This is a genomic window from Pseudomonas sp. Pso3 (assembly GCF_055393275.1).
In genome coordinates, this window is record NZ_AP043687.1 from 1,116,208 (window position 1) to 1,160,000 (window position 43,793).

At 67.2% G+C, this 43,793-nt stretch carries 39 protein-coding genes (1 of these 39 running past the window's edge); 18 read left to right on the forward strand and 21 right to left on the reverse strand.

Annotated elements, in window-relative coordinates:
- A protein-coding gene (locus tag ACZ5R1_RS05245) for a DEAD/DEAH box helicase (protein ID WP_042137215.1) crosses the window boundary here: on the reverse strand, positions 1 to 1,541 show its 5' portion. The gene continues 1,075 nt to the left of window position 1, outside the view; 1,541 of the gene's 2,616 nt are visible here — the first part of the coding sequence; it begins with the start codon at positions 1,539 to 1,541; its stop codon lies off the left edge, out of view.
- Between the two features lie 124 nt (positions 1,542 to 1,665).
- Between ACZ5R1_RS05245 and ACZ5R1_RS05250 the strand changes: the two genes are divergently transcribed.
- Positions 1,666 to 1,836: a hypothetical protein gene (locus tag ACZ5R1_RS05250; RefSeq protein ID WP_007162038.1), complete on the forward strand. Its 171-nt coding sequence runs from the start codon at positions 1,666 to 1,668 to the stop codon at positions 1,834 to 1,836.
- A gap of 94 nt (positions 1,837 to 1,930) precedes the next feature.
- Here ACZ5R1_RS05250 and pyk read toward each other — a convergent pair whose 3' ends face one another.
- Positions 1,931 to 3,382 carry a pyruvate kinase gene (gene pyk, locus ACZ5R1_RS05255; RefSeq protein ID WP_007162037.1) on the reverse strand — a complete coding sequence of 484 codons (1,452 nt, stop codon included), beginning with the start codon at positions 3,380 to 3,382 and terminating at the stop codon, positions 1,931 to 1,933.
- A gap of 196 nt (positions 3,383 to 3,578) precedes the next feature.
- Between pyk and ACZ5R1_RS05260 the strand changes: the two genes are divergently transcribed.
- Complete coding sequence (locus ACZ5R1_RS05260) at positions 3,579 to 3,965, forward strand: tetratricopeptide repeat protein (RefSeq protein WP_007162036.1); 387 nt, start codon at positions 3,579 to 3,581, stop codon at positions 3,963 to 3,965.
- A 56-nt stretch (positions 3,966 to 4,021) separates the two neighbouring features.
- Entirely contained in the window at positions 4,022 to 4,384 is a 363-nt protein-coding gene (locus ACZ5R1_RS05265; protein ID WP_007162035.1) for a PilZ domain-containing protein, read from the forward strand.
- Here the strand turns inward: ACZ5R1_RS05265 and ACZ5R1_RS05270 are convergent.
- The 3 genes from ACZ5R1_RS05270 to ACZ5R1_RS05280 are packed head-to-tail and all read right to left on the reverse strand — an operon-like array spanning position 4,369 to position 7,377.
- Positions 4,369 to 5,187, reverse strand: a complete 819-nt coding sequence (locus ACZ5R1_RS05270; RefSeq protein WP_027600777.1) for a hypothetical protein — start codon at positions 5,185 to 5,187, stop codon at positions 4,369 to 4,371. The genes ACZ5R1_RS05265 and ACZ5R1_RS05270 overlap by 16 nt on opposite strands.
- Positions 5,184 to 6,179, reverse strand: a complete 996-nt coding sequence (locus tag ACZ5R1_RS05275) for an AAA family ATPase (RefSeq protein WP_027600776.1) — start codon at positions 6,177 to 6,179, stop codon at positions 5,184 to 5,186. The genes ACZ5R1_RS05270 and ACZ5R1_RS05275 overlap by 4 nt, the downstream gene beginning before the upstream one ends.
- A complete protein-coding gene (locus tag ACZ5R1_RS05280; protein ID WP_144961849.1) occupies positions 6,157 to 7,377 on the reverse strand; it encodes a DUF4350 domain-containing protein in 1,221 nt (406 codons plus the stop codon). Before ACZ5R1_RS05280 ends, ACZ5R1_RS05275 begins: the two co-directional genes overlap by 23 nt.
- A gap of 108 nt (positions 7,378 to 7,485) precedes the next feature.
- Between ACZ5R1_RS05280 and sbcB the strand changes: the two genes are divergently transcribed.
- Positions 7,486 to 8,931 carry an exodeoxyribonuclease I gene (sbcB, locus tag ACZ5R1_RS05285; RefSeq protein WP_442441549.1) on the forward strand — a complete coding sequence of 482 codons (1,446 nt, stop codon included), beginning with the start codon at positions 7,486 to 7,488 and terminating at the stop codon, positions 8,929 to 8,931.
- A 274-nt stretch (positions 8,932 to 9,205) separates the two neighbouring features.
- Here the strand turns inward: sbcB and mvaT are convergent, their stop codons facing one another.
- A complete protein-coding gene (gene mvaT, locus ACZ5R1_RS05290) occupies positions 9,206 to 9,589 on the reverse strand; it encodes a histone-like nucleoid-structuring protein MvaT (protein ID WP_007162030.1) in 384 nt (127 codons plus the stop codon).
- A gap of 299 nt (positions 9,590 to 9,888) precedes the next feature.
- On the opposite strand from mvaT, the gene purU reads away from it, so the two are divergent.
- A complete protein-coding gene (purU, locus tag ACZ5R1_RS05295; RefSeq protein ID WP_007162029.1) occupies positions 9,889 to 10,740 on the forward strand; it encodes a formyltetrahydrofolate deformylase in 852 nt (283 codons plus the stop codon).
- The gene (locus ACZ5R1_RS05300) at positions 10,712 to 10,951 is read left to right on the forward strand and encodes a hypothetical protein (RefSeq protein ID WP_464712836.1); all 240 of its coding nucleotides are present in this window, start codon (positions 10,712 to 10,714) and stop codon (positions 10,949 to 10,951) included. The genes purU and ACZ5R1_RS05300 overlap by 29 nt, the downstream gene beginning before the upstream one ends.
- Here the strand turns inward: ACZ5R1_RS05300 and ACZ5R1_RS05305 are convergent.
- Together ACZ5R1_RS05305 and nadC are read right to left on the reverse strand one after the other, a co-directional pair.
- The gene (locus ACZ5R1_RS05305) at positions 10,939 to 11,160 is read right to left on the reverse strand and encodes a hypothetical protein (RefSeq protein ID WP_027600287.1); all 222 of its coding nucleotides are present in this window, start codon (positions 11,158 to 11,160) and stop codon (positions 10,939 to 10,941) included. The genes ACZ5R1_RS05300 and ACZ5R1_RS05305 overlap by 13 nt on opposite strands.
- A gap of 109 nt (positions 11,161 to 11,269) precedes the next feature.
- Positions 11,270 to 12,127, reverse strand: coding sequence for a carboxylating nicotinate-nucleotide diphosphorylase (gene nadC, locus ACZ5R1_RS05310; protein ID WP_027600288.1), 858 nt, complete (start codon positions 12,125 to 12,127; stop codon positions 11,270 to 11,272).
- Positions 12,128 to 12,412: 285 nt separating this feature from the next.
- Here nadC and ACZ5R1_RS05315 point away from each other — a divergent pair, with 285 nt between their 5' ends.
- Positions 12,413 to 14,599 carry a DUF1631 domain-containing protein gene (locus ACZ5R1_RS05315; protein ID WP_077171659.1) on the forward strand — a complete coding sequence of 729 codons (2,187 nt, stop codon included), beginning with the start codon at positions 12,413 to 12,415 and terminating at the stop codon, positions 14,597 to 14,599.
- Between the two features lie 62 nt (positions 14,600 to 14,661).
- Here the strand turns inward: ACZ5R1_RS05315 and ACZ5R1_RS05320 are convergent, their stop codons facing one another.
- Both ACZ5R1_RS05320 and ACZ5R1_RS05325 read right to left on the reverse strand, forming a co-directional pair.
- Positions 14,662 to 15,954: an NAD(P)/FAD-dependent oxidoreductase gene (locus ACZ5R1_RS05320; protein ID WP_464712837.1), complete on the reverse strand. Its 1,293-nt coding sequence runs from the start codon at positions 15,952 to 15,954 to the stop codon at positions 14,662 to 14,664.
- A 253-nt stretch (positions 15,955 to 16,207) separates the two neighbouring features.
- Positions 16,208 to 16,687 (reverse strand): MOSC domain-containing protein, encoded by a 480-nt coding sequence (locus tag ACZ5R1_RS05325; protein WP_027600291.1) that lies wholly within the window; start codon positions 16,685 to 16,687, stop codon positions 16,208 to 16,210.
- An 83-nt stretch (positions 16,688 to 16,770) separates the two neighbouring features.
- On the opposite strand from ACZ5R1_RS05325, the gene ACZ5R1_RS05330 reads away from it, so the two are divergent.
- Both ACZ5R1_RS05330 and ampD read left to right on the forward strand, forming a co-directional pair.
- Entirely contained in the window at positions 16,771 to 17,247 is a 477-nt protein-coding gene (locus tag ACZ5R1_RS05330; RefSeq protein WP_027600770.1) for a hypothetical protein, read from the forward strand.
- The gene (gene ampD / locus ACZ5R1_RS05335) at positions 17,247 to 17,807 is read left to right on the forward strand and encodes a 1,6-anhydro-N-acetylmuramyl-L-alanine amidase AmpD (protein ID WP_464712838.1); all 561 of its coding nucleotides are present in this window, start codon (positions 17,247 to 17,249) and stop codon (positions 17,805 to 17,807) included. Before ACZ5R1_RS05330 ends, ampD begins: the two co-directional genes overlap by 1 nt.
- Here ampD and ACZ5R1_RS05340 read toward each other — a convergent pair.
- A complete protein-coding gene (locus ACZ5R1_RS05340; protein ID WP_464712839.1) occupies positions 17,804 to 18,601 on the reverse strand; it encodes a TatD family hydrolase in 798 nt (265 codons plus the stop codon). The two genes, ampD and ACZ5R1_RS05340, sit on opposite strands and share 4 nt — an antisense overlap.
- Entirely contained in the window at positions 18,598 to 19,590 is a 993-nt protein-coding gene (gene cra / locus ACZ5R1_RS05345; protein ID WP_007162019.1) for a catabolite repressor/activator, read from the reverse strand. Before cra ends, ACZ5R1_RS05340 begins: the two co-directional genes overlap by 4 nt.
- 281 nt (positions 19,591 to 19,871) lie before the next feature.
- Here cra and ptsP point away from each other — a divergent pair, with 281 nt between their 5' ends.
- The 4 genes from ptsP (at position 19,872) to ACZ5R1_RS05365 (ending at position 26,902) form a co-directional block, all read left to right on the forward strand.
- On the forward strand, positions 19,872 to 22,754 hold the full coding sequence (gene ptsP, locus ACZ5R1_RS05350) for a phosphoenolpyruvate--protein phosphotransferase (protein ID WP_464712840.1): 2,883 nt from the start codon (positions 19,872 to 19,874) through the stop codon (positions 22,752 to 22,754).
- Entirely contained in the window at positions 22,751 to 23,719 is a 969-nt protein-coding gene (gene pfkB, locus ACZ5R1_RS05355) for a 1-phosphofructokinase (RefSeq protein WP_464712841.1), read from the forward strand. The genes ptsP and pfkB overlap by 4 nt, the downstream gene beginning before the upstream one ends.
- Positions 23,716 to 25,473 carry a PTS fructose-like transporter subunit IIB gene (locus ACZ5R1_RS05360; protein ID WP_464712842.1) on the forward strand — a complete coding sequence of 586 codons (1,758 nt, stop codon included), beginning with the start codon at positions 23,716 to 23,718 and terminating at the stop codon, positions 25,471 to 25,473. The genes pfkB and ACZ5R1_RS05360 overlap by 4 nt, the downstream gene beginning before the upstream one ends.
- 73 nt (positions 25,474 to 25,546) lie before the next feature.
- Positions 25,547 to 26,902, forward strand: coding sequence for a chloride channel protein (locus tag ACZ5R1_RS05365; protein WP_464712843.1), 1,356 nt, complete (start codon positions 25,547 to 25,549; stop codon positions 26,900 to 26,902).
- Between the two features lie 146 nt (positions 26,903 to 27,048).
- Here the strand turns inward: ACZ5R1_RS05365 and ACZ5R1_RS05370 are convergent, their stop codons facing one another.
- Entirely contained in the window at positions 27,049 to 27,795 is a 747-nt protein-coding gene (locus tag ACZ5R1_RS05370) for an SDR family oxidoreductase (protein WP_007162014.1), read from the reverse strand.
- A 171-nt stretch (positions 27,796 to 27,966) separates the two neighbouring features.
- On the opposite strand from ACZ5R1_RS05370, the gene ACZ5R1_RS05375 reads away from it, so the two are divergent.
- The 4 genes from ACZ5R1_RS05375 to ACZ5R1_RS05390 all read left to right on the forward strand — a co-directional run bounded on the left by ACZ5R1_RS05375 (position 27,967) and on the right by ACZ5R1_RS05390 (position 34,720).
- Positions 27,967 to 30,408, forward strand: coding sequence for a glycogen/starch/alpha-glucan phosphorylase (locus ACZ5R1_RS05375; protein ID WP_464712844.1), 2,442 nt, complete (start codon positions 27,967 to 27,969; stop codon positions 30,406 to 30,408).
- Positions 30,409 to 30,674: 266 nt separating this feature from the next.
- On the forward strand, positions 30,675 to 32,771 hold the full coding sequence (glgX, locus tag ACZ5R1_RS05380) for a glycogen debranching protein GlgX (protein ID WP_464712845.1): 2,097 nt from the start codon (positions 30,675 to 30,677) through the stop codon (positions 32,769 to 32,771).
- Between the two features lie 164 nt (positions 32,772 to 32,935).
- Entirely contained in the window at positions 32,936 to 33,946 is a 1,011-nt protein-coding gene (locus tag ACZ5R1_RS05385; protein WP_007162011.1) for a class 1 fructose-bisphosphatase, read from the forward strand.
- Positions 33,947 to 34,114: 168 nt separating this feature from the next.
- Complete coding sequence (locus ACZ5R1_RS05390; RefSeq protein ID WP_464712846.1) at positions 34,115 to 34,720, forward strand: outer membrane protein; 606 nt, start codon at positions 34,115 to 34,117, stop codon at positions 34,718 to 34,720.
- A 34-nt stretch (positions 34,721 to 34,754) separates the two neighbouring features.
- Here the strand turns inward: ACZ5R1_RS05390 and copD are convergent, their stop codons facing one another.
- From copD to ACZ5R1_RS05430, 8 genes are all read right to left on the reverse strand, one after another.
- The gene (gene copD / locus ACZ5R1_RS05395; protein WP_464712847.1) at positions 34,755 to 35,651 is read right to left on the reverse strand and encodes a copper homeostasis membrane protein CopD; all 897 of its coding nucleotides are present in this window, start codon (positions 35,649 to 35,651) and stop codon (positions 34,755 to 34,757) included.
- 2 nt (positions 35,652 to 35,653) lie between these two features.
- Positions 35,654 to 36,025, reverse strand: a complete 372-nt coding sequence (gene copC / locus ACZ5R1_RS05400; protein ID WP_150339387.1) for a copper homeostasis periplasmic binding protein CopC — start codon at positions 36,023 to 36,025, stop codon at positions 35,654 to 35,656.
- Between the two features lie 33 nt (positions 36,026 to 36,058).
- Positions 36,059 to 37,849, reverse strand: coding sequence for a SulP family inorganic anion transporter (locus ACZ5R1_RS05405; protein ID WP_267400983.1), 1,791 nt, complete (start codon positions 37,847 to 37,849; stop codon positions 36,059 to 36,061).
- Positions 37,850 to 38,060: 211 nt separating this feature from the next.
- A complete protein-coding gene (locus ACZ5R1_RS05410) occupies positions 38,061 to 39,272 on the reverse strand; it encodes an ammonium transporter (RefSeq protein ID WP_058792203.1) in 1,212 nt (403 codons plus the stop codon).
- Between the two features lie 195 nt (positions 39,273 to 39,467).
- Positions 39,468 to 40,052 carry an IMPACT family protein gene (locus ACZ5R1_RS05415; protein WP_042137249.1) on the reverse strand — a complete coding sequence of 195 codons (585 nt, stop codon included), beginning with the start codon at positions 40,050 to 40,052 and terminating at the stop codon, positions 39,468 to 39,470.
- Positions 40,049 to 40,705 (reverse strand): TetR/AcrR family transcriptional regulator, encoded by a 657-nt coding sequence (locus tag ACZ5R1_RS05420; protein ID WP_027600306.1) that lies wholly within the window; start codon positions 40,703 to 40,705, stop codon positions 40,049 to 40,051. The genes ACZ5R1_RS05415 and ACZ5R1_RS05420 overlap by 4 nt, the downstream gene beginning before the upstream one ends.
- 70 nt (positions 40,706 to 40,775) lie before the next feature.
- Positions 40,776 to 42,152: a uracil-xanthine permease family protein gene (locus tag ACZ5R1_RS05425; RefSeq protein WP_028700282.1), complete on the reverse strand. Its 1,377-nt coding sequence runs from the start codon at positions 42,150 to 42,152 to the stop codon at positions 40,776 to 40,778.
- 69 nt (positions 42,153 to 42,221) lie between these two features.
- A complete protein-coding gene (locus ACZ5R1_RS05430; RefSeq protein WP_027600758.1) occupies positions 42,222 to 43,019 on the reverse strand; it encodes a DUF5020 family protein in 798 nt (265 codons plus the stop codon).
- 270 nt (positions 43,020 to 43,289) lie between these two features.
- Between ACZ5R1_RS05430 and ACZ5R1_RS05435 the strand changes: the two genes are divergently transcribed.
- Positions 43,290 to 43,667 carry a hypothetical protein gene (locus ACZ5R1_RS05435; RefSeq protein ID WP_007162001.1) on the forward strand — a complete coding sequence of 126 codons (378 nt, stop codon included), beginning with the start codon at positions 43,290 to 43,292 and terminating at the stop codon, positions 43,665 to 43,667.
- Positions 43,668 to 43,793: the final 126 nt, after the last annotated feature.

A 43,793-nucleotide genomic window follows, 5' to 3' on the forward strand; every position in this document is an offset into this window, starting at 1 on the left:
CGGGGCAGCAGGGCATAGGTGGTGAGCACCACGTCGTGTTCCGGAATCCGCTCGAAGCGACTGCTGCGGGCGCTGCCCTGCAGGGTCAGCACGCGCAGGCCGGGGGCGAAGCGGGCGATCTCGTCCTGCCAGTTGGGGATCAGGCTGGTGGGCATGACGATAAGCGCCGGCGCGGTCAGGCGACCGGCCGCCTGCTCGACGAGGATGTGCGCCAGGGTCTGCAGCGTCTTGCCCAGGCCCATGTCGTCGGCCAGGATGCCGCCCACGTCCAGTTCCCGCAGCGCCTGCAGCCAGGCCACGCCGTCGCGCTGATAGGGCCGCAATTCGGCGTGCAGGGTGTCCGGCAGGACCACCGGCTCGGCGGCATAGCTGCGCAGGCGTTCGGCAAAGTTGCGCAGGCGCTCGCCGCCTTCCCACTCCAGCGGCAGGCGTTCGTCCAGCTCGGCCAGGCGCGCGGCGTCCAGGCGCGGCAGGCGCAGCGCACGATCCTGGGTGAGGCGATCGGTGGCATAGAGTTCACCGAGGATCTGCAGGATCGGCTTGAGCCGCCCCAGGGGCACGGCGACCCGTTGCACCCGGCCCTGCTGGCCGGCCAGGCGCGGCGGCTCGATACGCAAGAGCACGGGTTCGTCGTCGGCGCGCTTGGCCAGCATCGCCGGTTCGTACTGGGAGGGCTCGCGCCGTATGGCGTCGATCAGCAGCGGGATCAGGCTGACGCGGCGCTGGCCCAGGCGGATGCCCAGTTCGACGTCGAACTGGCCGCTCGCGGCGGTCGCGTCCTGCACCTCTTCGAGGTGACCGTACCAGCCTTCCACCGGTGTCAGGTCGAAGGTGAATTCGGGATGGGCCTCGATCTGCCAGCCGGCTTCGCGCAGACCGGGGATGACCTGCTGCACGAATCTGAGCCAGGCGGGGTCGTCCGGCAGTTCGAACATCTCGCCACTGTCGTCGGGCAGCGCGGCGCTGCGCCGGGTGGCCAGGCGCAGGCCGTGGTCGAGCAGCGTCTGCCGCCAGCGTTGTTCGGCCGGCAGCTGGCGCGCGGGATAGTCGGCCTCCGGGGTGCGCGGCGGCGCGCCGAACAGGCGCCGCGAGCCATAGGCGAAGGCCAGGGCGGCGCGATGGCGTACCGTGGGTCTCATCTTGCCGATGTGGCGGTCGTAATCGATCTGGGTATGGCTGCCAAGGGTCAGGACCGGGCGAGGCAGCTCCGGATGGGCGACCGGCGTGGCCGGCAGGGCGGCCTCGCTGCGTTGCAGCCGCTCGAGTTCGATGAGGGCGGCGGCGGCATGCTTGCAGTTGCGGCCGACCGGGCAGGTGCAGCGGGCGTCGACCCGCCAGGCGGTCTCGCCCGCGCGCAGGCTGATCGCCTGCCGATAGGCCGGTCCGGCCGGGCTGTGGCACTCGGCATAGAGCTGGCCCTTGGCGGCCGAGCGCAGTTGCACCAGGCCGTCGAGCGCCAGCCGCCGGCCGCGCTCGTAGTTGCGCTCCGTGAAGGCGCCTTTCCAGTCCTGCCACTTGAGCCGTTCGAAACGTAACGCCATCGTTCACCCAGGCTGTTCGTACCAAACCGGCTATTCTGCCACAGTCCGCCAGGCGCCCGCCGGACTCCCTTGACCTATGTGAGAATGAGAATATAGTGCATTTAAATGGGTAGGGAGCGAGACGATGCGTGAACAGCCGTTGACCAGCGTAGCCCTGATCGATGCCAGTCGCCTGGAAGCACGGCGAGAAGGGCGCTTGCGCGCGCTGCAGCGCGGCATCCTCATCAGTTGCAGCCTGGGTGTCCTGGGCGCTGCGGCCCTGCACCTGGCCTACTTGGCCGCCGGCGGTCGCTAGGGCTGCCTGGCCCCGATCCGTCCAGAAAAAAGCCCCGCACAGGGACCTGTGCGGGGCTTTGTCTTCAGCACCGGTCGGAGACCGGCGGCGGGGGTCAGACCAGCAGGTCGCCCACGCGGTACATCTTCATGGTGTTGGTGCCGTCACGCTTGGTGTAGCTGTCGCCCTTGGTCAGGATGACCCAGTCGCCGTGCTCGACGATACCGCGCTTGAGCAGTTCGTCCACCGCGGCCTGGCTCACCTTGTTCGCCGGCATGGTGGTCGGGTCGAAGGGGATGGTGTGCACGTTGCGGAACAGCGCGGTGCGGGCCTGGGTGGCGCGGCTGGACGCGAAGGAGAAGATCGGCACCGAGGAACGCAGGCGCGACATGATCAGCGGGGTGTAGCCGGTGTCGGTCAGGCTGATGATGGCCTTCACGCCGGGGAAGTGGTTGGCCACGTAGATGGAGGCCAGGGCGATGCTCTCGTCCCAACGGGTGAAGGTATGACCCAGGCGGTGGCTGGACAGCTTGCTGGTGGGCTGCTTCTCGGCACCGACGCAGACGCGCGCCATGGCCTTGACCGCTTCCACCGGATACTGGCCGGCGGCGCTCTCGGCGGAGAGCATCACGGCGTCGGTGTTGTCCAGCACGGCGTTGGCCACGTCGGAGACTTCCGCACGGGTCGGCATGGGGCTGCTGATCATCGACTCCATCATCTGGGTCGCGGTGATCACCGCCTTGTTGAGGCGCCGGGCGTGGGAAATGATGCGCTTCTGGATGCCCACCAGCTCGGCGTCGCCGATTTCCACGCCCAGGTCGCCCCGGGCCACCATCACGGCGTCACTGGCATGGATCAGGCCGTCCAGGGCTTCGTCGTCCGCCACGGCTTCGGCGCGCTCGATCTTGGCCACCAGCCAGGACTTGCCACCGGCGGCTTCCATCAGGCGACGGGCTTCGTGCATGTCTTCGGCATCACGCGGGAAGGACACGGCCAGATAGTCGACCTCCATGGAGGCGGCCAGCTTGATGTCTTCGCGGTCCTTGTCGGTCAGCGCCGGAGCGGTGAGGCCACCACCGCGACGGTTGATGCCCTTGTGGTCCGACAGCGGGCCGCCGATCAGGGTGGTGCAATGCAGTTCGGTGGCGGTCATGCCTTCCACGCGCAGGACCACGCGGCCATCGTCCAGCAGCAGTTCGTCACCCACGCGGCAGTCGGTGACCAGGCCCGGGTAGTCGATGCCGACCACTTCTTCGGTGCCTTCGGTGCGCGGATGAGCGATGGACAGGCGGAAGGGATCGCCGACCTTGAGTTCGATGCGCTTGTTGACGAACTTGGCGATGCGGATCTTCGGACCCTGGAGATCGCCGAGCAGGGCGACATGGCGACCGTGCTTGGCGGCGAGATCCCGTACCAGCTGACCACGAGCCCGGTGCTCGTCGGGCGTTCCATGCGAGAAGTTCAGGCGGGCGACGTCGATGCCGGCGATGATGAGCTGCTCGAGGACTTCCGGAGAATTGCTGGCCGGGCCCAGGGTGGCGACGATCTTGGTACGGCGATAAATCATGCAGTCTTTCCTTTAGCGGATTGCAACCATGAGTCGGCGCCTTAGCGCCGAGTCGACGTAGAACACGGAGCGCAGCTCATTGTAGCGCTGTCGCGTGGCCAGCACATGACGGCTTTTCGCAGCTTGGTCACACCAATGGTCGTTTGCCCTCAAGAAGCGGGCTCCGGCGCCGATCTAGCGAGCAGGAGGACTTTCCATGCGCCCTTATCTCTGCCTGTTCCTGCTGCTCGGCCTCACCGGCTGTACCAGCGTCTCGATGAATTCCTATCTGGATGCCGCCTATAAATCCTATAGCGAAGGCGACTGCAACAATGCCTTGCTGCAGATCTCCCAGGCTGAACGCAAGGGTCGGGCACGGCCCTGGCTGCAACCGGAATTTTCCATGCTGCGCGGCCAGTGTCTGGAGCAGCAGCAACTGTACGCCGACGCGGTCCAGACCTATCGTTTCATCCAGGTCCGGTTTCCGGCCAGCGAATACGCCTATCGGGCCCAGGCCCGACTGGACACCCTGCGCCAATTGGGGCTAGATGGCGGAACGGCCGTTGCGACGCCCCAACCGGTGCGAAAACTACCGCAGCGCTGAGCTTTCCAGGACGTTGTCGGTAAAGTGGCTTTACCGTGTGCAGGATGAATCGCACCATGACTCAGAATCGTCGTATCGAGCGCCACCAGCTGCCCTACTATCTGAAGGTGTTCAACCGCTTTACCGACAAGCCCATGGGCTACATCGGCAACATTTCCCGCGAGGGGCTGCTGATGATCAGCCAGCTGCCCATGCTGGTGAACGCGCGCTTCGAACTTCGGCTGAAGATTCCGGGGCAGGACGGTCAGCTGCATTTCGTCGACTTCGACGCCCGCTGCCAGTGGAGTCATGAAGACGTGACCCCGGGCAACTACGATTCGGGCTTCAGCGTCGCCGAGCCGCCGGCCGAATTCGCCGAATTGATCGACGTGCTGCAGCACTACTTCACCTTCGGCCGCCTCTCTCAGTCGGCGGCCTGATCCGGGTCACCGGCATTCCATAGCTGCAGCAGGCAGGTCTGCAGATCCGCCGTGGCGCCGGCCGCCAGCCAGCGGACGTGCCTTCGCTCCAGCCGCGCGGCCAGCCGCTCGCCCTGGATCCGGGCCTGCCAGGCGTCGGCATAGCGGCGGGCATCGCGCCAGCTGCGGATGTCGTCGAGTTCCGCCACCTGCTGGCGTGCGGTGTCGACCAGCCAGAGCTGCAGGCCGCGTCGGACCAGGTCCAGACGGCCGAGCCAGACCGCCAGCTCTTCATCCAGCGGTGCCGCCACCACCAGCACACTGCCCGGGCGCGCCTGACGGCAGAGCCGTGCCAGCGCTGCCCTGAGATCGCTCGTCGCACCTGGCAGCCGCACCGGCAGTTCGGCTGGGGTCAGGCGGCAAGCAGCCGTGCCTGCCGCCAGCAGGCGCAGCTCGGGATCGAGACCATAGAGCCGCAGCTCATTGCCGCTGGCTGCCAGGGCCTGCCCGAAACCCAGCATCTGCTGGTGGTCGCCTGACCGCTCGGCCGGTCCTCGTCCCTGCTCGGCCGGGCTGGCGATCAGCAGGTGCAGGGGGGTATCCGCGCGCAGGCGTGCCCTGGAGGCCGGCGCGGCGAGCGGCGGATGCTCACCACTCGCTCGCCGGCGCCGGCGGGCGTTCAGCCGCCCCATAACGCTCAGCACCAGCAGCAGCAGGGCACCCGCCGCCGGCAGGCCCTGCCAGCGCAGGGGCGCCAGTTCGCCCAGGATCAGGCTGAGCAGCGCCAGGGCGACCAGCGCTAGGGGCAGGCAGCGCTGGATCATGGGCGCGGTGCCGGACACTGTCCCAGCAGCTTGAGGATCTGGCCGTCCAGGCTGTCACCCTCGAATTCGCGTTCTGGCGTCAGCCGCAGCCGCGGCCGCAGCACGGCGGGCAGCAGGGTGCGCACATCCTCGGGCGTCACGCTGTCGCCACCCCGCAGAAAGGCCTGTGCCTGGGCCAGGCGCAGCAGGGCCTGACCGGCGCGCGGTCCGGCGCCCTGTTCGAAGGCCGGCCATTCCCGGGTGAGACGGATCAGGCGCACGGCATGCTCCAGGACCGGCTCCGCAACCGGCAGGCCGGCCACCAGTCGCTGCAGCGCCGGCAGATCCCGCGCCTGCAGCAGGGGGCGCAGCGCCGCCGCTTCCAGGGGGTCGCCCAGGCCCTGCTGCACGGCCAGGCGCAGGGCGGCCAGTTCCTGGCCTTCTGCCGGCCACTCCAGACGCAGTTGCACCAGGAAGCGATCCCGCAGCGCCAGTGGCAGCTCGCTGCCCGGGGGGCGGGTGGCGATCACCATGAAGGGCGCCGGCAGGGGCACCTGGCGACCGCCCAGGCTCAGCTGGCGGCCCTGCAGGGCGTCGTCCAGCAACTGGAGGACCACCGGCGGCGCCCGATGCAGGTCTTCGAGCAGGACCAGGGAATTGAACAGCGGACCCCGGCGCAGACGGGCACTGTCGCTGCCGAGGTCCGTGACGATTTCGCCGGCCACCTCGGCAGGGGTCAGGGCCGGATGGCAGTGCAGCCGGGCGAAACCGGCATCCAGGCTGGCCGCCAGGGCGCGGGTCAGCAGCGTCTTGCCGGAGCCGGTGGGACCTTCCAGCAACAGGTGACCGCCGGCCAGCAGGCTGGCGAGCAGTCCGTCCACGGCGGCGTCCTGCTGTGGCAGCACCTTGAGCAGGGCCTGCCGCAGGGCCTGCAGGCGGGTCAGGGCGCGGGCCTTGACGCCGGTATCGCCAGCGTCCACCGGAGTGGCGTCAGGAGGGGAACTGTCGGTCATCGGAAGTCCTCGGGAGCGGGGGACGCACGGCCAGGTGCAACAGGCGCAGCTGGACGATGCGGCGGGTGAAGTCGCGAGCGGAGAGGCGCGCCGGGCTTGGGCGCATCGCCTCGCCCACCGCGCGGGTGCTCAAGCCGCTCAGACGCGCAAGATATTGCCAGCGCTCGGCCACGCCCTGGTCGGCGAGTTCGGGGCGGCGGCGGTGCGCCTCGCGCTGGATATCGCGCTGCAGCGTGGCGATCAATTCGGGCCAGCGTTGGGCATCACGCCGTGGCGCCGGATTCTGCCGACGACGTCTCAGCCAGATTCCTGCCGCCAGCGTCAGCAGCCCAAGGGCCAGGCCATAGCGTTGCAAGGCGTCCAGCCACAGGGGGAGCGGTGGCGCCGGGGCGATCAGGGTCACCGGCGCGCCCTGGGTGAGGTACCACAGCAGCCAGGCATTGTCGTACTGGGCGAGATGGGCGTTGCTCCAGAGGTCGCTGTCCGACAGCAGGGTCACGCTGCCATCGCCCCAGGGCAGCATCAGCATATGGGTGGCGCTGGCGCTGCTGGCCCAGGCCACCGCCTGATCGCCGACATCGAACAGATGGCGACTGTCGTCGAAGCCGAGGTAGGCGGGAGCATCGTCTTCGGCGAGATAGAGTTGGGTCAGGTTGGGCCACAGGGGCAGCGCCATGATCGGCGGGGCGGCGCCGCCCAGTTCGCGGGTCGCCATGGGACGCACGCCCAGGGTCGCGCTGAGCGCCAGGGTGCTGTCATCGGCGACGGCCACCAGCCTGCCGCCCGCCTCGACCCAGTCCAGCAGCGCCTGGGCCTGAGCCTCCGCCAGGGGCGGGTTGCCGGCCAGCCAGAACCTGACGTCCTGGGGCGGTAATTCGGCGAGCTGCTCGGGCTGGCCCCGTTGCACCCGGCTGCCAAAGTGCTGCAGGTAAGCCGCCGCCAGCGCCTGGGGATCGGTGCTGCGGGTGGTCGCGGCGAGTTGGGTGGCGAGTTGGCGCGCGGTCCGGCTGTCGAGTCCCTGATGGGTCAGGCGCAGGCTGGCCGGGCCGCTGTCGGTCTGCGGCGGCAGAGGGCAGGACAGCGGCTCCTGCTGCGCGAGGCACGCCAGCGACAGGGTCAGCGCCCAGACGGCGGCGCCCAGGCGTACGCCGATACCTCGGCACCTGGAACGAACGGAGAGCCGATCGACTGAACGCATGGTAAGGGAGGATACGCGGTAGACGGACGCCAGAGCCTAGCGGGTGCGGGCGCCCGGGAGCAAGGCGCGCGACGATGCTAGACTGCGCCGATTCTAGGGGAGGGCGGTGTGACGCAAAGTATCTTCTGGTACGACTTCGAGACCACGGGCATCGATCCACGGCGGGATCGTCCGCTACAGGTGGCCGGGGTGCGTACCGATCTGGACCTCAACGAAATCGAAGCACCGCTCAATCTGCATTGCCAGCTGAGCGAGGACGTCCTGCCCCATCCGGCAGCCTGCCTGGTCACCGGTATCCTGCCCGCCACCCTGCAGCGCCTGGGGCTGCGCGAGCGGGACTTCGTCCAGCGTCTGCATGAGGAGTTGCGGCGTCCCAATACCTGCAGCGTCGGCTACAACAACCTCAGATTCGACGACGAAATGGTACGGCACAGCCTGTACCGCAACTTTCACGACCCCTATGCCCGCGAGTGGCAGCAGGGCAACAGTCGCTGGGATGTGCTTGGCCTGATCCGGGCGCTCTATGCCTTTCGCCCGGAAAGCCTGGACTGGCCGCAGGACGAGCAGCGCGTTTCCCTGCGCCTGGATCGCCTGACCGTCGCCAATGGCATCGAACACGCCCAGGCCCATGACGCCCTGGCGGATGTCCGCGCGACCCTGGCCCTGGCGCGCCTGGTCAGGCAGCGGCAGCCAAGGCTCTATGACTATCTCTGGACGCAGCGCCAGAAGAAGGCGGCGCTGGCGCGCATTCGTCTGCTCGAACCCCTGCTGCACGTCTCGGGACGCTTCAGCGCCGAGCGGCACTTTCTCGCCCCTGTCCTGCCGCTGGCCTGGCATCCGGTCAATCGCAATGCGTTGATCGTCTGCGACCTCGGCCTGGCGCCGGAGCCGCTGCTGGACCTGGACGTCGAGACCCTGCGCGAACGCCTCTATACCCGGCGGGATGCGCTGGCCGAGGGTGACCTGCCGGTGCCGCTCAAGCTGGTACAGGTCAACAAATGTCCGATTCTGGCGCCCTTCAGCGTCTTGCGTCCGGCGGACATGGAACGGCTGCAATTCGATCTGGCGGCCGTCTGGCGCCGCGTCCGCCAACTGCTCGACCAGCGTGCGACCTGGCAACCCAAGGTGCAGGCCCTCTATGCCGAGGCATCCGGATTGGCCGCCCAGGAACAGGAGGCCGAAGCAAGACTGTACGACGGCTTCATTGCCGCCGAAGAACGGCAACTCTGCGACCAAGTTCATCAATGTCCGGCGGAGCAACTTGGCAGCCGCGCCTGGCCCTTTCGGGATGAGCGACATCCAGAGCTGTTCTTTCGCTATCGAGCGCGCAACTTTCCCGAGTTGCTGACGGCGGAAGAAGAGGCTCGTTGGCGACAATTCTGTCGGCAGCGTCTGCTGGGTGAAGAGCAACAAGGTCATATGACCTGCACGCAGTTCCTCACCCTGACCGAACAATTGCGGCGGGAAGTCCCGGTTGATCAGGTGCCGATTCTCGAGGCCTGGTCCGCTCATGTTCGAGCGGTGATGCAGCGATTGGATCGGGCGGTTGCCTGAAGTCGCAAAAGCCGGATACCGATCCGAGACGTTTGTTAACCAAAAAAGAGTGGCAAGCAGCACATTCGGACGGACGCTATCCGACCGCGGTTGAAGCAGGGGACAAGTGATAGGGAAGTATCGCGCCGGAGATGAAAGCGCTTCGGGCGCTGTGGTGCGGGGTATCGATAACGGCGAGCAGTCACCAGGCCTAACCTGGGTCCGCGCCTGGCAGGCTGCGGTAAACGCCTGCCCGGCGGGCAAAAAAAACGCCGGCTGGCCGGCGTTCTTCTGATCAATCCAGCAGCGTTGCCCAGGATTCGACGTCGTCCGAACCCCATTTGGCTTTCCACTCTTTCAGCGTCTTGTGATTGCCACCCTTGGTTTCGATCACTTCGCCATTGTGCGGATTCTTGTATTGCTTAACTTTGCGCGCGCGCTTGGGCGTACTGCCGCTGCTGGCCTTGGGAGTGCGGGTCTGGCGGGCGGGCTTGGCTTCGGTATCGAGAATGCCGATGATGTCACGCAGGGATTTCTGATACTCACCCATCAGCGAACGGAGTTTCTTTTCGAATTCCAGTTCGCGCTGCAGTTTGTCGTCCTCTTGCAGCGACTTCAGGCGCTCCTGCAGTTCCTTGATGGCTTCTTCGGTCTGGCGGTATTCATTGATGAGCGACATAAACGGCCTTTGTTCTGAGTGATGCAGAGATGAAAGTCTGCACCGATCATAGATTGGCTATCGGGATAAGTAAACTGTCCGCCTGACAGGTCGATAATTGCAGCCCGTTTCGTCTAAACAGCGAAGTTGTCGAATACGCGTAACTTTCGACAGGGCATTGGCGGAACTTATCGGTTCTTACTTGTCCTTTGCAAAGTCTTTACCCTGGCCCTACAGTCGCGCGCTATGGTGCCCTGCGCCGCTCGACGCTGCCGGCGACTGCGCCTAGAATGCAGCCCCTTTTCGTTCGAGGTTGTGCTATGCAAACGTTTCGTCTGGTGATCGCCTGTCCGGACGGGGTAGGTATCGTGGCCAAGGTCAGCAACTTCCTGGCGACCTATAACGGCTGGATTACCGAAGCGAGTCACCATTCGGATACGGAGAGTGGCTGGTTCTTCATGCGCCATGAGATCCGCGCCGATTCACTGCCCTTCGATCTGGCCGGCTTCAGTCAGGCCTTCGCACCCATTGCACGGGAATTCTCCATGCAATGGCGGATCACCGATTCGGCCCAGCGCAAGCGCGTGGTGCTCATGGCCAGTCGCGAATCCCACTGCCTGGCCGACCTGTTGCACCGCTGGCACAGCGGCGAGCTGGATTGCGAGATCCCCTGCGTCATCTCCAACCACGACACCCTGCGCAGCATGGTCGAATGGCACGGCATTCCCTTCTTCCATGTGCCGGTCGATCCCGCCAACAAGCAGCCGGCCTTCGACGAGGTCTCGCGGCTGATCGATCTGCACCAGGCCGATACCGTGGTCCTGGCGCGCTACATGCAGATCCTGCCGCCGGATCTCTGCGCGCGCTATGCCCACCAGGTGATCAACATCCACCACAGCTTCCTGCCGTCCTTTGTCGGGGCCAAGCCCTATCACCAGGCGGCGCAGCGCGGCGTCAAGCTGATCGGCGCCACCTGCCACTACGTGACCGAAGAGCTGGATGCCGGGCCGATCATCGAGCAGGACGTGGAACGCGTCAGCCACCGGGACAACGTCGAAGACATGGTGCGCCTGGGCAAGGACGTCGAGAAGATGGTGCTGTCGCGCGGCCTGAGATACCACCTGCAAGAGCGGGTCATGGTTCATGGCAACAAGACCGTCATCTTCGACTGACCACGAACGGCCAGCGGCGGCGCCCGGTGCCGCGGCGCCGACACCGCGCCTGGGCGAGGGCTGCCTGTCGCGCTATGACCTGCAGGCCATGACTGAAGAGGGCGGCGCCGACTTCAGTGCCGCCGCCGCGCTCTGGCAGCAACTGCAGGCACGGCAAGAGCACGAGGACGCCCCGGACAGTAGGGATACGGACTCGACTCAGGCGTCCTGAGCGGTGGCCTCGGCGCTGGTCTTGGCCTTGAGATCGGCGATCTTGCGTACTTCGGAGGCGAACACCTCGTCCTGCACGGTCGGCCTTTTTTTCCAGGGCTTGCGGTCGGGCTTGGGTTGAGCGGCGTAGGTGACGATTTCGCCACCGTAGACATCCTGATAGCGCTGGGCCTGGCGTTCCAGTTCAGCGCGAAGTTGATCTTTGGTCACGGGTTCGATCTTGTTCGAGTGTCGCGAGAGGCGAGCGGTCGTCAGGACCGCTCGAAGCCGTTGCGCAAAGGGCGCGGCTGCGGAGTCTAGCCGCCGCGAGGTCCTTTGCCTATCCCACTCGATCCAGGACGCGCATGGACAGGTCGATGGCCTTGACGTCCTTGGTCAGGGTGCCGATGGAGATGTAGTCGACACCGGTCTGGGCGATGCCGAGCAGGGTGTCCTGGTTGACGCCACCCGAGGCTTCCAGCTTGGCCCGGCCGGCGGTCAGGGCCACCGCCGTACGCATGTCGGCCAGGCTCAGCTCGTCCAGCATGACGATGTCCGCGCCGGCGCTCAGGGCCTGTTCCAGCTCCTGCAGATTTTCCACCTCGACCTCCACCGGACGCCCCGGCGCCAGTTGCCGGGCGGTGGCCACGGCCTGGGCGATACCGCCACAGGCGGCAATGTGGTTTTCCTTGATCAGGAAGGCGTCGAACAGGCCGATGCGGTGGTTGTAGCAGCCGCCGCAGGTGACCGCGTATTTCTGGGCGCGGCGCAGGCCGGGCAGGGTCTTGCGGGTGTCCAGCAAGCGGACGGCGGTGTCCTGCACCAGATCGGCATAGTGGCGGCAGCGGGTGGCGGTGCCGGACAGCAACTGCAGGAAATTCAGGGCGCTGCGCTCGCCGGTGAGCAGGGCGCGCGCGGGACCCTGGAGTTCGAACAGCACCTGGTCGGGCGCGACCCGCTCGCCGTCGGCGACCTGCCAGCGGACCTCGACTGCGGGATCCAGCACCCGGAACACCTCGTCGACCCAGGCCGTGCCCGCCACTACCGCGGCCTCGCGGGTGATGATCCGCGCCCGGGCCTGCTGGTGAGCGGGGATCAGACCCGCCGTGAGATCACCACTGCCGACGTCTTCGCGCAGTGCGGCGGCGACGTTTTCGGTGATGACCTGGGCGAGATCGGCAGAGGTGGCGCTGGACATGAACGGACTCCGGTAGGGATAGCGGCGGACGCGCGGGCAACTTTAGGGGAGGTTGACGATCTGAGATAGACAACGTTGAGTTATTCTAAGGGCAGGCGCTGACAGACAGGTGCCTTGTGAACCCTGTCATGTACTGTGCAGATGCCGATTGGTCGATGCCTTAGCAGAGCAAATAATGGCACATCGACAACGTTTCACCTCGCGGCCAGGGCGGCCAACGTTGTTCAATGCTCCTGTAGTGGAACGCGATTCAGCCGAACGCAAGAACGGTTGTGGGAGGCGGTGGTGCAGAACGACGTAAACGTAGTTCATTTCAAGGCGCTCGGGGAGTCCTCTTCCCGATTGCCTGCAGTGCTTTTACCGGTCAGGGATCGCGCCGCTCAGCGACTCAACGCCTCCTTGCAGCAGCTGTTCGACAACGCCGACGATGCGCTGTTTGAAATGGCCGATCGCGCCGGCAGCAACCAGGAACAGAGCCTCTATTTCGAAGCGATGCGCGACCTGCGTCTGCGCCGCAAGAGTATCGAGCGCAGCTTTCTCCAGCAGTATTTCGAGCGTTTCGCCGCGCTGAACAACCTGGTCGGCAGCAAGCCGGAGATGCGCCTGGACAGCGTCTCCTACGAAGACCTCAGCCTGGTGCAGAACGATGCGCTGGAAGAGAGCGTCGCCGTGGACACCATGGTGGCCAAGGCGCTCAGCAACAACGCCATGGCCATCAGCCACCTGACCATCAGATTCAATACCCAGCTGTCGAGCAAGCTGGACGACTCGACCCATCCGCTGGGCCCGCGCCGTCTGTGCGAGGCCTTCGTCGAAGCCTGTCGCGATCTCGACACCGACATCAAGGTCAAGCTGATCATCTACAAGCTGTTCGAGCGTTTCGTGCTCAATGGTCTGGGTCAGCTGTACGCGGAATCCAATCGGCAGCTGGTCGACGCCGGCGTACTGCCCCAACTCAAGGCCATCCCCCAGCAGGTGCCGAGCCGCTCGGCCAAGGGCTACAGCGGGCGCACCCCGGCCCACGTCAACAGCGAAGACGACGGTCAGGAGCTCTTTGGTACCCTGCAGGGCCTCCTGGCCCAGCTGCGCACGCCGGGCAGCGCCACGCTGGGTGGCGGCATGGCGGTCGATGAGGGTGCCGCGACCGGTGATGGCCAGGCCATCACCAGCTACGACCTCATGCGGCTGCTGTCGCACCTGCAGCAGCAGATTTCCGGCCAGTCCCTGGAGGGCTATGACCTCAAGGCGCAACTGGGGGTGGCCCTGGGCCGCATCAGCGAGCGCTCGGGTCGAAAGCGCGTGGTGGGGCAGGTCGACGAAGACGTCATCAACCTGGTGGCGATGCTGTTCGAATTCATTCTCGACGACCTCACCCTGCCGGATTCGCTCAAGGCGCTGATCGCTCGCCTGCAGATTCCCATGCTCAAGGTCGCGGTCCTCGACAAGACCTTTTTCAGCCGTGGCAGCCATCCGGCCCGGCGGCTGCTCAACGAGATCGCCGCCGCCTCCCTGGGCTGGGGCGAGCAGAGCGATCTGCAGCGCGACGGCCTGTATCAGAAGATCGAGCAGATCGTGCAGCGCCTGCTGTCCGACTTCGTCGACGATCCAGAGATCTTCGCCGAGCTGCTGGCCGACTTCATGGCCTATGTCAGCGACGAACAGCGGCGCAGCGAATTGCTCGAGCAGCGCACCCGCGATGCCGAGGAAGGCCGGGCGCGCGCCGAGATCGCCCGCTTGCAGGTCGAGCACGTCCTGAGTCAGCGTCTGCAGGAACACTCTCTGCCGGCCGCAGTACAGCGTGTCCTGCGCGAGGCCTGGAGCCAGGTGCTGCTGCTGACCTGCCTGAAGCAGGGCTACGACTCCAGCGAATGGCGCGCAGCCCTCAAGACCATGGACGATCTGATCTGGAGCATCCAGCCGCACCACGACGTGGCGTCCCGCCAGCGTCTGCTGGAGATGGTGCCCGGCTTGCTCAAGGCGTTGCGGGAAGGCCTGGCCAGCGCGGCCTTCGATCCCTTCTCCACCTCCGAATTCTTCACCGAACTGGAATCCCTGCACGTCCAGACCTTTCAGCAGACCCGTCCCGAGCTGGCGGATGCGGCAGCGGACAACGCGAGCGTGGCACCTGCCTCGCCTCCCGCCGAGGAACCCTTCGAGCTGCCACGCGCAGGCGAACGGATCACCGGGCTGACCAGCGACTCCCTGGAGTGGGTGGATGCCCTTTCGGTAGGCGCCTGGCTGGAGATCCAGGACGTCGAGCAAAAGCTGCGCTGCAAGCTGGCCGCGGTCATCCGGCCCATGGGCCGCCTGGTGTTCGTCAATCGGACCGGCATGAAGGTGCTGGATCGCACCCGTGAGGAGCTGGCGCTGGATTACCAGGAAGACCGGGTACGGCTGCTGGACGATGCCTTGCTGTTCGACCGGGCCATGACCTCGGTGATCGGCAACCTGCGGGGCCAGTCGCCTTCCTGAGATCGCTGCGACACAAAAAAGCCGTCCCTCGGGACGGCTTTTTTCATGCCTGGGCCAGGGGCCTAGTGCAGTTTGAGGCGCGGCTCGGTCTTGCGTCTCAGGTGATCGCCGGCAAACAGCGCCAGGGCGCGCAGCGGGCCATAGAGGGCCACCTGGTGCATCCGGTAGAGCGAGACATAGAAGGTCCGCGCCAGCCAGCCTTCCAGGGTCAGACTGCCCAGGGCGCCGCCCATGAGATTGCCGACCGCGCTGAAGCGCGACAGCGAGATCAGCGAGCCGTAGTCCTTGTAGACGTAGTCGGGTAGCGGCTTGCCTTCCAGGCGTGCCTTGAAGGTCTTCACCAGCAGCGAGGCCTGCTGGTGGGCGGACTGGGCACGCGGCGGCACGGTACGGGTATCGCCGGGGGTCAGCGGGCAGGCCGCGCAGTCGCCCAGGGCGAAGACATTCGGGTCGCGGGTGGTCTGCAGCGTCGAGTTGACCACCAGCTGGTTGATGCGGTTGGTCTCGAGACCCGCCAGGTCCTTGAGAAAGGCCGGTGCGCGGATGCCGGCGGCCCAGACCTTGAGGCTGGCCGGGACGAATTCACCCGCGGTCTGCAGGCCGTCGGCGCGGACTTCCTTGACCGCCGAACCGGTCAGCACCCGCACGCCGAGTTTTTCCAGGGTGCGATGCGCCTGGCCGGCGATCCGCTCGGGCAGGGCCGGGAGGATGCGCGGACCGGCTTCGACCAGGGTGATGCGCAGGTCTTCGGGGCGGATGCGATCCATGCCGTAGGCCTGCAGCTCTTCGGCGGCGTTGCGCAATTCGGCCGCCAATTCCACGCCGGTGGCGCCGGCACCGACGATGGCCACTTCGATGAATTCACCCGGCTGCTCGCTGACATGGGCACGCAGGTAGTGGGTCAGCAGCTTGCGGTGGAAGCGCTCGGCCTGAGCCCGGGTGTCGAGGAAGATGCAGTTTTCCGCGGCGCCCGGCGTGCCGAAATCGTTGGTGGTGCTGCCGATGGCCAGTACCAGGGAGTCATAGGCGATCTCCCGTTCCGGGACCAGGACGGCGCCGTCGTCCTCGATGGCGGCCAGTTGCACCTTGCGGCGCTCGCGATCCAGGCCGGTCATGCGTCCGAGCTGGAATTCGAAGTGATTCCACTTGGCCTGGGCGACATAGCTCAGTTCGTCTTCGGTGGAGTTGAGCGAGCCGGCGGCCACCTCGTGCAGCAGCGGTTTCCACAGGTGGGTGGCATTGGCGTCGATCAGCACGATCTGCGCCTGATCGCGCTTGCCCAGGCTACGGCCCAGGCGGGTAGCCAGTTCCAGGCCGCCGGCGCCGCCGCCGACGATAACGATGCGATGGGTCATGGAGAGCACTCATAGAGAAGGAAAGCGTGAGCCGGACCGGGCGCGTCGCCGCGTGCGGCGCAGTCCCGGGCTGGTGAAAATCTGGGGTCGTCGAAGCGCGCGAATCGAGACATCTAGCAAGGAAGATGGGCGAAAAGTCGTCAAATTCAAGGGAAGCGGCCTGCATCTGCTCTGGCAGGGACGTCTGCGGCGACGAGAGGTAGCGCTAGTTTAACCGGGCTGGCCCGGCCATTCGACCCTAGGGAAACTGGGGTCAATCCAGGACCTCCAGCCGATCGCCCAGGCGGATGATGCCGCTTTCCAGGACCCGGGCCGTGAGGCCGCCGTGGCCGCGCATGGCCTGGAAGGTCCCTGGCCCGAGACGTTCTTCCAGGCGCGCACAGGGCTGGCACCAGCCGGTGGTCTCCAGCACCGCCTGGCCGATGCGAAAGCGCCGGTTCTTCAGGCTGAACAGATTGATCCCGGCGATGGCCAGATTGCGGCGCAGGTCGGCGGGTGCGACCGCCTTGCCGATCAGCGCGGCCACCACCGGCAGGTGTTCCCACTGGATCAGGGTGACCTGGCGCTGGTTGCGCGGGGTGGGCCGGGCGTGATCGCCGGTCAGGCCGGCGTCACGCCGGGCCTCCACCGCGTCGATCTCGACCATGGGTGCGCGCGCGCTGGGTCGCACGCCGATCCAGCGCACCTCGCCCGACTGGGGAACCTGGGCCAGCAGTTCTTTGAGAGGGATCATGGGGCTCCTCGACGCGATGGTGGTGCCAATCCGAGCGGTAGGGCAGGATAGCGGCCTCGATAGACCGTTCAAGAGAGGATGCCATGCGCGCTGGAGTTCTGGCGTTGTTGCTGTCGTGTCTGCTGCTGCCCCTGACCGCTCTGGCGCTCGAACCGGGTGAGCGGGTGGCGCCCTTCACCCTGCTCGATCAGCGTGACCAGCCCTATACCTTCGACGACCAGCTGCAGGTCCTGCTGCTGGCGCGCAGCATGAGCGGCTCGGGGCTGGTCAAGGAAGCCATGCGCGATCAGCCGGCAGGCTATATCGACGGTACCCGGGTGGCCTACATCGCCGACATCAGCAGCATGCCGGCGGCCATCACCCGGATGTTCGCCGTGCCGGCCATGCGCAAGTATGGCTACCGGGTCCTGCTCGACCGCGAATCGCGCATCGTGCCGCGCTTTCCCGGCGCGGCCGACAAGGTGCTCTGGGTGACCCTCGACCATGGCCGTTTCGTCGGTCAGCGGGAATTCAGCGACGCCAGCGCGCTGCGCGACGCGCTCAAGGCCAAGGCCCGCTGATGGACGGGGTGTTCGTCGATGGCTGGTATCGCGAGGCGCGGCTGTGTCCTTCGCCCAACCACAACGAACGCCCGGCAGGGACGGAAGTGTCCCTGCTGGTGATCCACAACATCAGCTTGCCGCCCGGGCAATTCGGCACCGGCTGCGTCCAGGCCTTCTTCCAGAATTGCCTGGATCATTCGGCCCATCCCTTCTTTGCGGAGATCGCCAAGCTGAAGGTGGCGGCGCACTTTCTCATCGAGCGCGACGGGACGGTGACCCAGTTCGTCTCCTGCGCCCAGCGCGCCTGGCATGCCGGCGTCTCGTCCTTCGAGGGACGCGAGAACTGCAACGACTTCTCCCTGGGCATCGAACTGGAAGGCACGGACGACCTGGCCTACACCGACGCCCAGTACCGTGCCCTGGGGCGGCTGACGCGGGCGCTGCAGCGCGCCTATCCGGCGATCACCGCGGAACGTATCCAGGGCCACAGCGACATCGCCCCGGGGCGCAAGACCGATCCCGGTCCGGCCTTCGACTGGGCGCGGCTGCAAGGCGAATTGGCGGTCGAGGAAAACTAGGCGAGGCCGGCGGCGTCCCAGCCGAACACTGCGCAGGCATTGCGGGTGGTGACGGTGGCCAGGGTCTCGGGCGAGACCTGCCAGAGCGGCGCCAGGGCGGCGCAGATGGCCGGCAGATGGGTGGGGCTGTTGCGCACGTCCGGATGCATGGCGGGCGGCATGTCGGGCGCATCGGTCTCCAGCACGATGCCCTCCAGCGGCAACTGTGGCAGTACCCGCTGCAGTCTCTTCGCCTGCGGCCAGGTGGGTGCGCCGCCCAGGCCGATCTTGAAACCCAGGCGCAGGTATTCGCGGGCTTCCTCGAAGCTGCCGGAAAAGGCATGGGCGATGCCGGCCCGGGGTGGCTTGAGACGCTTCAGGATCCTGACCACATCGGCATGGGCGCGGCGCACGTGCAGCAGCACCGGCAACTCCAGCTCCATGGCCAGGCGCACCTGCTGTTCGAAGAACCAGGCCTGGCGCGCCTTGTCCGGCGCCTCGATGAAATAGTCCAGACCGATCTCGCCCAGGGCGCAGAGGCGGGGATCGCTCCGGCGCTCCAGGCAGAAGGCCCGGAGCGCTTCGATATCGGCTTCCTGATGACGCTGCAGGTACAGGGGATGCAGGCCGGGCGCCGCATGGAGGCCGGCATTGGCCGTGGCGACCCGCCAGAGTTGCGGCCACTGGCTGCGTTCGACGCCGATCAGCACCTGGCGGACCACTCCGAGGCGCGCGCACTCGGCCAGCAGCGCCGGGCGCGCGATGTCGAAGTCCGGATAGTCCAGGTGATTGTGGGTGTCGATCAGCAGGCTCATGACAGGCGGCGTTTGAGGACCCTCGGAATGGCTTGGACACCGGGCAGATAGTGGTCGTTTTCCAGGGCGTCCAGCATCAGTTCCAGGGCGCGCTCGGTGATGACCTCGTGCTGCTGGGAGATGGCGTTGACCTTGAACGGCAGATAGTCCAGCAACTGGGTATCGCCAAAGGTGGCCAGGCGCAGGGTATCGCCCTCGGCCAGCGGATGATCGCGCAGCACGTCCAGCACGCCCTGCAGCAGGACGTAGGAGGTGGTCAGCAGCGCCTCGGGCCAGTGGCCGAGTTCCTCGATCATGGCCAGCGCCTGGGCGCGACCGCCTTCCCGGCTGTAGTGGGGCGCATGCCGCTCCCAGTGGCGCGCCGGGTGATCGGCGAGGGCGGCGGCGAAGCCGGCGGCGCGGGCGCGGCTGATGGCGAGGTCGGGGCGGGCGCCGATCAGCGCGATGCTGTGGGTGTCCGGCGTCAGCAGGGTGGCTGCCAGTTGCCGGCCGGCGGTGTGGTCGTCGCTGACCACCGAGCAGAATTGGGCCGGATCGAGCTGGCGATCGATGGCGATGATCGGGATGTTGTGTTCCTGCAGCTGGCGGTAGGGGGCGTCGTCTTCGGCCAGGCTGCTGGCGGTGAACAGGCCGTCGCAGCGGCGGGCGCGAAACAGCGCGATGAGCTGGCGTTCGCTGTCGGGATTGTCATCGGTGCAGGCGATCAGCAACTGATAGCCACGCGCCCGTGCCCGGCGTTCCAGCTGCTTGGCCAGGCGTGCGTAGCTGGGGTTTTCCAGATCCGGCAGCAGGAAGCCCAGGGTGTGGGTGGCCCCGCGGCGCAGGCCGGCGGCGCGCTGGTCGGGCTGGTAGCCGTGGGCTTCGACCACGGCCATGACCCGCGCCACGGTGGCTGCGCTGATGCGCCTTTGCGCCGCCTTGCCGTTGATGACGTAGCTGGCGGTGGTGAGGGATACGCCGGCCAATTGGGCGATGTCGCTGAGTTTCACGCCTGTTCCTCGTGGGACCTGAATGGCCTGGCGCTGTACGGCGCTGGCGAGACGGTCTTTATTGTGTGTTGTGCTTCAAGGATCGGCGATTATCGAGTAACGTTCCAGTCCCATTGGGTGAAACGTTTCAGCTTTCTGTTGTCCGAGGGCTGGCACGAATCTGCCAAGGGCCCTGTCACGCCTCTCCCGACGCGGTTGCAGGGCTGAGCGAGCCGGCAAGCATCTATTACAAGAAAGGCACGGCGCCAGGATCAGGCGCGCGGCGCCGGAGGTATCCTTCCATGTTCGAACTCAATGCCCAGCATATCCGCATGGCCCAGCAGGCGCCGGACAAGGCGACCGCCCTGGCCATGCTCGCCGAGTCCCTGGTGACCGATGGCCTGGTCGCCCCGGGTTATCTCGACGGGCTCAAGGCCCGCGAGGCCCAGGGCTCCACCTACCTCGGCCAGGGTATCGCCATTCCCCATGGTACGCCCCAGACCCGCGACCAGGTGTTCGTCACCGGCGTGCGGATGATGCAATTCCCGCATGGCGTGGACTGGGGCGACGGTCAGCTGACCTACCTGGCCATCGCCATCGCCGCCAGATCCGACGAACACCTGCGCATCCTGCAGCTGTTGACCCGCGCCCTGGGCGAGAGCGATCTGCAACAGGCGCTGCGCGACGCCCGCGAACCCCAGCAGATCCTCGACCTGCTGCAGGGGGCGCCCCAGGCCCTGGCGCTGGACGAAGAACTGGTGCAGCTGGCCATCGATGCCGAGGACCTGGAAGACCTGGCCTGGCAGGGTGCGCGCATGCTCAAGCACATGGAATGCGTGGGGGCCGGTTTCGCCGGAGCCCTGCAGGCCAGCCAGCCGCTGCCCCTGGGCGACGGCCTCTGGTGGCTGAACAGCGAGACCGCGGTGAAACGTCCCGGCCTGGCCTTCGTCACCCCACTGCAGACCCTGCAGGTGCAGGAGCAGCCGGTCCGTGGCCTGTTCTGCCTGGCCAGCCTGGGCGAGGGCCATCGCGCCCTGCTCGAGCGCCTTTGCGATCTGCTCGTCGCTGGCCGTGGCCAGGAGCTGGCCCAGGCCACCTCCCGCCGCGCCGTGCTCGAAGCCCTGGGCGGCGAAGTCGCCCCGGACTGGCCCAGTGCCCAGGTGGTGCTGGCCAATGCCCACGGCCTGCATGCGCGTCCGGCCAAGGAGCTGGCGCGGCTGGCCAAGGCCTATGACGGCGAGATTCGCGTGCGCGTCGACCACGGCGCTCCGGTCTCGGCCAAGAGTCTGTCGCGGCTGCTGGCGCTGGGCGCCCGGCGCGGCCAAACCCTGGAATTCCTGGTCGAGCCCGGCACCCCGGCCGAGGCCGCGCTGAACGATCTGGTCGGCGCCGTACAGGCCGGTCTTGGCGAAGAGGTGGAACCGGTCACCGCCAGCGCCCCGGCTCCGGCCGGTGCCGCGCGGGTCACCGCCATCAGCCTGGTGGACCCGTCCGAGCAACTGCCGCTGGCCCCGGGCGATCGCGCCCAGGCCGTGGCCGCCGCCCCCGGCTTGGCCGTGGGCCCGGCCCATGTGGTGGCGCCCCAGCACTTCGACTATCCCGCCACCGGTGAAGGCGCCGCCGCCGAGCGCCAGCGGCTGGACGCGGCCCTGGCCGCGGTACGCGCCGATATCGAGGCGCTCATCGCGCGCAGCGAGGCCAGCGCCCTGCGCGAGATCTTCCTGACCCACCTGGAGATGCTGGAAGACCCGGATCTGCAGCAGGGCATCGCCACCCGGCTCAAGGCCAACGCCAGTGCCGCCGCGGCCTGGGACGCCCAGATCGAGGAGGCGGCCAGCCAGCAGGAAGCCCTGCACGATCGGCTTCTCGCCGAGCGCGCCGCCGACCTGCGCGACGTCGGTCGTCGGGTACTGGCCCAGCTGTGCGGCGTCGAATCCGCCCGCGAACCCGAGGAACCCTATGTGCTGGTGATGGACGAGGTCGGCCCGGGCGATGTGGCGCGGCTGGACCGCGAGCGCGTCTGCGGCATCCTGACCGCCCGTGGTGGCGCCAGCTCCCACAGCGCCATCGTCGCCCGCGCCCTGGGCATCCCGGCCATCGTCGGCGCCGGCCGCCGGGTGCTGGACCTGGCGCCGCGCAGCGTGCTGCTGCTGGATGGCGACAAGGGCACCCTGGAAATAGCCCCGGACGCCAGCCGTATCGAGGCCGTGCAGCGCGAGCGCGAGGTCCAGGCCGAGCGCCGCCGCGCTGCCGAGGCCCGGCGTTTCGAAAGCGCCACCACCCGCGATGGCCACCATGTCGAGATCGCCGTGAACCTGGGTGATACCGCCCAGGCCGCCGCCGCGGTGGAGCAGGGCGCCGAAGCCGTCGGCCTGCTGCGCACCGAACTGGTGTTCATGAGCCATGACAGCGCGCCCGACGAAGCCGCCCAGGAGCAGGAATACCGCCGTGCCCTCGATGGCCTGGCCGGCAAGCCGCTGGTGGTGCGGACCCTGGACGTCGGCGGCGACAAGCCGCTGCCCTATCTGCCACTGCCACCGGAAGAGAATCCCTTCCTCGGCATTCGGGGCATCCGCCTGACCCTGCGCCGTCCCGAACTGCTGGAAACCCAGCTGCGCGCCCTGCTCAAGGCCGCCGATGGCCGGCCGCTGCGGATCATGTTCCCCATGATCGGCCGGGTCGAGGAGTGGCGTCAGGCCCGTGACATCCTCGCGCGCCTGCGCCAGGAGATCCCCACCACCGATCTGCAGGTCGGCATCATGATCGAGGTCCCCTCGGCCGCGCTGCTGGCCCCGGTGCTGGCGCCGGAAGTGGACTTCTTCAGCGTCGGTACCAATGACCTGACGCAATACACCCTGGCCATCGACCGCGGGCATCCGCTGCTGTCGGGCGAGGCCGACGGCCTGCACCCCAGCGTGCTGCGCCTGATCGACATGACGGTGCGCGCCGCTCATGCCCACGGCAAGTGGGTCGGCGTCTGCGGCGAGCTGGCCGCCGATCCCCTGGCGGTGCCGGTGCTGGTCGGCCTGGGCGTGGACGAGCTGTCGGTTTCGGCGCGCAGCGTGCCCCTGGTCAAGGCCCGGGTCCGCGAGCTGGAGTTGCGCCAGGTGCAATCCTGCGCCGCGCGCGCCCTGGAGCTGGGTACCGCTGCCGAGGTGCGGCAGAGCGTGGAGGCCCTGCGATGAGCCGCATCCTCACCCTGACCCTCAACCCGGCGCTGGACCTCACCGTCCAGTTGCCGGAGCTCAAGCCCGGCGCGGTGAATCGCAGCGAGGCGGTGATCGTCCATGCCGCCGGCAAGGGCATCAACGTCGCCCAGGTGCTGGCCGATCTCGGCCATGAACTGACGGTGAGCGGCTTTCTCGGGGCCGACAACGCGGCCGCCTTCGAAGCCCTGTTCGCCCGCCGCGGCTTTACCGACGCCTTCGTACGGGTCGCCGGCGAGACCCGCAGCAACCTCAAGCTGGCCGAGGCCGCGGGCCGCATAACCGACATCAACGGGCCTGGCCCGGAGGTGTCCGCCGCCGCCCAGCAGGAATTGCTCGAGACCCTGGATCGCCTCGCGCCTGGCCATGACGCCGTGGTGGTGGCCGGCAGCCTGCCGCGTGGGGTAAGCCCCGAGTGGCTGGCCGCCCTGGTCGGCCGCCTCAAGTCGCTGGGCCTGCCGGTGGCGCTGGACACCAGTGGCGCCGCCCTGCGCGCCGCCCTGGCCGCCGGTCCCTGGCTGATCAAGCCCAATACCGAAGAACTGGCCGAAGCCTGCGGCGCTCCGGCCGAGACCGCGACCGAGCAGGCGCTGCTGGTCGAACAGCTGCGGGCCCTGGGCATCGAGCACCTGGTGATCTCCCAGGGCGCCGATGGGGTGCGCTGGTATGGCGCCCAGACCCTGGAGGCGCAGCCGCCCAAGGTCACCGTGGCCAGCACCGTCGGCGCGGGGGATTCCCTGCTGGCCGGCATGCTGCACGGCCTGCTCACCGGCCAGGCGCCGGAGCGCACCCTGACCACGGCCACCGCCATCGCGGCCCTGGCCGTGACCCAGATCGGCTTCGGCATCAATGATCCCGCGCAACTCGCCGTCTTCGAATACCAGGTGCAGGTGCGTGTCCTTCCCGACTTTCCGCTAGAACAAGAATCAGGGGTAAACCCATGAACATCGCCATCGTCACGACCTGCCCGACCGGCATGGTCACCAGCGTGCTCAGTGCGCGCCTGCTGGACGCCGCCGCCCAGCGCCGCGGCTGGACCACCAGCGTCGAGATCCACGACGGCCCCGAGGCCACCCTGCTGACCGACGACCAGGTGGCGCGCGCCGAACTGGTCGTGGTGGTCCACACCGGCGCGGTCGACCTGTCGCGCTTCGTCGGCAAGCGCGTCTACCGCGCCGCCCCGGCCGAAGCCCTGCGCGATGTCGACGCCTTCCTGCAGCGCGCGGCCAGCGAAGCCAAGGTGCTGGAACAGGCCCCGGCGGCGGGTGGCGCTGCCCCCAGCGCTCCCGCCAGTGCCAGCGAAACCCCGCGGCTGGTGGCCATCACCGCCTGCCCGACCGGGGTCGCCCACACCTTCATGGCCGCCGAGGCGCTGCAGAACGCGGCCAAGAAGCTCGGCTATCGCCTGCACCTGGAGACCCAGGGCTCGGTAGGGGCACGCAATCCGCTGCCGGCCGAGGCCATCCGCGACGCCGACGTGGTGCTGCTGGCCACCGACATCGAGGTCAATGCCGAGCGTTTTGCCGGCAAGCGCGTCTATCGCTGTGGCACCGGGGTCGCCCTCAAGCAACCCGAGGCGACGATCAAGAAGGCCCTGGCCGAGGGCGAGACCCTGGCCGGCAGCGCCGCGCCAGCGGCGGGCGAGGGCGCCAAGCCAGCCAAGAAGGAAGGCGCGGGCGTCTACAAGCACCTGCTCACCGGGGTGTCCTACATGCTGCCGATGGTGGTGGCGGGCGGTCTGCTGATCGCCCTGTCCTTCGTCTTCGGCATCGAGGCCTTCAAGGAGCAGGGCACCCTGGCCGCGGCGCTGATGCAGATCGGTGGTGAATCGGCCTTCAAGCTGATGGTCCCGGTGTTGGCCGGCTACATCGCCTACTCCATCGCCGACCGTCCGGGTCTCGCCCCCGGCATGATCGGCGGCTGGCTGGCGGCCAGTCTGGGCAGCGGCTTCATCGGCGGTATCATCGCCGGCTTCCTGGCCGGCTACGTGGCCAAGGCCATCGCCCAGCACGTCAAGCTGCCGGCCAGCGTCGAGGCGCTCAAGCCGATCCTGATCATTCCGCTGTTCGCCAGCCTCATCGTCGGCCTGGTGATGATCTATCTGGTCGGCACCCCGGTGGCCGGCGCCCTGAGTCGACTCACCGACTTCCTCAACAACCTGGGCACCAGCAACGCCGTGCTGCTCGGCCTGATCCTCGGCGCCATGATGTGCATCGACTTCGGCGGCCCGATCAACAAGGCCGCCTATGCCTTCACCGTCGGCCTGCTGGCGTCCAAGACCTACGGGCCGATGGCCGCCACCATGGCCGCCGGCATGGTGCCGCCCATCGGCATGGGCATCGCCACCCTGCTGGCCCGGCGCAAGTTCGCCCAGAGCGAGCGCGAGGCGGGCAAGGCGGCGTCGGTGCTGGGGCTGTGCTTCATCTCCGAAGGCGCGATTCCCTTCGCCGCCAAGGATCCGCTGCGGGTGATCCCGGCCAGCGTGATCGGCGGTGCCCTCACCGGTGCCCTGGTGATGCTGTTCAACTGCAAGCTGATGGCGCCCCACGGCGGCCTCTTCGTGCTGCTGATCCCCAACGCCATCAGCCACGCCTGGCTGTACCTGGCGGCCATCGCCGCCGGCAGTCTGGTGACCGGGGTCATCTACGCGGTGCTCAAGCGCAACGAAGCCGCCACCGAGCTGGTCCCCGCGGCCTGATCCGGACCCTGGCGATACCGCTGTAACAAGAGGTTACACTGGGAGGCTCTCGCCTCCTGGTGGCCTCTTCTCCATGTCCGATCCCGTCTATCCCGATACCGATCCCGAAGTCGCCGCCCGGCGTCGGCTGCATCTGCTGCGCCATCGCCGGCGCCGTCGGCTGCGCGAGTGGCGCCAGCGCGTCGCCTTCTGGGTCGGCGCGGTGCTGGTGGGCCTGGCGGGTCTGGGCTTCGCCTGGCTGGCCGATGCCTCCTTCGGCCTCTTTCAGCAGCTGCTACAGCACAGCGCCCTCTGGCCCTGGCTGGTGACGCCCCTGGGCTTCGCCGGACTGGTCTGGCTGACCCAGGGCGCGCTGCGCGATGCCCGCGGCAGCGGTATCCCCCAGGTCATCGTCACCCTCGAACGACCCGAAGCGGACCTGCGCGCCCGGCTGCTGGCGCCCCCCATCGCCCTGGCCAAGCTGCTGCTCACGGCCGGCGCCCTGCTGGTGGGTGGCTCGGTAGGGCGGGAAGGACCCACCGTGCATGTCGGCGCCGCCTTGCTCTACGGCTTCGGCAAGCGGCTCGGCCTGCATGGTCGCCGCACCCTGTCCGGACTCATCCTCGCCGGGGGCGCCGCCGGCATCGCCGCGGCCTTCAACACCCCCCTGGGCGGGGTGGTCTTCGCCATCGAGGAACTCACCCACACCTTCGAGCAGCGCTTCAGCGGCCTGGTGCTGACCGCCGTGCTGCTCGGCGGCATCGTCACCCTGGGCATCGTCGGCCCCTACAGCTATCTCGGCGCCCTGGACCTGCACCTGACCTGGGGCCTGGGCTGGATCGGCGTAGCGGTGATCGGCGTCATCGGCGGACTGCTCGGCGGTTGCTACGGTCGCCTGGTGCTGCCCACCGAGCGGGGCTGGCTGGGGCGCCTGAATGCCCTGCGCGGGCGCCGCCCGGTGGCTTTCGCCGCCGGCTGTGGCCTGGTGCTGGCGGCGTTGGGGCTGTTCTCCGGCCAGCACGTGTTCGGTACCGGTTACGCCGAGACCCATGCCATCCTGGCTGGCGAACCCGTGACCGGCGGCGACTTCCTGCTGTGGAAATTCCTCGCCAACGTCGTCTCCTACCTGGCCGGGGTGCCGGGCGGCCTATTCTCGCCCTCGCTGGCGGTGGGGGCGGCCCTGGGCCCCTGGCTGGTCGACTGGCTGCCGGGTATCAGTCTGCCGCAATGCGCCTTGCTGGGGCTGGCCGCCTACCTCGCCGGGGTCACCCGCACCCCGCTGACCGCCACCGTCATCACCCTGGAGCTGGCCCACAGCCCGGACATGGCGCTGCCGGTGCTGGCGGCCTGTCTGCTGGCCGCCGCCGTCTCCGGCTGGCTGATGCCGGTGCCGCTCTACCATGCGCTGTCGCAGCAGGTGCTCAACGCCCTGACGCCCCGCCGCGACTAGGCCCTGTACGAAAAATGCCTGCGCTCGGTGATGCTTCGTTGAAAAACGCTTCGGAATGCTCATTTACCACTCGTAAACTCCGCTTCCTCAGCGTTTTTCGCCTCGCCTGACCGTCGCTCGGCGACTTTTCGTACAGAGCCTAGGCCCTAGCGCCCGCCACCGATATCCAGCAGGGCGCCGGTGGTGTAGGAGGCTTCGTCCGACAGCAGCCAGAGGATGCCGGCGGCGATCTCCTCGGCCTCGCCTGCACGCCCCAGCGGGGTGGTCACGCCCAGGCGCTCGGCGCGGCCCGGCTGGCCGCCGCTGGCGTGGATGTCGGTAAGGGTCACGCCGGGTCGCACCGCATTGACCCGCACCCCGTGCGGGCCGAGTTCCTTGGCGAGGCCCAAGGTCAGGGTGTCCAGCGCCGCCTTGCTGGCGGCATAGTCGACGTATTCGTTGGGCGAGCCCAGACGCGCAGCGATGGAAGAGACATTGACGATGGCGCCACCGCGGCCGCCGCGCTCCCGCGACAGGTGGCGAGCCGCCTCGCGGGCACAGAGAAAGGCGCCATAGACGTTGACCTCGAACATCCGTCGCAATCGCTCGGCGCTCATGTCCACCAGTGGCTGCGACTGATCGACGATCCCGGCATTGTTGACGAAGGCGTCCAGGCCGCCGAAGCGCTCCACCGTGCGCTCGAACAGCGCCAGCACCTGGGCTTCGTCGGCCACGTCGCCGCGCAGCGCCAGGCCTTCCACGCCCAGCGCCTCGATCTCGGCCAGAGTGGCCCGGGCCGCTGCCTCGTCATGGCGATAGTTGAAGGCGACGTTCCAGCCGCGGCGGGCGGCGCCAAGGGCCGTGGCGCGGCCGATGCCACGACTCGCGCCGGTGATGAGCAGGGTCTTGCGCATGATGAAAACCTCGGGCTAGAGGGGGTAGGGGTAACGGCTAACCGTCTGATGTGGCGAAAAAAGCTTGGACGTCCCCGTCGTTTCGCCTAAAAGTAAGGCGAACGGCACGCGCCGCATTATCCGCGGCCACTTCGCGATCTGATTCCTAAGCGCTTGCAGAGGTCAATCCTGATGACGAGACCCCGCTTCATCTCGCCCAACGAAGTTTCCGCGCTCCGTACCAACATCCTCTCCAAGCTCACCTACGCCGTCGGCAAGGACCCCGACAACGCCCTCGACCACGACTGGTTCCAGGCCACCGCCCTGGCCGCCCGGGACTACATCGTCGATCGCTGGATGAGTCGCACCCGCGACGCCTATCGCACCGGCCAGAAACGGGTCTATTACCTTTCCCTGGAATTCCTCATCGGTCGCCTGCTGATCGACAGCCTGTCCAACCTCGGCATCCTCGAAGAGACCCGTCGCGCCCTGGCCGACCTCGGCGTCGACCTGGAACGCATCCGCGGCCTGGAGCCGGACGCCGCCCTGGGCAACGGCGGCCTCGGCCGGCTGGCCGCCTGCTTCATGGAAAGCATGGCCACCCTGGGCATCGCCAGCCACGGCTATGGCATCCGTTACGAGCACGGGCTGTTCCGCCAGGTGATCGCCGACGGCTTCCAGCTGGAGCAGCCGGAAAATTGGCTGGATTTCGGCAATCCCTGGGAATTCGAACGCGCCGAGGTGGTGTACGAGATCGGCTTCGGCGGGCATGTCGCCCCCTACGGCGAAGGCGATCCGCGGCGCCAGGTGTGGACGCCCGGCGAGCGCATCCGCGCGGTGGCCTATGACACCCCGGTGATCGGCTGGGGCGGGGAGGGCGCCAACACCCTGAGACTCTGGCGCGCCCGACCGCTGGAGATCCTCCACCTGGAAACCTTCAACGCCGGCGATCACGTCGGCGCCGTGGCCAACGAGGCCCGCGCCGAGAGCATCTCGCGGGTACTCTATCCGGCCGACAGCAGCGAAGCCGGCCAGGAATTGCGCCTGCGCCAGGAATACTTCTTCGTCGCCGCCTCCCTGGCCGACCTGACCCGTCGTCATCTCAAGCAGCACAACGACCTGCTCAGCCTGCCCGAGCACGTGTCCATCCAGCTCAACGACACCCACCCGGCCATCGCCGTGGCCGAGCTGATGCGGCTGCTGGTGGACGTCCACGGCATCCCCTGGGACGCCGCCTGGAGCACCACCGTCGGCACCCTCAGCTACACGAACCACACCCTCTTGCCCGAGGCCCTGGAAACCTGGCCGGTACAGCTGATGGAGCGCCTGCTGCCGCGGCACATGCAGATCATCTACCTGATCAACGCCCAGTTCCTCGACTCCCTGCGCGCCCGCGGCGAGACCGATGGCGGCATGATTTCCTACGTCTCCCTGATCGACGAAAGCCAGGGGCGCCGCGTGCGCATGGGCAACCTGGCCTTTCTCGGCTCGCACAGCATCAATGGCGTCTCGGGGTTGCACACCGACCTGATGCGCAAGACGGTCTTCCGCTCGCTGCACCGGCTCTATCCGGATCGCATCAACAACAAGACCAACGGCATCACCTTCCGCCGCTGGTTGCACCAGGCCAATCCGGCGCTCACCGACCTGCTGGTGGATACCCTCGGCCAGGGCGTGCTGCACGATCCGGAAAAGACCCTGCCGCTGCTCAAGCCCTATGCCAACGACAGCAATTTCCGCGAGCGCTTCGCCCTGCAGCGCCAGCGCAACAAGGACACCTTCACCAGCCTGGTGAAGCAGCGGCTGGAGATCGACCTCGATCCCAATGCGCTGTTCGATGTCCAGATCAAGCGCATCCACGAGTACAAGCGGCAGCTGATGAATCTGCTGCAGACCATCGCGCTGTACCAGGCCATCCGCGACAACCCCAACGGCGACTGGACGCCGCGGGTCAAGATCTTCGCCGGCAAGGCCGCCGCCAGCTATCACCAGGCCAAGCTGATCATCAAGCTGGCCAACGACGTGGCCAAGGTGGTCAACAACGACCCCCTGACCCGTGATCTGCTCAAGGTGGTCTTCCTGCCCAACTACAATGTCAGCCTGGCCGAGGTCATCATTCCGGCGGCGGATCTTTCCGAGCAGATCTCCACCGCCGGCATGGAAGCCTCGGGCACCAGCAACATGAAGTTCGGCCTCAACGGCGCCCTCACCATCGGCACCCTGGACGGCGCCAACGTGGAGATGTGCGAACTGATCGGGGAAGAGCATATGTTCATCTTTGGCCTCAAGGCGGCCGAGGTGGAAGAGCGCCAGCGCAGCGGCGGCATCTCCTCGGACATCATCGAGAATTCGCCACGTCTGGCCCAGGTGCTCGCCGGATTGCGCGGCGGCCAGTTCTCGCCCGAGGATCCGGCCCGCTACAACAGCCTGCTCGACGTCCTGACCTGGCACGACCGCTTCCTGGTCTGCGCCGACTTCGACGCCTACTGGGAGGCCCAGCGCCAGGTCGAGACCCGCTGGCAGCAGCCGGACAAGTGGTGGCAATCGGCGGTGATCAACACCTCCAGCATGGGCTGGTTCTCCTCCGACCGCACCATCCGCGAATACGCCACGGAAATCTGGAAGGCGCTGTAGTCGAGCACGTTTCGCGGCCATGGCGGTCCGCCGCTGCGGCCGCTCCTACGGGCAAGGCACGATCCTGTAGGAGCGGCCCATGGCCGCGATAAAGGCCACAACGGAGCCGGCGCCCAGGCAGGATTTGCTGGGCTTCGCTACGCTCAACCCAGCCTACGGCGGTCGGCCATGGCCACGATCAGCTATCCCCCGATTGAGAACCCGCGCCTTCCACGCCGTCTACATCCTTGCAGCATCCGCCCCGCAAGCCCGTCACCGGAGTCCCCATGCCCCGCACCTCTACCCGCCTCGAGGCGGGCAATCCTGCCCATTACGGTGCCACCCTCGTCGAGGGCGGCATCAACTTCGCCGTCTGGTCGCCGGCGGCCGAAGCCGTCGAACTCTGTCTCTACGACGCCAAGGGGGAAACCGAGACCCAGCGTCTGGCCTTTCGCGAACACGAAGGCGGCGTCTGGCATGGTTTCCTGGCTGGTGCCAAAGCGGGTCTGAAATACGGCTTGCGCGCCCAGGGTGCCTACCGTCCCCAGGACGGCCTCAGATTCAACGCCAACAAACTGTTGGTGGACCCCTGGGCCCTGGCGGTGGACCGGCCCTTCCAGCTGCATCCCAGCACCTACGGTTTCCATCCCGACGATCCCAGTCGTCCGGACGCGCGTGACAGCGGTGCCCATGTCCCCAAGGCCATCGTCCTGCCGCCGGTCGATAGCCTGACGCCAGCGCCCAAACGCCGCGACGCCGGACTGATCTACGAATTGCACGTACGCGGCCAGACCCAGCTGCATCCGCAGGTGCCCGCCCGCCAGCGCGGCACCCTGGCGGCGCTGCGCCATCCGGCGCTGATCGAGCACTGGCAGCGCCTCGGCGTCACTACCCTGGAGCTGCTGCCCATCGCCGCCTGGGCCGACGATCGCCATCTGCCCGCCCTGGGGTTGGCCAACTACTGGGGCTACAACCCGGTGGTCATGGCGGCGGTCGATCCGCGCCTGGCCGGGCGCGAGGCCCTGGGCGAATTGCGCGAGACGGTGGCCACCCTGCAGGCGGCCGGCTTCGAGGTGCTGCTCGACGTGGTCTTCAACCACACCGGCGAAGGCGACGAGCTCGGCCCCACCTTCAATCTGCGCGGCCTGGACAACGTCGGCTACTACCGGCTGCAGCCGGACGATCCGGCGCGCTATATCAACGACATGGGCTGCGGCAACTGCCTGGCGCTCTACAGCCCGCCGGCGTTGCGCCTGACCCTGGACAGCCTGCGCCACTGGGTCACCGCCGCCGGCGTCGATGGCTTTCGCTTCGACCTGGCGCCTGCGCTGGGTCGCCTGGAAAGCGGCTTCGATCGCGACGCGCCACTGCTGCAGGCCCTGGCCCAGGATCCGCTGCTGCGTCAGGTGCGGCTGGTGGCCGAACCCTGGGACATCGGCCCCGGCGGTCATCAGGTCGGCGCCTTCCGTGCGCCCTGGCAGGAATGGAACGACGCCTTCCGCGACGACGTGCGCCGCTTCTGGCGCGGCGACGACGGCTTGAGAGGCGCCCTGGCGACCCGTCTGGCCGGCAGCGCCGATCTCTTCGGTGCGGGTGATCGCTCCTTGCGCACCAGCGTCAACTTCGTCACCGCCCACGATGGCTTCACCCTGGCCGACCTGGTCAGCTACGCCGAAAAGCACAACGAGGCCAATGGCGAAGGCAATCGCGACGGCACCACCGACAACAAGAGCTGGAACAATGGCGTCGAAGGACCGAGCGACGACCCCGCCGTCCTGGAAGCCCGCGCCGCCGATCAGCGCGCTCTGCTGGCGACCCTGATCCTGGCCGGGGGCGAACCCATGCTCACCGCCGGTGACGAATTCGGTCGCACCCAGCAGGGCAACAACAATGCCTATGTGCAGGACAATGAACTGTCCTGGCTGGACTGGCAGCAGGCCGCCAGCGCGGCCGGGCAGCGGCAGAGCGCCTTCGTCGGCCGGCTCATGGCGCTGCGCCAGGAACTACCGGCCCTGCAGGCGCAGCGGCTGCTCGGACGACCCGATCCCCGTGGCTGGGTCAGGATCGAATGGCTCGATGCCGACGGTGCGCCGATGGACGACGGTCGCTGGCAGGCCGGGGGCAGCCTGCCGCTCGCCCTCACCCTGGAGCCCCTCGACGGAGCGGATCAGCCCCAGGCCGCACGGATCTGGCTGGCCTTCCAGCCGCGCCGGGAGGAAATCGACCTGCGCCTGCCGCCGTCACGTGACGGACATCACTGGGTGATACAGCTGGACAGCCGTCAGCCTGAACTGGAACCCGACTCGGCAGTCTATCCCAGCGCCGAAAATCTCCGTGCTGGCCGAGGCGTACTGCTGGCCGTGGAGACCCCGAACGCGCCCTAGACGCGCGTTCCCTGCCGGCCGCCGGTGCCCGGCGCCTCGTTGCCCCGGCGACAGCGTCCGGAATCGGCACTGGCTGGCAGACCTGGCCTGACGGTCCGCTCTGCTTGAGACGGAGCTTGAGCTTTGGCGCTACACTCGCGCCCATCATTACAAGGAGCACCGCGATGTCCCGGATATCCCTCAGTCGTTACCTCATCGAGCAGACCCGCAGCCACAAGACCCCGGCCGACCTGCGCTTCCTCATCGAAGTCGTGGCACGGGCGTGCAAGCGCATCAGCTACGAGGTGTCCAAGGGGGCGCTGGGTGGCGTGCTTGGCAGCATGGGCACCGAGAACGTCCAGGGTGAGGTGCAGAAGAAGCTGGACGTGCTGTCCAACGAGATCCTGCTGGAAGCCAACGAATGGGGCGGCACCCTGGCCGGTATGGCCTCCGAGGAAATGGACCAGGTACACCAGATTCCGGGTCACTATCCCAAGGGCGCCTACCTGTTGATGTTCGACCCCCTGGACGGCTCGTCCAACATCGACGTCAACGTCTCCGTCGGCACCATCTTCTCCATCCTGCGCAAGGACTTCGTCAGCAGCACCACCGGTGACGTGACCGAAGAAGCCTTCATGCAGAAGGGCACCGAGCAGGTGGCTGCCGGTTACGCCATCTACGGTCCCCAGACCATGCTGGTGCTGACCCTGGGCGACGGCGTCAAGGGCTTCACCCTGGATCGCGAACTGGGCAGCTTCGTGCTGACCCACGAAGACATCACCATCCCCGAGACCACTGCCGAATTCGCCATCAACATGTCCAACCAGCGCCACTGGGAAGCCCCGGTCAAGCGTTACGTGGACGAGCTGCTGGCTGGCAAGGAAGGTCCCCTGGGCAAGAACTACAACATGCGCTGGATCGCCTCCATGGTGGCCGACGTCCATCGCATCCTTACCCGCGGCGGTATCTTCATGTACCCGCGCGACGCCCGCGAGCCGGAAAAGCCCGGCAAGCTGCGCCTGATGTACGAGGCCAATCCCATGTCCATGCTGGTCGAGCAGGCCGGTGGCGCCGCCACCAACGGTCACCAGCGCATCCTCGACGTCCAGCCGGACGGCCTGCACCAGCGGGTGGCGGTGTTCCTGGGCTCCAAGGAAGAAGTGCAGCGCGTGACCGAGTACCACCGTCAGCGTTGATCCCTCCCAGCCGGGCCGCCTGCAACGGGCGGTCCGCTGCTCCGCTCGTGTCCTGCCTCAGCGTTCAGCTCCGATTCAGTCCCCTTAATCCGCTGCTAATCCGCCACCGCCGAAGATGGCCGCGCAGCCGGTCGGGCTGTATTCGCATCGCGTGAGGAGCCTTTCACCATGAACGCCCTGAAATCCCGTGTCGTCCTCTTCGGCCTGCTGGCCCTGGCCAGTCATCAGGTCTTTGCCGCCGATCCCCAGAATTTCGCCGGCCTCACCTATGGCAAGAGCTACGACAACTTCAGCAACAGCCACGCCCTCGACCGCAACCTGAACAGCCCCGATACCGATGGTGCCATCGATGGCAGCAACACCTGGGGGCTGCGCCTCGGTCAGCAGAACGATGCCGGTCGCTACTACGCCACCCTCGACCAGGCCAGCGGCAGCAGTGATGGCCTGAGACTCAAGCAGCAGGACCTGACCGGCAGCTACGATGCCTTCTATCCCCTGGGCGACAGCACCAAATTGTTTGGCGGCGGCACCCTGGGCGTCGCCCGGGTCACCCAGGATGGTTCCAGCTTCGGCCATGACAGCAACCTCGGTTATGTGGCTGGGGTCCAGGCCGGCATCCTGCAGCAGGTCAACGACCGCACCTCCCTGGAAGCCGGCTATCGCTACCTGCGTAGCAATGCCAAGCCGGACATCGATCAGGACGGCAGCAAGCTGGGTTCGAGCCAGCTCGACAGCAGCAAGGAAATCTACCTGGGCATGAACGTCTATTTCTGAGGCGTGGCCGGGGCGACAGCGTTCGCCCCGGCTGTCAGCTGAAGGGATCCAGACCCGAGAAGGCCGCCACCAGCGTGACGGCGACCACCCCGAGGGCGATCTCCACGGCCGTGGCCCGGCGCAGCAGCTGCCAGGCCTGGGGTCCCTGTCCCAATCGCGGCACCAGCAGATAACGATTGGCCAGGGCCAGGACGACCATGGTCGCCACCACCAGCACCTTGGCCAGCAGCAGGCCGGAGTAGGGCGTCAACCGCAGCAGGCCCTCCGGTCCGAGGATCAGCAGGCTGTTGAACGCGCCGCTGAGCAGGGCCAGCGCCACGCAGATCTGCCCGGGTAGCGAGTAACCGCGCAGCAGCCGCTGGACCTCCCCCCTGAGCCGGGCCGGAGGCCGCCCCAGGCACAGCAACACCCCGGGCAGACTGCCTAGCCAGAGTCCCGTGGTGAGCAGATGCAGGGCCTGGTTCAACCTGTGCACCCCGCCGAGCGCGCCCGCGGTCGCGGCGGCATGGCCACCCAGGGCCAGACTGGCCAGCAGCAGGCCACTCAAGCCCCACAGCCAGCGAACGCCACGCATCCCGGGTCCCGCCAGCAGCCACAGGGCCAGCAGCAGGCTCAGCGGCAATTGCCAGCGCCAGCCCTGGCCGGCCTCGGTGGCCAGATAGAGCTGCCACAGCGGCAGGTTGAAGGCATCCGTCCAGCCATCGCCGACCAGCGCGGCCTGCAGCGGCAACAGACTCAGCACCCCGAGCAGCAGCAGGGCCCCCAGCAGGCGGGCCGCAGGGCGCGCCCGTTCCAGCAGCCAGCTGCTCAAGGCAGGGCGACCCAGCCAGAGCGCCAGCGCCAGATAGCCCCAGGTCAGCAGCAGCGGCAGCAGAAAGAGGGCGCGGGCGAGGGGGCGCCAGGCATCGGGCGTCGCCAGTCCGCCGTCCATCCTTACTGGACGGTGAAGCGATAATCGCCCTGGGTCTTGTGTCCGTCCTTGGCCAGCACCCGCCATTTGACCTGGTAGCGACCCGCTTCCAGCGGTGCCTCCAGCGGCACCTCCAGGGTGCGTTCGTCACCAGCGGAAATCACCTTGCCGGTGGTGATCGCCGTACTGGCCTGACCCTCCAGCCGCTGCAGCTGCACCTGGCTCAGAGACGCCTCGACCCCTTCGGAAAAGCTCAGACTCAGCTGCTTCGGTGCCGGGCTGGTGCTGTCGGGGGCAGGCTCGGCGCTCTTCAGGTGACCATGGGCCAGGGCCAGCCCCGGCAACAGCAGAGAGGTCAGGGCGAGACGGCGAGCGAGACGCAGGGCAGCGGTCATGGAGAACTCCAGCGGCAGAAGGAAACCGCCAGCTTAGCAGTCCGCCCGAGTGGCGTCCGCGCCCGGCGCCTGTTCCGCCGCGCGTGCCGCGCACTCGACGAAGGTCCGGGCGGTGCAGCTGCGGCAAACCTCCGGATCCAGGCGCGGATAGATGCTGCGCAGGGCTTGATCCTTGGACGAAAAGATATGGCCGTCGCCCAGCTCCTTGAGAAAGCCGGTCTTGGCGAACAACTGCAGCACCGGCGTGCGGGGGCGATGGAAATAGATATCGCCACCCTGGGCGCGTCGCTCGCGCCATTCGCGCCGCCAGAGGTCGTTACCCGCCAGGTCGATGAAATTCATGCTCTTGGTCATGAACAGGGCGTGCTTCTGCCCGGGCTGGGCGCTGCGAAAGCCGTCCAACTGATCGCCGACATGGGGCACGGCGCCAAAGAACACCGAGCCTTCCACCCGCACCAGCTTGAGTTGCGGACACTCCTGCGCCGGCTGGCCCAGTTCGTCCAGCGGGGTGAAACGGCGCTCGGGGGTACGGGGATCCGGCACCAGCGGGCGGATGGCCGGGTGCGAGGTGCGATAGAGGTAGGCCACCAGGGAGACCAGGGTGCCCAGCAGCACGGCGCGATCCAGCGGGATGGTCAGGGTCGCCAGCAAGGTCACCCCGGCCACCAGGGCCTCGGTGCGGCTGACCCTCAGCACCTCGCGCCAGCGCCCCAGGTCCAGCAGCCCGCGCGCCACCAGCAGCAGGGTAGCGGCGATGGCGGCCAGCGGAATGGCCGCGATCAGGGCACCGCCAAAGGCCACCAGGGCCACCACCAGCAGGGCGGCGAACACCGCCGCCAGCGGGGTGCGGGCTCCGGCTTCGAAATTGGGCATGGAGCGATTCAGCGAGCCGCAGGACACATAGGCCGAAAAGCAGCCGCCGACCAGATTGGCCAGCCCTTGGCCACGGAATTCGCGATTGACGTCGAGTCGCTGTCCGGAGCGCTGGGCCACCGCCTTGGCGATCGACAGCGACTGCCCCAGGGCCACCAGGGTCAGGGCCACGGCGATGCCGGAGAGATTGCCCAGGTCCTGCAGGGTGACGTTGGGCAGATGGAAGGGCGGCAGCGCCGAGGGGATCCGTCCGACCGTGGCGATCCCCTGGGCCGCGCCCGCCACGCTGCGCTCCAGGATCCAGGCGCTCAGGCAACCGGCCAGCAGACCCAGCAGCATGGTTGGCCAGCGCGGGCGCAGCCGCCGCAGCAGCAGGGTGGCGACCAGGGTCACCACGCCGATCACCAGCGAGGGCCAGTGGATCGCCAGGGGATGGGCGACGACATAGCCGAGCACGCCAAAGGCCGAGGTGCCCAATGGCGGCGACAAGCCGAGCAAATCCTTGAGCGAATAGAGACCGATCAGCACCGCGGCGCCACTCATGAAGCCGAGCAGCACCGAGGGCGAGATGAAGTTGGCCACCGCGCCCAGGCGCAGGGCGCCCACCGTCAGTTGCAGCAGGCCGACCAGCAGGGTCACCGCCAGCGCCAGATCGATATAGGGGCCGGAGCCCGCCAGCGCCAGCGGAGACAGCGCCGCCAGCAGGGCCAGGGAGTTGGCGTTGGTCGGCCCGGTCACCACATGGCGACTGGAGCCCGCCAGGGCGGCGACGATGCAGGGCACCACGGCGCCATAGACGCCGTATTGCGGAGGCAGTCCGGCCAGGGTGGCGAAGGCCACGCCCTGGGGCAGCGCCAGGACCGCGCCCAGCAGACCCGCGCCAAGATCCGCCTTCAGGGTGGTGCGGTCCACCTCGCGGAGCCAGGGCAGCAGGGTCGAAAGGGCGGGCATGGGGCGCTCCTGGAACAAGGGTCGCCCACTCTACCGATTCCGGTCGCCGGTGGGCTACCCGAGTCCCGCCGTCGCCGTTCGCCGCCACGACATCGAGGCCGTGTTCATTTCTTCACCAGTCGCCGCCAGCCCGGTCTCTGTGGCGTTCTCGTGACTTCATGCACGGGTTATCCACATCACTGTACACGGTCCCTGTGGGTAACCTCGGCCGCTAGCCGTCGTGGCTGTTGGCGGCGATGCGATGGATCGACAGGTCGGCGCCCTGGTATTCCTCTTCCTGACTCAGACGCAGCCCCAGCACGGCCTTGAGCAGCCCGTACACCGCCAGGCCGCCGAGCAGGGCGACGGCGATACCCAGTCCCGTGCCCGCAAGTTGCGCCAGCACGCTCACCCCACCCAGGCCGCCAAGTGCGGTCTGGCCGAACAGGCCACAGGCGATGCCGCCCCAGGCGCCGCAGAGGCCGTGCAAAGGCCAGACGCCCAGCACATCGTCCAGCTTCCAGCGCGTCTGCACCGCGGTGAAGGCCCAGACGAACAGGGCGCCCGCCACCAGCCCGGTGGCCAGGGCGGCGATGGGATGCATCAGGTCGGAGCCGGCACAGACGGCGACCAGGCCGGCCAGGGGCCCGTTGTGCAGGAAGCCGGGGTCGTTGCGCCCGAGCAGCAGGGCAGCCGCCGTCCCGCCGACCATGGCCATCAGCGAATTCAGCGCGACCAGGCCACTGACGCCTGCCAGGCTCTGGGCGCTCATCACGTTGAAACCGAACCAGCCGACGATCAGGATCCAGGAGCCCAGCGCCAGAAAGGGGATGTTCGACGGCGGAAAGGCCACCAGCCGGCCTTCGCGATAGCGACCCTGACGCGGCCCCAACAGCAGCACGGCCGCCAGCGCCAGCCAGCCACCCACGGCGTGCACCACCACGGAGCCGGCGAAATCGTGGAAGCGCGCGCCGAACAGCGCTTCGAACCTGTCCTGCAGCCCCAGGTTGTTGTTCCACATCAGGCCTTCGAAGAACGGATAGACGAAGGCCACGATCAGCGCGGTGGCGCACAGCTGCGGGACGAAACGCGCCCGCTCGGCGATGCCGCCGGAGATGATCGCCGGGATGGCTGCGGCGAAGGTGGCGAGGAAAAAGAACTTCACCAGCCCATAGCCGCTGTCGGCGGTCAGCACCTGGGCAGGCGCGAAGAAGGTCACGCCATAGGCGATCCAGTAGCCGACGAAGAAATACACCAGGGTGGAAATGGCGAAGTCGGCGAGGATCTTGGACAGCGCATTCACCTGATTCTTGTGCCGCACGGTACCGGCTTCGAGAAAGGCGAAACCGGCGTGCATGGCCAGCACCATCACGGCACCCAGCAGCAGGAACAGGGTATTGGCACTGTGGACCAGGGTCGCCACAGCGGAAGGCAATTCGTTCATCAGGGCAGTCGTCGCTAAGGGTTGCACCAAAAACATGCCTGGCGGCTGCTTGATGCGCGCTTTTAGGGCGTGCTGCAGCTCTCGGCAGGTTCAGTCTTGCCGCCAAGCAGAGCGCAACGGGGAATTAGCGCGGGGATGCGCCAGGGCGGTGCGAATCGGAAGGGCGTGCACCAGGAGATAGCAAAGGTCGTGCCGCTAGAGCGCACGCATCACGATACGACCACTGCTCAGGTTGCTCAGCAGCGTCGCTACCTCGTCGCGTCGCTGGGGCTCGACCGCAATCCGCAAGTCGATCTCCAGCGCCTGATAGTCCTCGGCGAGCACGAGCACCGCCAGGGCTGCCAGGCGCGCCTTGATCAGCGGCCACTCCGCATAGGTACAGGCGAAGCCATAGTCCTGCCGCACCACCAGCGGCTGCTTGTCCGCCTGTTGCAGGCAACGGGCGGCGCAACCGCCATAGGCGCGCACCAGGCCGCCGGTACCCAGCTTGATGCCGCCGTACCAGCGGATGACCACCACCACCACCTGATCGCAATCCTGCCCCTCGATGGCGGCGAGGATGGGCCGGCCCGCCGTCCCACCGGGTTCGCCGTCGTCATTGAAGCGGTATTGATTACCCAGCTTCCAGGCCCAGCAGTTGTGGGTCGCGGTCGGCACGCTCACGCGGTCGATGAAGGCCATGGCCGCTTCCACCGTGGTGACGGGCGCGGCGAGGGCGAGAAAACGACTCTTGCGCACCTCTTCCTCGCAGGCGGCATCCTGGATCAGGGTAAAGGTCATGGTGCCTGGAGACCCAGTCCCTTGAGAATGACATGGGTCAGGGTCCGCGCCGCCTCGTCGAAATCCTGCCGGGTCAGGCGGGTGCGCCCGGTTACCTGGCAGATCTGGCTGGCGAAGTCGGCATAGTGCTGGGTACTGCTCCACAACAGGAAGATCAGGTGGACCGGATCCACCGGATCCATCTTGCCAGCCGCGATCCAGGCATCGAACACCGCTGCCCGGCTGCGAAACCAGGTCTGGTAGTCCTGATCGAAATACTCGTACAGGCAATGACCGCCGCCGATGATCTCCATGGCGAAGATCCGGGAGGCCAGCGGTTGCCGACGCGAGAATTCCAGCTTGGCGCGGATGTAGCGGCTCAAGGCTGCCGCCGGATCGTCTTCGACGGTCAGGTGATTGAAGGTGCTGTCCCAGAGTTCGAGGATGTTGCCCAGCACGGCCATATAGAGGCCGAGCTTGTTGTTGAAGTAGTAATGAAGATTGGCCTTGGGCAAGCCAACGCGTTGCGCGATGGTGTTCATGCTGGTGCCCTTGAAGCCATGGCGGGCGAATTCTTCCTCCGCCGCGCTCAGGATCAACTCCTCATTCTTCTGCCGGATGCGTCCGGCCGGCTTGTCCTGGCCGGCGTGATGGGCGGGTACGAGAAGGGTCATGACAACTGGAGGATCCTGAGGCGCGGCAGGCATCAATAGCGTACCCCCGGCCCTGGACACAAGGGCTGTTTTACCGGTGTGGCGCTGGCGAGCCGCATTCCGTCACCGCTGCGCGGCGCTCCTCGGGCAGCAACAGGTTGAGCAGGATGGCGGTGATGCCGCCGCTGGTGATCGCGGTGTCGAAGAGATTCTTCACCAGTGGCGGCAGCTGATCCAGCAGCGTCGGCTGGCTGGCGATACCGAGACCCACGCCAAGGGAGGTGGCGATGATCAGCAGGCTGCGGCGATCCAGGGTGCAGTGCGCCAGCAGTCGTATCCCGGCCGCGGCGACACTGCCGAACAGCACCAGGGTCGCACCGCCCAGCACCGGCTTGGGAATCTGCTGCAGGACGGCGCCCAGCACGGGGAACAGACCCAGCACCAGGAGGATGGCGCCTATCCAGTAGCCGACATGGCGGCTGGCCACGCCGGTCAGCTGGATCACCCCGTTGTTCTGCGCAAAGGTGGTGCTGGGAAAGGTATTGAAGGTGGCGGCGAGCAGGCAGGCGACCCCATCACCCAGGACCCCGCCCCGCAACCGCCGCAGATAGCCGGGTCCTTCGACGGGTTGCCGCGAAATGAGGCAGTTGGCGGTCAGGTCGCCGGTGGTTTCCAGGGTGCTGATCAGATAGATGAGCGCGACCGGGAGGAAGGCCGACCAGTCGAAGGCGAAGCCGAAATGGAAGGGGAGGGGGACGCTGACCAGGGGCAGGTCCGGCAGCGGTTGAGGTTTCAGCAGGCCACAGGTCCAGGCGGCGAGGGAGCCCACCAGCAGGCCGATCATCACCGCCGACAGCCGCAACCAGGGACGCCGCGACAGATTCAGGCCGATGATGACGACCAGCACCAGACCACCGAGGGCCAGGTTGATCGGTGCGCCGAAATTGGCGGCCTTGGCGCCCCCGCCGAGATCGGTGACGCCCACCCTGATCAGGCTGATGCCGATCAGGGTGATGACGATACCGGTCACCAGTGGCGTGATCACCCGGCGCAACAGACCCAGGCAGCGACTCAGGCCGATCTGGACGAAGGCGCCAAAGAAGCAGACGCCAAAGATCATCGCCAGGATGTCCTCCGGCGTCCCGCCGCGCTGCTTGACCAGCATCCCGGCTGCCAAGACCGCGGATAGAAAGGAGAAGCTGGTGCCCTGCAGGCAGATCATGCCCGCGCCCAGTCCACCGGCACCCCGCGCCTGCAGAAAGGTACCGACGCCCGACACCATCAGCCCCATGCTGATCAGATAGGGCAGGTGCTCGTGCAGCCCCAGGGCGCCGGCAATGATCAGCGGTGGGGTGACGATCCCTACGAAGCTCGCCAGGACGTGCTGCAGGGCGGCGCAAAAGGCCGCGAGCGGGGCCGGGCGATCGTCCAGGCCATAGAGCAGATCATCGTGGACGGGAGTGGGCATGGTGATTACCTCGCAGTGGCGCTGCGGGCCGGTAAGGCGGCTGCAGCGCCAGAAGTGGGTCTGGCCAGGCTAGAACTGATACTTCACCAGGAAGCTGAAAACGCTCTGGTCGGTACGGAAGCCCTCGCTGTCCTTGATGCCGTACTTGTCCGACCAATAGTCGTACTCGGTCCCTACATAGAGGTGCTTGGCCTCGTAGCCCATGGCCTTGCCCAGGTCGTACTTGACTTGGGGATTGAAGTGCAGATTGGCGTGATAGCTGCCCTTGTTGTTCATCACCCAGTCCATGTAGCCATCGATGAGCAGATCCGAATTGCCCAGGGGCAGGGTGTAGGCCCAGACCGGCGTGAGCTGCCAGGCACCCGAGGGGGCACTGCCGCCATCCGGCTTGCGGTAATAGAGATTCAGCTGGAAGTAGTCGAAGCCCGGCACCTTGAGGTCGAAACCTGGACCGACCAGATAGTTGCGCTGGTCACGGCCGGCGCCCTCGCCATCGTTCTGGTCGTATTCCAGGGTGGTGGCGAGCAGGACATCGGTGACCGGACCGAAAGAAAGGTCCCGCCCGGACAGCTTGCCGAAGGACAGTCGCGGACTGATCTCGCCATAGAAGCCCTGATGACCGTCGCTGGCGTTCGTCGCACCGTTGAACCAGATGCTGTCGACGAAGAGGAATAGATCGCCCCAGGTCCAGCTGCTGGCATGCTCGAAGGTGACGGTCTGCTGGATGCGGGGATCGACCCGGAAATCCTTGCCATATAGATAGGTGAGGCTTTCACCGTGCCACAGCAGTGGGCTGTCAGCGGCTTGGGCGGCACCGGCTGTGAACAGGCTGGCGGTCAGCAGCGCGGTGGTTAGGGTCTTGCGCATGTAGGCTCCTGGAAGTGCTTTCTCGTTATGTGCAGCGTCCGCCGTGCTCAGCAAAATCGACGCCAAGCTCCGGCGGGCGGGAGAAAATAGTTATTTATCAACGCCTTGTATAAGGATTCCGGGAAATTTCAGCTGTTTGGCAGGGCACCAAACCTGACCACTTGCTCAGTTTTCGTGCCCTGAAGGGGCGCCCGCAGCGGCGCTGCTGCGAAACAGCGCACAGGGGGCCGCGCAGTGCTAAGGTGCTGGGCGACCCCGCAGGAGATAGTCATGAAGTTGCTTATCGGTATGCTGACGGCCTTGCTCTGCTGCTCTTTCGCCTCGGCTCAGGTCCCCCAGGGTGGGACGGGACAGCCAGGCATCCTCATGATCACCCGGGGCGATGCCTACTCAGGTTCGGGATGCGACATAGGTCTGGTGATTCAGGGGCGCCTCGCCGGCACCCTTATGGCCGGTCAGAGTGCTTCCTTCAATCTGCCGCCTGGCGAGATCGCCGTCAGCCTTACCTCTTCCGGCCCGGGGGGTTGCGCGGCGCCCATGGCCAGCAGCGTCGCCCAATCCATCCTGCTGACTCCTGGGGAGATCAAGCAGTACCGGATCATCGCGACCGAGGCGGGGTATCGGCTGGCCCCCATCCCCCTTTATTGAAGTTTTTTGAAATAACCTGTTGACCTGCTCTGAAACTCCCCTATAATGCGCCCCACTTCCGGCGCAGACGCTGAAGCGGCTTGAAAATCAAGCACTTAGGTCTGAGTCGGGCGAGGGGTCCGCGGA

What these genes read in the sequence shown, in the direction of transcription:
- ACZ5R1_RS05325 (WP_027600291.1), bottom strand. Translation starts at nt 16,687, where the DNA reads ATGATCCCTCTCAAAGAACTGCTGGCCCAGGTTCCCCAGTCGGGCGAG.
- ACZ5R1_RS05330 (WP_027600770.1), top strand. Translation starts at nt 16,771, where the DNA reads ATGCGCGCTGGAGTTCTGGCGTTGTTGCTGTCGTGTCTGCTGCTGCCC.
- ACZ5R1_RS05430 (WP_027600758.1), bottom strand. Translation starts at nt 43,019, where the DNA reads ATGCGCAAGACCCTAACCACCGCGCTGCTGACCGCCAGCCTGTTCACA.
- mvaT (WP_007162030.1), bottom strand. Translation starts at nt 9,589, where the DNA reads ATGTCGCTCATCAATGAATACCGCCAGACCGAAGAAGCCATCAAGGAA.
- ACZ5R1_RS05410 (WP_058792203.1), bottom strand. Translation starts at nt 39,272, where the DNA reads ATGAACGAATTGCCTTCCGCTGTGGCGACCCTGGTCCACAGTGCCAAT.
- ACZ5R1_RS05420 (WP_027600306.1), bottom strand. Translation starts at nt 40,705, where the DNA reads ATGACCCTTCTCGTACCCGCCCATCACGCCGGCCAGGACAAGCCGGCC.
- ACZ5R1_RS05250 (WP_007162038.1), top strand. Translation starts at nt 1,666, where the DNA reads ATGCGTGAACAGCCGTTGACCAGCGTAGCCCTGATCGATGCCAGTCGC.
- ACZ5R1_RS05360 (WP_464712842.1), top strand. Translation starts at nt 23,716, where the DNA reads ATGAACATCGCCATCGTCACGACCTGCCCGACCGGCATGGTCACCAGC.
- purU (WP_007162029.1), top strand. Translation starts at nt 9,889, where the DNA reads ATGCAAACGTTTCGTCTGGTGATCGCCTGTCCGGACGGGGTAGGTATC.
- ACZ5R1_RS05365 (WP_464712843.1), top strand. Translation starts at nt 25,547, where the DNA reads ATGTCCGATCCCGTCTATCCCGATACCGATCCCGAAGTCGCCGCCCGG.
- pfkB (WP_464712841.1), top strand. Translation starts at nt 22,751, where the DNA reads ATGAGCCGCATCCTCACCCTGACCCTCAACCCGGCGCTGGACCTCACC.
- nadC (WP_027600288.1), bottom strand. Translation starts at nt 12,127, where the DNA reads ATGTCCAGCGCCACCTCTGCCGATCTCGCCCAGGTCATCACCGAAAAC.
- ACZ5R1_RS05375 (WP_464712844.1), top strand. Translation starts at nt 27,967, where the DNA reads ATGACGAGACCCCGCTTCATCTCGCCCAACGAAGTTTCCGCGCTCCGT.
- ACZ5R1_RS05370 (WP_007162014.1), bottom strand. Translation starts at nt 27,795, where the DNA reads ATGCGCAAGACCCTGCTCATCACCGGCGCGAGTCGTGGCATCGGCCGC.
- ACZ5R1_RS05385 (WP_007162011.1), top strand. Translation starts at nt 32,936, where the DNA reads ATGTCCCGGATATCCCTCAGTCGTTACCTCATCGAGCAGACCCGCAGC.
- pyk (WP_007162037.1), bottom strand. Translation starts at nt 3,382, where the DNA reads ATGATTTATCGCCGTACCAAGATCGTCGCCACCCTGGGCCCGGCCAGC.
- ACZ5R1_RS05425 (WP_028700282.1), bottom strand. Translation starts at nt 42,152, where the DNA reads ATGCCCACTCCCGTCCACGATGATCTGCTCTATGGCCTGGACGATCGC.
- ACZ5R1_RS05280 (WP_144961849.1), bottom strand. Translation starts at nt 7,377, where the DNA reads ATGCGTTCAGTCGATCGGCTCTCCGTTCGTTCCAGGTGCCGAGGTATC.
- copD (WP_464712847.1), bottom strand. Translation starts at nt 35,651, where the DNA reads ATGGACGGCGGACTGGCGACGCCCGATGCCTGGCGCCCCCTCGCCCGC.
- ACZ5R1_RS05340 (WP_464712839.1), bottom strand. Translation starts at nt 18,601, where the DNA reads ATGAGCCTGCTGATCGACACCCACAATCACCTGGACTATCCGGACTTC.
- ACZ5R1_RS05435 (WP_007162001.1), top strand. Translation starts at nt 43,290, where the DNA reads ATGAAGTTGCTTATCGGTATGCTGACGGCCTTGCTCTGCTGCTCTTTC.
- ACZ5R1_RS05405 (WP_267400983.1), bottom strand. Translation starts at nt 37,849, where the DNA reads ATGCCCGCCCTTTCGACCCTGCTGCCCTGGCTCCGCGAGGTGGACCGC.
- copC (WP_150339387.1), bottom strand. Translation starts at nt 36,025, where the DNA reads ATGACCGCTGCCCTGCGTCTCGCTCGCCGTCTCGCCCTGACCTCTCTG.
- ACZ5R1_RS05320 (WP_464712837.1), bottom strand. Translation starts at nt 15,954, where the DNA reads ATGACCCATCGCATCGTTATCGTCGGCGGCGGCGCCGGCGGCCTGGAA.
- glgX (WP_464712845.1), top strand. Translation starts at nt 30,675, where the DNA reads ATGCCCCGCACCTCTACCCGCCTCGAGGCGGGCAATCCTGCCCATTAC.
- ACZ5R1_RS05275 (WP_027600776.1), bottom strand. Translation starts at nt 6,179, where the DNA reads ATGACCGACAGTTCCCCTCCTGACGCCACTCCGGTGGACGCTGGCGAT.
- ACZ5R1_RS05270 (WP_027600777.1), bottom strand. Translation starts at nt 5,187, where the DNA reads ATGATCCAGCGCTGCCTGCCCCTAGCGCTGGTCGCCCTGGCGCTGCTC.
- ACZ5R1_RS05390 (WP_464712846.1), top strand. Translation starts at nt 34,115, where the DNA reads ATGAACGCCCTGAAATCCCGTGTCGTCCTCTTCGGCCTGCTGGCCCTG.
- ACZ5R1_RS05260 (WP_007162036.1), top strand. Translation starts at nt 3,579, where the DNA reads ATGCGCCCTTATCTCTGCCTGTTCCTGCTGCTCGGCCTCACCGGCTGT.
- ampD (WP_464712838.1), top strand. Translation starts at nt 17,247, where the DNA reads ATGGACGGGGTGTTCGTCGATGGCTGGTATCGCGAGGCGCGGCTGTGT.
- ptsP (WP_464712840.1), top strand. Translation starts at nt 19,872, where the DNA reads ATGTTCGAACTCAATGCCCAGCATATCCGCATGGCCCAGCAGGCGCCG.
- ACZ5R1_RS05300 (WP_464712836.1), top strand. Translation starts at nt 10,712, where the DNA reads ATGGCAACAAGACCGTCATCTTCGACTGACCACGAACGGCCAGCGGCG.
- ACZ5R1_RS05415 (WP_042137249.1), bottom strand. Translation starts at nt 40,052, where the DNA reads ATGACCTTTACCCTGATCCAGGATGCCGCCTGCGAGGAAGAGGTGCGC.
- ACZ5R1_RS05265 (WP_007162035.1), top strand. Translation starts at nt 4,022, where the DNA reads ATGACTCAGAATCGTCGTATCGAGCGCCACCAGCTGCCCTACTATCTG.